This is a genomic window from Amycolatopsis sp. NPDC104775 (assembly GCF_055583325.1).
Map to the genome: position 1 here is coordinate 900466 of NZ_JBVJOE010000003.1, position 55154 is coordinate 955619.

Below are 55154 nucleotides of genomic sequence, written 5' to 3' on the forward strand. Positions count from 1 at the left end.
GTGTCCACGCGCGCGATCCCACCGTCCACAATGTCACTGCACGGCTTGGTGCGGCACCTGGCGGGCTGCGAACGATGGTGGTTCCGCATCCAGTTCGCCGGCGAGGACATCCCGCTGCTGCACTATTCGGACGACGACCCAGACCAGGACTTCGACCGCCTGGACGGCGATTTCGCCGAGGCACTGGCTTTGTGGCACGAGGAGTGCGACCGCAGCCGGGAAATCGTGGCGGCGGCGGAGTCGCTGGACGCACAGGGGACCGGGAAGACCACGGGAGAACCGTTCTCGCTGCGGTGGATGCTGCTGTCGATGATCGCGGAGTACGCCCGGCACAACGGCCACGCCGACCTGCTGCGGGAGGTGACGGACGGGGCCACGGGACGGTGAGGCCGGGCGGGTTGGATGCTTCGGGTGCGGATCGGGAGGTTGCGGGTTGGGGTGTGCGCCTGGGTGGGTTGAGGGCGCTCGGCGATGGTTCGGCGGTCGAGGCGCGACGGTTGCTTCGGCGAGGCGGGCCTGGCAGGTCTGACCTAAGTGGACCAGCGCGGCCTTGGCTCGCTCACCCACCGGCGGCTGTGTGGGAGACGGACGAGTTCGTGACGGTCTGTCGAGACGGTGTTGCCAGCAGCCATCCCGATGAGGTGGGCGAGCACCTCTCACCCGACAACGGCTTGGCCCGAGCAGGGCGATCCGGCGGTTGGCTGGGCATTCCCACCAGCACGATGCGACCTGGGCCGCCATCACCACCCGGCTAACCTCGCACCACCACAACCGGCAACGGCCGCCGATGCCGCTCGGCGAGCCCTGCCGTCCCGGCTCTGTCCGGGCGTGCCGTCGCGCCGCGGCCATCTCGGCTCTTCCGCACAAGGCACCTGCACGGGCAACCAACGTCCGTCAGCGCCCCCAAACCCGCGACCGCCCACCAACCGTCACAAGGCAGCAGCCCCCACCTATCCCCGCCGCGCCAACCATGCGATCGCGCCGCCGCCAGCGACCTGCGACCAACCCCCGCCATTCCGCACCCCCGCCCGCGCCGCCGCCAGCGACCTCCCCGCCCCAACCTCCCGCCGTGCGATGCTGGACCCCATGACCGCCGATCCTGACTCCGGCCTGCTCTCACCGGTGCGTGCCGGGACCCCGGCCGAAGCGGTGACCGGTGACCGTGCCTTCGCGGCTGCTCTCCTGGAGGCGGAGGCCGCGCTCGCGCGGGCGCAGACGCGGCTTGGCACGGTCCCGGCCGAGGCAGCCGAGCGGATCACCGCGGCCGCGCAGGACCTAGGTGACCTCGACGTCGTCCAGTTGGCCCGTGACGCGCGCGCCACCGGAAACCCGGTCGTCAGCCTGGTAGGCGCGCTGTCCGCCAAGGTCCCGGACGTCGCCGATTACGTGCACCGCGGCTCGACCAGTCAGGACATCGTCGACACGGCGATGATGCTCGTCGCGCGCAACACCCTGCGACTCATCAGCGCGGACCTGACGACGATCGCGCACGACCTCGCCGCGTTAGCGCGCGCTCACCGCGACACGGTCATGCCTGGACGCACCCTCACCGCGCACGCGGTTCCGACCACTTTCGGCCTCAAGGCAGCGATCTGGCGGCAAGGGGTCCAGGAATCCGCCCGCCGGATCGCTGAGCTGCGACTGCCGGTCTCGCTCGGCGGAGCTGCGGGGACGTTGGCCGCGTACGACCAGTACGGCGACGGCACCGACGACTACGCGGAACGATTAGTCATCGCTTTCGCGGAGGAAACCGGGTTGCGAGCGCCGGTTCTGCCGTGGCACGCGGATCGCACGCCGGTCGCCGAACTGGCCTCCGCGCTGGCTGGAGTGACGACGGCGTTGGGCAAGATCGCGGTGGACGTTCAAGTCTTGGCCCGCACCGAAATCGACGAAGTGACAGAAGCGACCGGCGGTGGGTCGTCGGCGATGCCGCACAAGCAAAACCCAGTGCTGTCTGCGTTGATCCGCTCAGCGGCGTTGCAAGTACCGGTGCTGGCCGCGGGGGTTACGCAGTCGGGGTTGGCGGAGGACGAGCGTTCGGCGGGGGTCTGGCAGGCGGAGTGGCAATTGCTGCGCGAATGCCTGCGCTTGACCGGCGGAGCCGTGCACACGGCGGTGGGTTTGGTGCGGGGGCTGGACATTCATGCGGATCGGATGCGGGAAAACCTCGCCCTGACCAATGGATTGATCGTCTCGGAACGGCTGTCGGCGGCTCTCGCGCCGATGGTGGGCAAGGCTCGCGCGAAGGAATTGCTCGGCACTGCCTCCCGGCGTGCGATGGAGGAAAACCGCCCGCTGGAAGAGATTCTGCGGGACACCGAAGAAATCGCAGCCATCGTCGGTGCCGCGGCCTGGGCCGATCTCGCCGACCCGGCGCGGTACATCGGCGCGGCGGGGCGGCTGGTGGATCGGGCGTTGGAAAACCCCGCCGAATAAGCACGAGCGGGACCGCTGCCGGAGGAGACCCTCTCGGGCAAGCGATCCCGCTGCGCGCTTATTCCATTGTGGACGAAACTCAGTGGGCCAAGCCGTGCCCGCCGGCCTCCGGGCGACGCGGCGGGGCGGCAGTGTCGACTTCGACGGGCTCCTCGTCCTCCGGAAGCAAAACCCCGTGGCGCGCGGGCATAACCGCGGTCAGCAGACCGAGGACCGCGATGCCGAGGTGCAGCCAGTTGTCCGCGTCGGCGAGGTTGAGCGGGTTGCCGAGGCCGGACACCGGATTGACCGAGATCGTCCCGGCCAGCATCAGGCCCCAGACGAACAGCGCGCCGTAGCCGATGAAGAGCAGCCAGCCGAACGTCCGGGCGCGGCCGGAGCCCAGCGCCAGCAGCAGGCCGACCACGCCGGTCGCCACGTGGACGACGTTGTTCAGCGGATTGGCGGAAAACCGCCACAAAGTGACACCGTGTCCGGTGAAATCCCCGAACCCGGACTTCACGAGCCCGATGATGCCGTAGGCGAGAAACAGGATCCCGAGCAGAACGGCGAGCACCTGAGCGGGCTGCACCCCTTCCACCCGGACGCGGGCTCGATGCGCACGAACCATGACTCCAGTCCTTCCCGTACCGAGATGACGGTGGGTCAACGCTGAGGGAATACCCCCGCGCAAACCGGGCCGAAACCCGAATCCCGCCACCACGGACGCGCCCACCGGGCAAGATCGGCACCGCCGCCGGGGTTCATGGGACTGCTGAGGCAAAGGGTGGCCGAGTGAGGCTCAGACGAGCGCGGAGGCCAGCAGCGCGAAAGCGGCGATGATCACCGCGACCCGCACGTAGTGGTACCGGTCCCAGCGGTTCATCTGCTCTTTCCAGTCCGCGGGCCGGTTCTCCGGCGTCCACGTCTTGCCGCGGTTGTTGATCGGGACGAGCAGCAGAATCGACATCACCACGCTCACCACCAGCAGCCCGGCCCCGATCACGACCAGACCGGTGCCCGGCCGGTTCCACGCGGCGATCGCCCAGATCGCGCTGAGGACAAGCGAACCGATGTACCAGAACGGCATGACAGCGCCGAGCATCCGGCCGCCGTGCGCGCGGCCTTGCTGATTGCTGTCGTCGGGCAGTCCATTGAGGATCGGGTTGATGACGAAGGCGACGCAGAACTCCACCCCCACCATCACGCCGACTACCACGATGGTGCAGACCGCGAGTGCGCTGAGCATGATGACTCCCAAAATCTAGCGTTGCTAGCTGATGAAGCGATGCTAGTACTACTGCCGCTCGGTTGTCTAGCAGTGCTAGACTCAGCTCATGTCGGTACATACGCGCAAGCAGCGCGAACAGGCGGAACGCGAGCGGCTCATCGTGGCGACGGCCCGGGAACTCGCCGAGCAGCAGGGCTGGGACGCGGTCACCACCCGCAAGCTCGCCGAACGCATCGAGTACAGCCAGCCCGTCCTCTACAGCCATTTCCGCGGCAAGCGGGAGATCATCGGCGCGGTCGCTCTCGACGGGGCCGCCGAACTGGCCGCCGCGGTGCGCGCCGCGACCCACGGAGTGGAGGGCTCGCGCCCCCGGGTCACCGCTCTCGCCCACGCATACCTCGACTTCGCCGAGCGCCATCCGGCGGTCTACGACGCCATTTTCCAGCTCGACGGCGGCCTCGCGTTCGCCCAGGAGGACACCCCGGAACAGCTGAAAGACGCATTCGCCGCCCTGCTGGAAACCCTCGGCGAGGTCGCCGGGGACGGCGTCGAACCAGGCCTGTTCACCGAATTGTTCTGGGCGTCCCTGCACGGAATCGCGACCCTGACCCGGGCGGGACGGCTGCCGCGGGAGTTCGCCGAGCAACGAGTGAAGCTACTGGTCGAACGACTCGTGGTGGTCTGATCCACCCTGCTTGCCCGCAGGCCTCCCCGCCGTCACGCGTACTGGCCGGTACCGAGACCCATCCCACAAAACGACCCCATTCGGCGAACCCTGATCAGGCGATCGGGGAAGTCGGGGCATGCGCAGGGCCAATACGTTCCTTTTGCTCGGCCTCGTTCTCGGTGCTGTTCTCGCGTTTCTGGCCACCGAGACCGAGCCGTACCGGCAGGTGGTCACCGCGGCCGGACCAGTGTCCGGGGCGGGCGTCCTCCCTCCGGAAACCGAGCCGGGCACCTCCGCCTCCAGTCCGAAACCCAGCCCGGGCAGCTCCGCACCCCAGCAGGGCACCAACCTCGAAACCGAACTTCCCGCGCTTGTCCCGCAAGGGCACGTCAGCGTGGTCGTCTACGACCGCACCACCGGCACGACCCCGGTTTCCCTCGACGCGCACCGGCACTACACCTCCGCGTCCCTCGTGAAGCTCCTCATCGCCTTCGACGCGCTCAATCGCGGCACCAATCCGGCCACCGTGCGGGAAATGCTGTCCCGCAGCGACGACGACACCGCCAGCCGGCTGTGGGTCGCCGGCGGTGAGACGAGCATTGTCCGGGAAGCGGTGTCCGAAATGGACCTGGCCGAAACCCGTCCGCCGGAAGACCCGGGACGCTGGGGCGACACGGAAATCACCGCCGCCGACATCACGCGCGTCTACCGTTACCTCATGGACCGGGCACCAGCCCCGCACCGCGAGACGATTCTCCGGGCCCTCCGCGACGCCACCGAGAACGGTGCGGACGGATTCCGCCAGTACTTCGGCATCCCGGACGCGCTCGGCGACGTTTCCTGGGCCGTCAAACAGGGCTGGTCCTGCTGCAATCCCGGGCGCATCCTGCACACCTCGGGCCTGGTCAAGGACGACCGGTACCTCGTCACGGTCCTCACCGAGAATCCCCGCTCGGTCGGCTACGCCACCGCCGAAGCCCAGGTCACCGAAGTGGTCAAGCACCTTCCCGGGATCCGCTGAGCGTCACTGGTCCACCGCGGTCAGCCCGCCCCGCGCACCCGTGCTGGGCAACGGCCACGGTTTCACCCCGCCGGTCACGTCGGCCCGCTGCCCCGGAGCCGACGGACCCGGGATCCGCTGCCCGATCCACGTCAGGACGTCCGGCAGCTGCGCCTTGAACGTGTTCATGTTGTGGCCCGCGTCCGGGATCCGCCACGTCGTGAACTGCACCGGAGACTGCGCGGCGGCCCGCATCTGGTCGACCGCGCGGCTTTCGTTCTGCTCCTTCTCCCCGGAGATCGCGAGGAGTTCCAGCGGGGCCGGGTGCTGGCGGACGTTGATCTTGACGTTGTTCGCGTCCTCGATGTCCTTGCGGCCGCGGAAAAGGTTCTCGGTTTCGCCGTCCACTTGCGCCTTTTCGTACCCGCTCACGCTCGCCGCCTGCGCGTACCACTGCGGATGCCGGGTCACGAGGTTCAGCGCGCAATAGCCGCCGGACGACCAGCCCGCGATCGTCCACGCGCGGCGGTCCGGATTGATGCCGAGGCGCTGGATGCCCCATTCGCGGACGTCGGCGGACAGATAGGTGTCGTTGGGGCTTCCGTTGACCTCGTCGACGCATTCGGTGTCGTGGCCGATTTTCGGCGTTCCGGTCGGGTCCGGGATCAGCACGATCACCGGCGGCAGGAGATGCTTCGAGATCGCCGAGTCAAGCTGCTCGGGCAGGTGGTACCCGACCGGGGCGGTGGTGACCTCCGGACCGGACGGGTAGTTCGGGATCCAGATGATCGCCGGGAACCGCATCGCCTTGTACGGATGCTGGAAGTATTGCGGCGGAAGGTAAACCGTCACGTCGCGGGTCAGGCCGGTGCGCCGCCCGGTCACCGTCACGTGCGCGATGGTCCCCTTGCCGACCCGGGCGTGCGCCACTCCGAGGTCGCGCGCCCGGCCGAGGTCGATGCCGTTGTCGCCGCCCTCGACGTCGATGCCCTCAGCGGCGAACGCGCCGGTGCCGAGCAGCGAGCCGAGCGTCGGGAAGAATCCGCCGATCATATTGCCGGTCAGGCCGAGGGTGACGATGACGAGGCACAGCGCGACCAGGACCGTGGCGCTGCGGCCAATTTGCTTGCGCTTGCGCCATTTGTCCCAAAACCACGGGACCGAGACGACCGCGACGAACGCCAGCACGCCGATCACCGTCAGCGTGACGGGCGAATCCAACCTGATTTCGCTCAGGTGCACGGGAACCTCCAGGACCGATCGCGCGCCCGGAAGGCGGGACCCGCTGCTCTAAATACGTTTGTGGGGCCATTCTCGTTGTGATCACGTGACGTCGATCACGCCGGAATGGCCCCGTCAAACTCAGCGAATCCTCAGGATTGCCCGTTAGTCCCTGATTAGTTGCCGAATGCGCCACGCAACACCGTGATCGCCTGTGTGATCGCCGCTTCCGCCGCGTGCGTTTCACGAAGCGCGTTCACCATGACGAAGTCGTGGATCACGCCCTGGTACCGGACCGCCGTTACCGGCACGCCCGCCTGACGCAGCTTCGCGGCGTACGCCTCGCCTTCGTCGCGAAGGACGTCAGCCTCGCCGGTGATCACGAGGGCCGGCGGCAGTCCGGCGAGCTGCTCCACGGTGGCACGAAGCGGCGAAGCAGTGATCTCGGCGCGCTGCGCCTCATCGGTCGTGTACTGGTCCCAGAACCACTTCATGCCTTCGCGGCTAAGGAAGTAGCCCTCGGCGAACTTGGTGTACGACTCGGTCTCGAAGGAAGCGTCGGTGACCGGGTAGAACAGCACCTGCTGGAGAAACTTCACGTCCCCGCGCTCCTTCGCCAGGAGCGTCAACGCCGCGGTCATGTTCCCGCCGACGGAGTCGCCCGCGATCGCGATGCGCGTGACGTCGAGCCCCTTCGCCGCACCGTGCTGGACAACCCACTTCACGGCGGCGTAGTTCTCTTCGATCGCAACGGGGTAACGGGCCTCGGGCGAACGGCTGTACTCCGGGAAAACCACTGCCGCACCGGTTCCGACGGCGAGCTCGCGGACGAGCCGCTCGTGGGTGTGGAAGTCGCCGAAGACCCAGCCGGCCCCGTGGATGTAGACGAGCACCGGCAGTTCCCCGGTGACGCCCTGCGGCTTCACGATCCGGATTTCGACGTCGCCGTTCGGTCCACCCGGGACGGTCAGCGTCTCGATGTCGGCGGGGGCCAGTTCGACGTCGCCGTCCTGGACGCCGTCGACCGCCTTGCGCCCTTCGGCGGGCGGAAGCTGGAAGAGGTACGGAGGCTGGTCGGTGGCCTCGGCGAACGCCTGGGCGGCCGGCTCGAGGACGAGGTTCTGCGGGTTCGCGGTCATGGCTTCCTCCGGTAGCGGATCGATCGGACCGGGCAAACATAACTCGCAACTCGATTGTGCACAACTTAGTAGCGGGCAATGAGACATAGGGCACTTAAGTTGCCCTTCCCAGCCGAGCGAGAGAGGATGGAGAGCTGGCGGAAGAACCCCCGAGGGAGGCCAGCGATGACCAGCCCAGACGCCGGAGAGACCGGCTCGCTCCTGCTCGACGACCAGCTGTGCTTCGGCCTGTACTCGGCTTCCCGCGCAGTCACCGCGCTCTACCGCGCGCTGCTCGAACCACTCGACCTGACCTATCCGCAATACCTGGTGATGCTCGCGCTGTGGCAGCAGGACGAGCAGCAGGTCAAGGAACTCGGCGCGGCGCTGAGCCTCGACTCCGGCACCCTCTCGCCGCTGTTGAAGCGGCTGGAAAAGGCTGGGCTGATCAAGCGCGAACGGCAATCCGACGACGAGCGTTCGGTCCGCATCCGGCTCACCGACGAGGGAACCGCGTTGCGTGCCAAGGCGGAACGGATCCCGCCGCACGTCGGAGCGGCGATGAACCTCGATCAAGCCGAACTGGCCCGGATGCGTGCCGCGATGGATCAGCTGACGGCTTCGGTCAACGCCTACCGGGAGTCCTACCGGCCGAACTGAGCGCGAAGCCATGGTTAGCATGAGCGCCAGGGCGAGCGTGAGGACGGCGATGAGCACACAGGACGAAGCACTGCGCGCGGTGGAAGCCAGCTTGGACCGGCCGTCGGCGGCCCGCGTCTACGACTACTTCATCGGCGGCTCCACCAACTACGCGATCGACCGGGTCTTCGCCGAGAAGGTGCGCGAGCGGCTGCCGCTGATCGGCGAATACTGCCGCACCAGCAGGCAGTTCCTCGGCCGCGCGGTGCGCCAGAGCGTGCGCGAGGGCATCCGGCAGTTCGTCGACATCGGCTCCGGCCTGCCGACCGCGGGCAACGTGCACGAGGTGGCCGACGACGAGCGTCCGGAACACGACACTTCCGTGCTGTACCTGGACAACGAGCCGGTGGCGCTCGCGCATTCGCAAGTGCTGCTCGCCGACACCGCGGACGAGGATCGGCACCAGGCGATGGCCGCCGACCTCCTGCAGCCCGCCGAACTGTGGGACCGGGTCGCCGATTCGGACGTGATCGACGTCCGGAAGCCGGTGGCGCTGATCGTCAACGCGGTGCTGCATTTCATCAAGGACGAGCAGGACCCGGACGGCATCCTCGAGTTCTACCGCAAGCAGCTCGCGCCGGGCTCGTTGCTCATTCTTTCCCAGATGACCAACGAAAACCCGGTGGACGACAACGAACGCCAGGCGCTCGTCGACATCATCAAGTACTACGAGTCGACCACCAACCCGGGCATCCTGCGCACGAAGAAGGAATTCGAGCGGTTCTTCGGCGGCTGGCCGCTGCTCGAACCGGGCCTGGTGTACGCGCCCGCCTGGCATCCGGACGCCGACACGGTGTTCGCGAAGACGCCCTCGGAGTCGCGGGTGATCGGCGGCGTGGCCCGCAAACCCCAGGCCTGACGGGGTTTTCCCACCCGGCCTCCACCCCCGGGTGGAGGCGCGGGACGGCCCGGCCCGGCACTGTGGTCCCCGTGCCGAACACTTTCGACAACATCCTGATCGGCCTGGTCGTCCTCGCCTGGCTGATGTGGCGGCAGCTGCAAATCCGCCGCGCAAACCGTCCACCGGTGGTTCTGCTCGTCATCAGCGTGCTCGGGGGCGCTTCCCTCGGACTGGCCATCGCTAAAACCACGCCGACCACGGCGGCGATCCTGTTGCTCACCGCCAGTTTCGTGCTCGCCGCCGCCTTCGGCATAGCCCGCGCCTACACCATGCGGCTCTGGCGCACGGACGAAACCCTGTGGCGGCAAGGAAACTGGCTAACCGCCGTGCTGTGGCTCATTTCCTTCGGCGTCCACCTTGGACTCGACTTCGCCGTCGACGCGGTCAATGACACGAAAGGGCTCGGCGGGGCCTCGATCCTGCTGTACCTGGCGGTTTCCCTTGTCGCCCAACGACTAACGGTGCGCTTTCGCGCTCACGACGCCCGGCGCAAGACTTCTAACGCCGCATAAACCGCGTCCCGGCCCAGCTCCACCGCACGCCGCAGCACAGCCGGGTCCCGTTCCAGCACCACGACATCCGGAGCACCAGCTGGCGGACGAACACTCGCCAGCCGCGGATCTTCCCGCAGCCGCCGTTCGTCCTCCAGATCCCGGTGATACTGCGTGCGCCAAGCGTCGATGGTGCCCGGCGCGTGGCGGCGGAGAAACCGCGGCACGACCACGTCCTGCACTCGCGGCGGCGGCACCGGATGCTCGTCCTCGCGCCGGGTCCGCAACACCAGCACGTCCGTCGCACCCTGCGCCAACGCGGTCCGGAACGGCAGCGGCTCAGCGATTCCCGCGTCCACGAACCGCCGCCCGCCCATCGCGATCGGCGGCCCGGCGAGCACCGGCATGCACGACGACGCCGCGAGCGCCGTTTTGATCCCGTCCACGTCCTCGATGAACGGGTGCAGGTCGGTGGACTCGCCGGTGTCGGCGTCGGTGGCGAGCGGATGGAAACCGACCGGATTCGCCAGGATCGCCGGGAAATCCATCGGTTCGAGCACCGAGTACACCTGGTGCACGAGGTACTCGAGATCGATCACCGCCCGGCCGCGCAGGGTGTGCAGGGGGTTGATGATCCGCCGCATCACCGTCGGATTCCACCAGGTCCGCACGCCGGTCTTGGAGCGCCCGCACAACAGCCACGCCGCGTTGAGCGCACCCGCGGAGGCTCCGTAAACGTCGTCGAACGCACTCGCGGCCCCGAGTTCGTCGAGCGCCAGCACCATCCCGCTCGAATACGTCCCCCGGCTGCTGCCGCCCTCAACGGCAAGCGCGAGCCGGCGGCCGTCCGTCCGCTGCCCTGGCACGCTGCCTTCGGCGATCCGCGCGGAGAGCAGTTCGAGAACGGGGTGCACCTCTCCATCTTGATCCTTTTCCTGGCGGGGATCGACCCGATTTGCCCCCTCTCCGAGTGACCTAGCTTGCACCCAGTTGCACTGCACCTAGTTGCATATAACACTGTCCCGCATGGCACTGGAGCACGCGATCCTCGTCTCGCTGTCGGAGCGCTCCGGCTCGGGCTACGAGCTGGCGCGCCGGTTCGAGAAGTCCATCGGGCTGTTCTGGAGCGCCTCCCACCAGCAGATTTACCGCGTATTGAAGCGGATGGAAGAGGCTGGTCAGGTCGCCGTCGACGTGGTGGCCCAGGACGGACGACCGGACAAGAAGGTCTACACCGTCGCTGGGCCGGGCCGCGACGAACTGCGTCGCTGGCTCGCCGAACCGTCGCCGCAGGCCGGGCCGCAGGAGCTCGCGGTGAAGCTGCGTGGGGCGTCGTTCGGCGACCCCGCGGCGGTCGCCGAAGAGATCACACGGCATCGCGACGCGCACGCCGAGCGGCTAGAGCTGTACCGGCAGATCGAGAAGCGCGACTTCCCCGCCCCTAACCGGCTGCGTGGCCGCTCGCTGCACCAATACCTCGTGCTGCGCGGCGGAATCCGGGTCGAAGAAGGCCAGGTCGAGTGGCTGGAAGAAATCCTGACCGCGTTGCGGGCCGACGAGAAGGACTGACATGACCGAGTACCCGAACCTGCTGTCCCCGCTCGATCTCGGCTTCACGACGCTGCGCAACCGCGTCCTGATGGGCTCGATGCACACCGGCCTGGAGGACCGCGCGTCCCGCTTTCCGCAGCTGGCCGAGTACTACGCCGAACGCGCGCGCGGCGGTGTCGGCCTGATCGTCACCGGCGGGTTCGCGCCGAACCGCACCGGATGGCTGCTGCCGTTGGCCTCGAAGCTGTCCACGCCCGCCGAGGCCAAACAGCACCAGCTGCTCACCAGCGCGGTGCACGCTGAGGGCGGCAAGATCGCGTTGCAAATCCTGCACGCCGGCCGCTACGCCTACCACCCGCTGAGCGTTTCCGCGTCGAGCCGCAAAGCGCCGATCAACCCCTTCCGCCCACGTGCGATCACCGCGTACGGCGTGCACCGCACCATTCGCGCGTTCGCCGATTGCGCCGCGCTGGCCCGCGACGCCGGGTATGACGGCGTCGAGATCATGGGTTCCGAGGGCTATCTGATCAACCAGTTCCTCGCCGAACGCACCAACCGGCGCACCGACGCCTGGGGCGGCACCGCGGAGAAGCGCCGCCGGTTCGCCGTCGAGATCGTCCGGCGCACCAGGGAAAAAGTCGGTCCGGACTTCATCATCGTCTACCGGCTGTCCATGCTCGACCTCGTCGAAGGCGGACAGAGCTGGGACGACGTGGTCGCACTGGCCCGCGAAGTCGAGGCGGCCGGGGCCACGATCATCAACACCGGCATCGGCTGGCACGAGGCGCGCGTGCCGACAATCGTCACGTCGGTGCCGCGCGGCGCGTTCACCTGGGTCACCGGCAAGCTGAAACCGCACGTCTCGGTGCCGGTGGTGACCTCCAACCGGATCAACCTGCCGCACGTCGCCGAACAGGCCCTCGCCGACGGCGACGCGGACCTGGTCTCGATGGCCCGGCCGCTGCTCGCCGACCCGGACTGGATCCGCAAGGCCGAGACCGGCCGCACGGACGAGATCAACACCTGCATCGCCTGCAACCAGGCCTGCCTCGACCACGCGTTCAGCCGGAAACCGGTGTCCTGCATGGTGAATCCCCGGGCCGGGCACGAGACGACCCTGAACCTGCTGCCGACCCGGCGGGTCAAGCGGATCGCCGTCGTCGGAGCCGGACCGGCCGGGCTCGCCACCGCGACCGCGCTCGGCGAACGCGGCCACGACGTCGAGCTGTTCGAGGCCGACGACGAAATCGGCGGCCAGTTCGGGATCGCGCGGCGGATCCCCGGCAAGGAGGAATTCGCCGAAACCATCCGGTACTACACCCGGCGACTGGAGGTCACCGGTGTGAAGGTGCACCTTGGCACCCGGGTGACCGCCGCGGACCTGACCGGGTTCGACGAGGTCGTGCTGGCCACCGGCGTCACGCCGCGGGTCCCGGCGCTGCCCGGGATCGACCATCCGAAGGTGCTGTCGTATGTCGACGTCGTGCGGTACGGCAAACCGGTCGGCGAGCGGGTCGCGGTGATCGGCGCGGGCGGCATCGGCGTGGACGTCAGCGAGTTCCTCACGCACAGCTCGTCGCCCGCGCTGGATCGCGACGCCTGGATGGCCGAATGGGGCGTCACCGACCCCGCGCTCGCGCCCGGCGGGCTGGCGAAACCGAAGCCGGAACCGTCGCCGCGGCAGGTCTACCTGCTGCAGCGCAAGAAGTCGCCGATCGGGGCCGGCCTCGGCAAAACGTCCGGCTGGGTGCACCGCGCGGCCCTGCGCGCCAAGGGCGTGGAAAAGATCAGCGGAGTTTCCTACGACCGGATCGACGACGCCGGCCTGCACCTCACCGTCGACGGGAAACCGCGGCTGCTCGAAGTCGACACCGTGGTGGTCTGCGCTGGCCAGGAATCCGTGCGGGACCTCGCCGACGCTCTCGGCGACGTGCCGGTGCACCTCGTCGGCGGGGCCGACGAGGCACGGGAACTCGACGCCAAACGGGCGATCGACCAGGGCACCCGGCTGGCCGCCGTCCTGTAGCCGCTTGCGCGCACTGGCAGGATGGCCCCGTGCGAGACGTATGCGTAATCGGGCTCGGGCTCATCGGCGGTTCCCTGCTGCGAGCCGCCGCGGCGAGCGGCAGGACGGTCTGGGGAACCACAGTGTCCGAAGTGGACGCTGACGCGGCGAGTCGCGGCGGCTACGACGTCACCACCGACGCCGAAGCCGCCCTGCAGCGCGCGGCGGCCGCGGACGCGATCGTGGTCATCGCGGTGCCGCTGCCCGCCGTGGAGAACCTGTTGCGGCAGGTCGCGCAGCACGCGTCGCACTGCATCCTCACCGACGTGGTCAGCGTGAAGGGCGCGATGGTCGACGCGGTCCGCCGCCGCGCGCCGTACACGCGCTACGTCGGCGGGCACCCGATGGCGGGCACCTCGCACTCCGGCTGGCTCGCGGGCAACGCCATGCTCTTCCGCGACGCGGCGTGGGTCGTCTGCGTCGAAGAGGAAACCGACCTCACGGCCTGGGCCGAGGTCACCCGGCTGGTCCTGGACGTCGGCGCGCACGCCGTCCCGCTGCCCGCCGATTCGCACGACGAGACGGTCGCCCGGATCTCGCATCTGCCACACCTGTTCGCCGCGATCCTCGCCTCGGTCGGCGCCCAGGGCGGCCCGCTCGCGATGTCGCTGGCCGCCGGTTCGTTCCGCGACGGCACCCGGGTGGCGGGCTCGTCGCCGGATCTGGTGCGCGCCATGACCGAAGGCAACCGCGACGCCCTGCTCCCGATCGTCGACGACGCACTCGGCCGCCTCGGCGCCGCACGCGGTTCGCTCGCCTCCACCGGAGGACTCGCCGCGACCATCAACGCAGGTCACGAAGGCGCACTCGCGCTGGAAGCGGCCCGCGACGCGGCACTGTCCGGCGTCCGTATCGACCTCACCGCCGCCGACGCCCGCGAGGGACTCGTCGCACTCGGCGAACGCGGTGGCCGGATCACCGGACTGGACGGAGCGGTCGCACTCGGCGAAGTGTCTTGACTTGCCTGGTACGCCTGGTGTGTGACGATTGAAGCCTCTCAATCCCAACCCCGGGGAGGCATTCGATGGGCATCAACTTCGACGAGCTCAAGAACAAGGCGACCGAGGCGCTGCGCGAGAACAGCGGCAAGCTCGAGCAGGGTCTCGAGAAGGCGGCCGAATTCGCGAAGTCCAAGGTCAGCGGCCACGACTCGCAGATCGACGGCGGCGTCGACAAGGCGAAGGACCTGCTCGGCAAGGTCACCGGCAAGCACGAAGACGGCGGCGAGAAGCCCGAGGGCGGCCAGCCCGGCGGACAGCAGTAACCCTCCGCCTCCAGGGTGGGCTCCGAAGGTTCGTGAGGGGAACCCTGAGGGAATCTGATTCCCCCAGGGTTCCCCTCACGGACTTCCGCTCCAGCGAATCCGCCGCGCACCGCGACTCTCGACGCAGGGCGTGGCTCAGGTGCGCCGGTGGTACGGCAGGAACCGGCGCACCAGCCGCAGCGGCGATCGTTCCACCAGGTCCGGCCCGCGCACCGCGTCGAACGTCGAGCCCAGCTGGTCGACGACCCCGGCGAGCCGCGGGTTGTCCGGCATCGGCACGGAATCCGGGTCCCGCTGCTCGCGAACCGCGGAAGCCAGCTCCGCCAGCGCATCCGTGAGCAGCTCGATGTCCGCGGGCGACGGAGCTGGCGCGCCCTCGCCGATCGTCACGCCGACCTCGGTCACCGCGTCGGTCACCCGCTCCAGCCCCGCGATCACCGGCCACCACGCCACTGCCTGCCGCCCCGCCGGTGACGGTTCCACGATCACCTGCTGAAACGCCGTACGCAGGTCCGCGAGCGCGCGGTAGGCCGCACGCCGGGCCCGCGACCGGGCGAGCCGCGATTCAGCGGTCGAGTTCAGCACCATCGCGGTTTCGACGTACTTGGCGACCGTGTCGAAACTGTCCGCCAGCCGCCCGCCGACGGTCGGCCGCCGCGAACCCGGCCACAGCAGATAGCCGAACACGAGCACGATCACACAGCCGATCACGGTGTCGACCAGCCGCGCCAGCACGACAGTCCAGCTGCCGGTGTTGGCGAGGTCCATTTGCAGGATGATCAGCGGCGTCACGAACGTGCCGAGCATCCCGTAATTGCGCACCTTCCCCACCGCGGCTCCGCCGGCGAACACCGCGATCAACGCCACCAGCACCCAGCCGCGCGCGCCGACCGCGAGCACCACCGCGCCGATCCCGACGCCCGCGACCGTGCCCAGTCCGCGCAGCACCGCGCGACCGAACACCGAGCCGAAGTCCGGTTTCAGCACCACGCCGACGGTGAGCGTGATCCAGTACGACCGCTCGAACGGCACCAGCAGCGCCACCACTTCGGCCACTGCGACGCACATCGTGAGCCGCAGGGTCGCTATCCAGGTCAGCGGCCCGGAAAGCCCGCTCGCCCACTCCCGCACGCGGCGCAGCAGCGAAACCTTCTTGCGGCGTTTGCGATCGTCGAGCTTCCCGATTCGCGCCAGCCCGGCGTAAAGCGCGCTGACCACCGCGTCGGCGTTCTCGTCCCGCAGCTCGGGCGCGTGCGGCAGCGGTTGGCTCGCCAGCACCGACGCGGCCACGCGGGTCAGGTAGTCGATCACCTCGTCCGGCGCGCGCTGTCCGGCGTTGACCATCGCGACCGACGCCTCGACCGCGGGCGTCGTCGCGGACAGCCGGTTCAGCAGCCGGCGGTAGGTCGCGTCGCGGCCGGACAGCCACGAACGCGCGACCAGAAGCCGGTCGTACGCCGTGCTCATCGCGGTGGTCAACTGGTGGCGCGCGACCCGCGAAGTCGGTTCGTCCTCAGCCGACAGCATCGCAGCGAGTTCGATGTAGACCTGCGCGACGGCGGTGCGTTCCGGGCTCGTCGCGCGGAGCGTCCAAGTGCCGAGGGCGACCAGCAGCCCCCAGCCAGCGCCCGCGCAGAAGAAGCCGAAGAGCACTTCGGTGCGTACGCCGGTCGCGTGCTGCGCCGTGCCGAGGACGCAGAAGACGAACATCTGCAACCCCGCGACCGAAGCGTTGCTGCCCGCCGCGCTGATGAGCGCGGAAATCGCCGCCACCACGACGATCGCCGGGATCGACCAGGCGGGCATGCCGCCGGTCAGCAGCCCAGTGAGGTACCCGAGCGCAGCCGCGAACGTCGCCCCGCCCAGCCGCCGCGCGCGGTAGCGATAGGCCCCGGCCGCCTCGGACAGCACGGTCGGCAACGCGCCGGTGGAGATCAGCGCGCCCACCGCGATGTCGCCCGCCGCGTACGCGACCGCCAGCGGAGTAGCCAACGCGACCACCGCGCGAGCGACCATGTTCCACGGAATGGGAACCGGTTTGGAGCGCAAGAGTTGCGTCAGCCAGTGCGGCGCGGCGAAGTCGGGGCGGCTCACCGCACCATCTTGACCTACCGGGGCCGTCCGGGATTGATTTGTCGCTCGGTCAACAGCATGTTCAGGGAGCTTCCATGCCGGGTCGCAGGTACTCGTACGAGGTGAACCGGGTGAGCACCGCGGCTCCGGCGGTGCTGTTCCGGCTGGAAAGCGACGGGACGCAGTGGTCGACGTGGGCGCGTCCGCTCGTCTGGCAGTCCCGCTGGGCGGCGCTCGGCGACGACGGCCGGGTCGGCGCTGTCCGGGAAGTCGGATTGTGGCCGGTTCTGGCCCGCGAACGGACTCTCGAACACGTACCGGATCGACGGCACGTCTACACATTCGACGGTTTCAGCCCGGTCCGCGACTATCGTGCGGAGGTGGCGTTCACGCCGAACGCCGACGGCGGCACGGACCTCCGCTGGTCGGGTTCGTTCGCCGAACGCATCCCCGGAACGGGTCCGGTCGCTCTCGCAACGTTGCGCGGAGTGATCGGATTTTTGGCGACCCAGCTGGCCCAAGCGGGCAACCGGAGTGCCTGACCGGGTGCGTTGCGCCACAACGATCAACTCCTGCCGGAGCACAGACGTCATCCCATCGGGTGACCCCGAGGGAAAGGAAGCAGCATGGCGAAGCGATGGCTGGCGGCGGCATTGGCCGGTCTGCTCGTGCTCTCGGCGTGCTCCAGCCCGGACTCGCCGCAACCCCCGGAACAGGCGAACCCCGCGCCGGGCGCCGCGAAGCCGGGTCCGCCGCCCGGGCCGTACCCGTTCGGCACCGTGCAGCAGAAGGCTCCGGCGATCCAGGACGGCAAGGTCCCGGTGATCCGCCGCATCCAGACCGACAAGCCGTACGTCTTCATCACGATGGACGACGGTGCGGTGAAAGACCCGTCGGCGCAAAGCCTCATCCAGGAGTCCGGCGGCCATCCGGTGCTGTTCCTGAACAACCGGTACGTGAAGGGCCACGAGGCGTACTTCAAGTCCATCCTGGACTCGACCGGCGCCGTGCTCGGCGACCACACGGTCAACCACCCGAACCTCAAGGGCAAACCGCTCGAGTTCCAGAAGAAGGAAATCTGCGACGACGCCGACGACTTCCAGAAGTCGCTCGGGGTGCGCCCGACCCTGTTCCGCCCGCCGTTCGGCAACTACGACCAGAACACCCTGACAGCCGCGGCGATGTGCGGCATGCGCGCGTCGGTCCTGTGGACCGCTTCGGTGAACGACGGCGTCGTCCAGTTCCAGTCCGGCGACCGGCTCCGGCCGGGCGACATCGTTCTGATGCACTTCCGCAAGACGTTCAAGGAAGACTACGAAGCCTTCATCGCGCGAGCCAAGCAGGACGGTCTGACGCCGGTCCCGCTGGCCGACTTCCTGGGCTGACCACGGCAACCACCCTCGTGCGCGGCGACGCCGGTTCTCACCGGCTTCGCCACTCACGACCCCGGCTGCCGCCGTCCGGGGGCGCGCTCAGCCAGCCCCGAGGCACACGAACGGCCGCCGCATCGGATCCACCGCCACCGCCTCGGCCAGTGCCAACGCGGGCGACGTCCCCTCGGCCAGCCGCCGGTGCAGGTCCGCCATCGTGTCCGCCGCCGCGCGGTCGCCGACGCGTGCTACCGCGCCGATGACCGTTCGCGAGCCGCTCGCCAGCAGTGTTCCAGCGAAGCCCAGCGCTTCCTCGCCCGGCCGGATGTGGCTCATCGCCAGTTCGCACGCGGCCAGCACCACCCGCTCCGGCGGGTTCGCCAGCCGGGTCGTCTCGTGCGCGAACAGCGGGCCGTCGACCAGCTCCACGCGGGAGAACAGCGCGTTCGCCGGTTCGTGCGCGCCGTGCGCGACCAAGTGCGCCAGGCGGGTTCCGTCCAATGCGGTCAGGACCGTGGCACTCGTCGCGTCGTCGCCCTCGACCAGCTGCGCGTCCGGATACACCGAGCGCAGCTTGCTCACCTCGCCGACCGCGCCCGGCACGCCTGGCCCGCCCGCCAGCAGCACCGGGCCGTCCTCGGCCGGACGTTTCGCGGTGATCCACGCGGTCGCCGACGGAGCGATCGACACCGGATGCCCACGCAGCGACGGCAACGCACCCCACGGCATCGCGTACAGCTGCCCGATCGGAACGATCACCAGCTCGCGGTCGTCGAGAGTTTTCACCAGCGACGCGGAAATCAACGCGTCGAGCTTCTCCGCCCGGCGGCGCGCGGACGCGGACACCGTCTCCGCCATCATCGGCGGCAGATGGTCCGGCGCGAGCGCGTCGAGGTCGGCGTGCAACTGGGTCGCGGTCTCCACGATGTCGTCCAGCGGACCCAGTTTGAGCAGCCGGAACGTGCCGCGGTCGACGACCACCGAGTACAGCTGATTGTTGTAGGGCACCAAACTCACCAGCACCCGGTCGCCGAGCGCGGCGACGACCTCGTCCGGCGTCGCGACCGGGCGCGGGCGGCCCCACTGGCTCGTGTACCAGCCGAGCCTGCTCGCCTCGCGCTGCAGTTCGCTGTACCGCTGCTCCAGCCCCTTCACCGACTCGCCCGCCAGCCGGGCACGCTGAATGGTGCGCTGGACGTGCCGCATTTCGTTGATGTGCTTGGCCAGCACCGGGTCCTCGATCACCGGCAGCGGTTCGTACCGGTACACCTGCGCGCGGGTGCGTTCGAGCCACGCGAACATCCGCCGCGCGCCAGCCGCGTTCCGCCGCGCGCGCCGCAGCACGAGCCGCATCGCCAGTCTGCCGAGTTCCTCGCCGTGCACGGCCGTGCCGCACAGCAGGTCGAGTCCGCCCATCCGGTCGCGGATCGTGCCGAGTTCGCGCAGTCCGGCGCGGGCCTGTGCGAGCGCCGCGCGCGGCCGGTCCTCCGCGACGGCCAGTTCCGCACGGCACAACCGGAACAGCATCCGGTGGTCGACCGGCGACGTCGCGCGCGGGGCGGGCACGTGTTTGAGCACCAGCGAGGCTTCGGCGATTTCCTTGCGGCGGATCAGCAACCGGACCGCGAAGAGCCGCGCGACCGCCGCTTCGTCGCGGAGCCCGAGCGCGGCCAGCCGTTCGGCGATGGAGACAAGCTCGGCGGGAAGCCGCGAGGTAGAGCGTCCTTCGCGGTCGGACAGCACCTGCTGCGCCTCCGCGCGAAACCTCGCCAGACCGGCGATCTCGGCCCAGGTTCGATTGCCGCGGCGGAGAAATCGGCGACGCGCGTCCGAAGCGGACTTTCGCGCCAGCGCGAAATCGCCCTCCAGCAACGCCGCCGCGGCCCGGGCGACCTCCGCTTCCGCGATGTGCTGCCCGGATCCGTTGGCGCGCAACTCCGGCAGCGCTTCGTCGAGGTGTTTGCCCGCTTCGTCGGCAAGGCCCGCGGTGAGCAGCGCGCGGGCCTGGTCGAGCCGGATCAACGGGATCGAACCGGGCGATTCGGTCACGAGAATCCGGGCGGCTTGTTCGTAACTGGACAGCGCCTGCGGGACGTCGCCGATGAGCTGCGCGTGGTCGCCGAGGTTTTGCCGGATCTTGCCTTCGAGCAGGGTGTGCCCGTTTTCGCGGGCGAACCCGAGCGCGCGTTCCAGGTCGGCTTTCGCGGCGTTCGGATGGTTCAGCGCCATCTGGACGAGCGCGCGGTTCAAGAGCATGACGACCAGCGTCCGGCGGCCGTCGTCGAACTCGGCCTCGATTCCGGGGATGACCGCGTCGTACACCGACAGCGATTCGCTGAACCGGCCGCCGCGCATCAGCACCACCGCTCGCTGGCCGGTGACCAGCAAGCCCAGTTCGCGGGCGACCTTGCTTTCCGGCAGCTGGTCGCGAAGCTGGCGCGCGGTCTCCAGGTGGACGAGACCGGCGTCGGTGGAGGAGACCTCCGCCTCGGCCGCGCCGAGGCTCACCAGGACGCGGACCTGCAGTTGCCGGTGCTCGGGCAGCGGTTCGCCGACGCGCGCCAGCCGCGTGAGCGCGCTGCGGAACAACCGCACCGCGATGCCGGGCCGCTGGTCGGACGCGGCGGCCCGGCCGCGCGCGTACAGATCGGACGCCGCCGCGATCGTTCGATCATGGACGGGCGCGGACACGGACTCTATGGGAGCACACCCCCGCCACTCTCCATAACGCCCGTCCGGGTTTCTCAGAGCACGACGGTCGGCGTGACCACGGTGCGGCGGTGCGGGCCGGTGCCGAGGTGCACGAGGATCTGCGTGGTTCCGCAGGGGACGCCTTCGAGCACGAACCGGCCGCCCTCGTCGGTCGCCGTCGCGAACGTGCCGTGATCGGCGACCCGGACCTCCACGTCGTACTCGCCCGCGGGCGCGAGCCAGCCGTCGATCCGGTGCACCTTCCCGATTTTGGTCAGGTTGATCATCACGGTCAGGTCGCTGACGGTGAACGTGATCGTGCCGGTCGCCGTGCTGCGCACGCCCGCCAGTTCGTCGAGCCGCTCCCAGCGCGCGACCTCGACGTCGAGGTTCTCGAGCTCGAGCGCGAACTGGACCCGCTGCACCAGATCGTCCGGCGGCGGGTCGAGCTCGTCGAGGAACCGGCCGATGTCCGCCAGAATGGTTTCGTCGTCCGGAATCGCGTGGCCGTGTCCCGGCCTGCCGATGTCGTCGCTCACCGGCCACCCCCTTCTCCTGCGAGCAGATCACGCATCGAGTCGAGGCAGCGACCCCTGGTGGGTCCGACGCTGCCGCGCGGCATCTGCATGGCCTCGGCCACCGCCCGGTACTCGGCACGGCCGGCGAGGACGGTCAGCCGCAGCAGCTCCTGGCAGCGTGCGGGCAGCCGGAGGAAGGCGCGCCAGACCCGGCGATCCCGGTCGGCGCGGACGGCTTCCTCCTCAGGGGCGGGATGATCGCTTTCCAGCGTCGCGGCCACCTCGTCCGACAGCGGCACCGGCTGGGCGCGCCTGCCGTAGGGACGGGTCGCCTCGCGGCGAGTCGTGGTGATCAGCCAGGCGGCGAGCGCGCGGGGGTCGCGCAGCTTCGCGAGCTGGCTGAACAGAGCGAGCCACACGGTCTGGACCACGTCCTCGGCCACTTGCCGGTCGAGCCCGTTGGCCCGCGCCACGTGCCAGACGAGCGGCGTCAGCTCGTCGACGAGTTTCGCCATGGCGCGCCGATCGCCGCCCTGCGCCGCTTCCATGCACGCGGCGTGCAGGTCGGCGCCGGTCAGGCCTTCCCAGGGCGGGTCTACCTCGGTGGTGTGCACGTCGGTCACCGTAGCTGCCTCACTCCGGAGGTGGGCCGACCTGGGCGAGCAAGCCTCCGGTCGTGTCGGCACGGCCGGGCCCGTCGCGGGTCGCCTCTCCGGTCGGGTACCGGATCGATCGTGAATGGTGCGCGCTCTTTCAACGGGGTCGATGATGCGGATGGGGTCCAGGGGCACGGTGAGTGCCCGGTGGGTGGGCTCTTGGTTGAGGAGCGAACAACTGGCTCTGGGATACATCAATCTCTGACTTTTTTTCGGGTGAGTTTTTTAGTGGAACCGCGGCGGGTGGGTTTCGCCGTGGTCCCGGGCTGTTCGGCAGAGCGGTTGTGGTGATGTTTTCGCAGGTCAGGCTGGTTGTGCGGTGTTGACGGCCCCGGCTGAGCCGCGGGACACGTCCGGCTGGGCTCCCCCTCCAGCACGGCCGTGTCCCGGCAGCTCCGGCGGTACTCGACGAGTCCCCCAACGACCCATCGCGCCCCGCCGGACCCAGCTCGGCCGGACGGATCCCTCCCCCGGATCCGATCCGCCGACGCGGTCAGGTCAGCTCACCGGCCCGGCTCGGCTGGGCGGGTTCCTCCCCGAACCCGTCCCGCCTTGGCCGCGCCGCAAGCCGACCCGCCAGCCGGATCAGCCCGCACGCCCGCCGACTCTGCGGGCCCCTCCCCGAGGCCCGCTGCGCCGGACGGCTCCGCAAGCCAACCCGTCAGTCCGCCGGATTGGCTTCGCGCTGCCTGCCAGCCCCGCGAACCCCCTCCCCGAGGCCCACCGAGCCAGGCAGGCCGCAAGCCAACCCGTCAGTCCGCCGGATCAACCCGCGAAACCCGCCAGCCGAACAGGCCCGTTCCCGAACCCGTCCCACCGCGCCAGCCCGCGAGCCAACCCACCAGTCCCACCGGACTGGCTCGCACCACCCGCCGCCCCGGCAAATCCCTCCCCGAGATCCACCGCGCCAGCCCGCGAGCTGGTCCCGTCAGCCTGGCCGTCCCCGCCGTTCCGGTCCGTTCGGCAGCCAGCCGGGTCCCCTCCGAACCCGTCCGGCCGGGCATGGTCCCCTGACCCGGGCCGAGCGGAACCGGACCGGCGGCGTGGCCAGTCCTTGTCGTCTCGTCCATCTCTCACTTCGCACCGGCCGTCGGCCTGCTCGCCCCCTTTGATGCCGAGCAGGTCGCCGGTCGAGTGCGTTCGCGCGGGTGCGCACCGGCCGGCGCGAGCGGTTCTACGCCAGCCGGTGCTCCCCGCCCCCAGGGGAGCCCGCTCCCCTTTCGGGCTCCGCCGGACGGGATTCCTCCCCGAATCCCTTCCGGCTGACGACGTCCGGCAGCCCCCTCGGCTCCCGGCCGTCGCCCGGTCTCGCTACTTGGCAGTGCCGGTGTCGTCGAGCGGCTCGTGGTTGCCGTCCGGCTGCACTCCCCGGTTCGCCCCAGGCGCGGGGCTCGTCTTGACGGGCGGAACGGTGGTTCCCGGCTGCCGCTCGTCCTTCTGATCCGCAGGCATGTGGCCCTCCCTTTTCCTTGGTTCGCCCTATAGGACGCATCCAGGGTGCGCCTAGATACACGGAGCGCCAAAGTTTTTGGGATTTTCGTGAACCTGCCGGTCAGGACGGCGGTGTCACCTCCCCCGGATGCCAACCGTCCGTGACGATCGGTAACCCTTCCGCGAGCGCGGCGGCCCAGGCGCGGTAACCGAGCGGGCCGGGATGGAAACGGTCAGCGGCGAACATTCCCGGACGGAGCAGTCCTGGCTCCAACGGGATGTGCGTGACCCCGGGAAGCCGGGTCAGCGACCGTGCCGCCCGGTCGAGTGCGACGGACCGCGCGCCGAGCAGGTCCCGCAGCGGCCGGGGCAAGGACGGGAAACTCGCGAGCGGCGGCACGCCCGCGAGCACGACCGGGACGTCGCCGACCCGGCGCCGCACCTCGACGATGATCGACAGCAGATCCCGCCGGTACCCCGCGGCCGAGCGCAGCTCCAGAGTGTCGTTCACGCCGAGCACGACGACCACGACGTCAGCCGCCCGCACGCGCGGAACCAGCTCGTCGAGCACCACTCGCGCCGACGCGCCGGTGAGACCCAGTGCTTGCCAGCGCACCTCCCGGTCCGGGTACGCGCGGGCGAACCCCAGCGCGAGCTGGCCGGTGAGCGCATCGGCGTGGGTGAGCGCGCCGACGCCGTCCACCGTCGATTCGCCGAGCACGGTGAGCCGCAGCGGTCGCCCGGTGCCGAGAGAGCCCTCGATCGGCCCCGCGGCACCGGGAAGCCGCGGAGTCGTCCGACGCACCCGAACCGCCTGTGCGACCAACACGGGTGCCATCAGGAAAAGGAGGAACAGCCGAAGAACTGCCATGCCTCCGACAGTAACGAGGGACTACGACAGATCCGGTCCCGCGGCGGGAGTTGTCCACAGGGGAGATGAGTTGTGGACAACCCTGGGGATAGTTTGGGGAAAACCGCCGCCAGCCCGGCGAGCACAGGCATCCCACGGGACTCACTGCGAGATCGACACCGTCTTCCCTACCAAAGATTCGTCCTCGGCCGCGTCCAGCAGGAACCGGGCCACGTTCGCTCGCGAGATCTGGAAACTCCCCCGCACATCCCGCCCGACCTGACTGCGCACCTGGTCCCGCGCGGGTTTGTCGGTCAGCCGCGTCGGACGCACGATCGTCCACCGCACCTCCGGGGCCTCGTGCAGGATCGCCTCCATCCGCCGCAGGTCGGCGTAGCCGTTGCGCAGCACGGCACCCAGCAATGGCTTCATCACCAGCCGCGCGAACAGGGTGTCTCCCTCCGCGGGCAAGCCAGACGCGCTCACCACCACGAACCGCGTCGGGGAACCACGCAAGGCGGACACGACGGAACGGGTGCCGTCGGAGTTGACCGTCGTCGGTTTGAGGTCCGTGGGGCCAAGGGCCAGGACGACAGCGTCACGCCCGGTCACCGCCTCGGCCAGGCCAGGATCAGTCAGGGAGTGCACCGCGACGTCCAATCGGGGGTGCGCGGGAACGGTCAACCGCGCAGGGTCGCGGACCACGGCGGTCACGTGCCATCCGCGCGCCAGCGCGTCCCGCACCGCCAGACCGCCGATCCGGCCGCTCGCGCCGAGGACGGTGATCTTCATGAGGGGCCTCCAAGGAGGGGGTGAGTGAACACTTACCAGCTAGGGTAAGTGAACACTCACCACACTGAGAAGACCCTCAGGGAGCACACATGGGAAGCCGCGAAGAGATCGTCGCCGCAGCGGTGTCGGTCATGCGGGAGCAGGGGTACGCGCATGCCACGACCAAGGCCATCGCGCAGGCCGCGGGCTATTCGGAAGCCTTGCTGTACAAGCACTTCCGGGACAAAACCGCACTCTTCCTCGCGGTGCTGAAAGAGGAACTGCCCGACCTCGCCGCCACAGCGGCGAGGCTCGCCGAAGCACCCGGGAAGGCGGAACTCAGCGACAACCTCGCCGAATTGACCACGACGGCGCTGGACTTCTACTGCGCGAGCTTCCCGATCTCCGTCTCGATCTTCTCCTCGCGCGAGCTGCTCCGCACCCACCGGGACACCCTCGCGAACGGCCCCGAACTGCCGATCCAGCACGTCGCGGGCTACCTCGCCGCCGAGGTCGAACTGGGCAGGCTGCCCCGCGATCTCGACGCCGAGGCCGCGGCCCGGCTGTTGCTCGGCGCGTGTTTCCAGGAGGCGTTCCTCGCGTCCTTCGAGGAACGCCCGCCGCGACCAGACCTGGCGGACCGGCTCGCCGTGACCCTGGAAAAGCTCGCCTAGTCGCGATTCTTCCGCAGCTCGTGCCAGCGGTCGTACAGATTGTTGACCTCGACCAGCATGAAGGCCAGGAAGTCGCGCATCTCGGCCAGCCGCTTCCCGGCGGGCGTATCCGCACCGAGAGCGTCGACGCCTTCGGTGGCCGCGTCGCGCCACATGATCAGGAAACGGTCGCGTTTCAGGAAAGTCGCGTACCAGAGGTCGTCGTAGAGCCGGTAGTGGTCCCGGCGCTCGCCGGGTTCGCGGACCTTCGTCACGAGACCGATCTGGTCCAGGTACCGCACCGCACCGGAGATCGCGGCCGGGCTCACCGACAGCTGCTCCGCCAGCTCGGCAGCGGTCAGCTGCCCGGAGTCGGTCGTCATCAGCGCCGCGAACACACGGGCGGACATGCGCTGCATGCCGATCTGGGACATCACCAGGCCCAGGCTTTCGACGTAGCGGCGGACGGCGTCCTCGTCTCTCTTCGTCTCAGGCGTCGTCATCCGTCCATCCTCTCCCAGCACCGTCCAGAAGATCACTCGGTCCAGACGTTTTCTTAACTTCACAACTTCGTGAAAAGAGTGTAGCTTCCGAACCATGGGAAACGCCATCGCGATCTCCGGCCTGCGCAAGGCATTCGGCCGGGTGAAGGCCCTCGACGGCCTCGATCTTCAGGTTCCCGCGGGGGAAGTGCACGGATTCCTCGGCCCGAACGGAGCCGGGAAATCCACCACGATCCGGGTGCTGCTCGGACTGCTGCGCGCCGACGCCGGCGAGGTCCGGCTGCTCGGCGGCGATCCGTGGCGCGACGCGGCGAGCCTGCACCACCGGCTCGCCTACGTGCCCGGCGACGTCAACCTCTGGCCCAATCTGTCCGGCGGCGAGGTCATCGACCTCCTCGGCAGGCTGCGCGGCGGACTCGACCAGAAGCGCCGCAAGGAACTCGTCGAGCGTTTCGACCTCGACCCGCGCAAAAAGGGCCGCACGTACTCGAAGGGCAACCGGCAGAAGGTCGCCATCGTCGCCGCGCTCGCGTCCACTGTGGACTTGCTGCTGCTCGACGAACCGACCTCGGGCCTCGACCCGTTGATGGAGGCCACTTTTCAGGAAGTCATCCAGGAGGAACGCGCGCAGGGTCGCACCGTGCTGCTGTCCAGTCACATCCTCGCCGAGGTGGAAGCCTTGTGCGACAAGGTAAGCATCATCCGCAACGGCCGTACGGTCGAGTCCGGCACGCTCGCCGAACTGCGCCATCTCACCCGCACGTCGATCACCGCGGAGCTGGCCGGGCCGCCGAACGGCCTCGCCAATCTCGCCGACGTGCACGATCTCAAGATGGACGGCAATCGCGTCCGCTTCGACGTGGAAACACGCTCGCTCGAGGACGCGTTGCGCCAGCTGACCCAGATCGGCGTGCGCAGCCTGGAGAGCCGCCCGCCGACGCTGGAGGAACTCTTCCTGCGCCATTACTCGGACGAACTCGAGGCCGGGAAATGACCGCGCTCACCGGCACCGGGCCGCTGATCCGGCTCGCGCTGCGCCGCGACCGGATCATCCTGCCGATCTGGATCGTCCTGCTCAGCCTCGTCCCGGTGGCCACGATCAGCAGCTACGACCAGTTCTATCCGACCGCCGCGAGCCGGGCCGGGCTCGTCGCGTCGGCGGCGGCGAACCCGTCGTTCGCGCTGCTTTACGGCCCGGCGTTCAACCTCGGCACGGCGGGCGGGTTCATCGCCTGGCGGATGGGCGGGTTTCTAGCGCTGCTGACCGGTTTGATGGCGGTCTTCACGCTCACCCGGCACACGCGCGCGGAGGAGGACACCGGCCGCGCCGAACTGCTTGCGTCCACTGTGGTCGGTCGATACGCGCCGCTCACCGCCGCTCTCGCGGTGACCGGCGGGGCGAGTGTGCTGATCGGTGTGCTGCAAGCGGTCACGCTGGCGGCGAAGGTTCCCGCAGCGGGTTCCGTCGCGCTTGGCGCGAGCACTGCGCTCGCTGGCCTGGTCTTCACCGGCGTCGCCGCGGTGGCCGCGCAACTCGGCGAGTACTCGCGCACCGCGAACGGCATCGGCACGGCCGTGCTCGGCGTCGCGTTTCTGTTGCGTGGCGCGGGTGATTCGACCACCGACGCGCACTGGCTGTCGTGGCTGTCGCCGCTCGGCTGGGCACAGCAGATCCGGCCGTTCGCCGGAGAACGTTGGTGGGTAGTGATTTTGCCCGTCGCGACCACGCTCGTGCTGTTCGCCGTGGCCTACGTGCTGCTGCCGCGTCGTGACGTCGGCGTCGGCCTGCTTCCGCCGCGGCTCGGGCCCAGCGAGGCCGCGCCGTCGTTGCGTTCGCCGTTCTCGCTGGCCTGGCGGCTGCAGCGAGGTCCGCTGTTCGGCTGGCTGATCGGGCTCGCGGTCGGCGGCGCGTTGTTCGGCACGATCGCGCAGGGCATTTCCGGCCTGGTCGGCGGTACCGAGCAGAGCAGGCAGATCTTCGAACGGCTCGGCGGATCGCACGGCCTGGTCGACGCCTTCCTCGCGACGATGGTGAGCCTGTTCGCGATGCTCGCCTCGCTCTACGGCGTGCAGGCGACGCTGCGGATGCGTACCGAAGAAACCTCGCTGCGGCTGGAACCGCTGCTGGCCACCCGGGTCGGACGGCTGCGCTGGGCCGCGAGCCACCTGGCGTTCGCGTTCCTCGGCAGCGCGTTGCTCGTGCTCGTCGGGGGTGTGCTGCTCGGGCTTTCGAACGGGCTGCGCAGCGGTGACGTCGGACGCTCGGTCGGGAACATGGTCGCGGCCGTGGCGGTGCAGGTGCCCGCGGCGTGGGTGATCGTCGCGGTGGCCGCGCTGATCTTCGGGCTGCTGCCGAAACTGGCGACCGCCGCTTGGGGCGTGGCGGCGCTGGCGTTGCTGATCAGCATGTTCGGGCCGGTCGTCAACGCGCCGCAGGTGCTGCTCGACGTCTCGCCGTTCCAGCATCCGCCGAAGGTGCCCGGCGAGGTGTTCACCGCACTGCCGCTGGTCGTGCTGCTGGCGGTCTCGGCGGTCGTGCTGGCGGCCGGTCTGGTCAGCTGGCGACGACGCGACGTCGGCTGACGTCAGCGCGCGTCGCTGCGGAAGAACCCGGTGGTCGGGCCCAGCGTGGTCGGCGGGGGTGCCGGCGGGCTCGACGGTGTCGGGGTGACCAACACCGTGGCCGTGGTCGTGCGCGGCGGCGGAGCCGGGGGCGCGGGCGGTTGACGGGTGACGGTGATCGGCGGCAGAGGGAGGCCGGTCACCGTGACCGTCACCGGCTGCACAGGCGGTGGGGTGGGCGGCGACGACTCCCCGGCCGGACGCGGAGTGCGACCGGCGACCAGCAGCGCGGCGACGAGCAACCCGCCGGCCAGCCCGGCAAGACCGGTCACGACGACATAACCCCAGGTGGGAGCGGTGTCCGACATTCGGCACCTCCTCGCCGCACGGTCACTCGGCTACGAGGGTTGGTCGCGTTGATCATAGGCGTCGTTACGCACTGTGCAACTTGATATATCCCGACTCAACTTATATAACACTAACCTTATGAGGGGGATTCTTCGCTCGCCGGATTTCCGTCGGCTCTGGCTCGCCGACGGCCTCAGCCAGGTCGGCAACCGCATCGATTTCCTGGTCATCCCGCTGCTGGCCACCACGACCCTCGCCGCGTCCGTGGTCGAGGTCTCGCTGCTGCGGACGCTGAGCACGCTGCCGTACCTGCTGATCGGGCTGCAGGTCGGCGCGTGGTGTGACCGGATGCGCAGCCGTCCGGTGCTGATCACCGCCGATCTCGCCCGCGCGGCGCTCATCGGCTCGATTCCGCTCGCCGCGGCGTTCGGGTCGCTGACGCTGGGCCATCTGTATGTCGTGGTGCTGCTGACCGGCGCGTTCACGGTGTTCTTCAACGTCGCGCACCAGACCTACCTGCCGCATCTCGTCGAACGCGGGCACCTGCCCGAAGCCAACGCCCGGCTGCAGACGAACCTGTCCGTCGCCGCGATCGCCGGGCCTGGTCTCGGCGGGCTGATCGTGCAGTTCATCGGGAACGCCGGCGCGATGGCGGCCGACGCGCTGACCTACCTGTGGTCCGCCGCGTGGCTGAGCCGCATTCGCACGCCCGATGTGCGGCCCGAGCCCGCCGAGCGAAACCTCCGCCGCGAGATCGGCGAAGGCTTGCGGACGGTGGCGCGCAATCCGATCCTGCGGGCGATCGCCCTGCACAGCGCCGCGTCGAGCCTGTTCCAGTCGATGTTCATGGCGGTGTCGATGGTGTTCTCGGTGCGCGACCTGCACCTCGCCCCGTTCACGATCGGTTTGCTCGGCACGATCTCGCTGTTCGGCGCACTGCTCGCGAGCGGAGTCGCGCGCCCGCTCGGCGCTCGGTTCGGTGCCGCGCGGGCGTTGTACATCGGCGCCGCGGTATACAGCGTCTCGTTCCTGCTGCCCGCTTTCGCGACACCGGGCTGGGGCCTCGCCTGGTGGGTTGCCGGCAATTTCTGGTCCAGCTTCGGGATCATCGTGCTTGGCGTGTTCGAGACGAGCTTCCGGCAAGCGGTCACTCCGCACGAGTTGCTAGGCCGGGTGTCATCGGTTTCGCAGACCGTCATCTTCGGCATCGCTCCACTGGGGAGTCTGATCGGCGGCTTCATCGCCGAGCTGACGACAACCCGGGTCACGCTGTACGTGTGCGGTATCGGAATCCTTGCATCATCGGTGATTCTGCTCGCTTCACCGCTTCGCAAGATGCGTGACCTGCCGGATGAGGTCGCGTCGCCGGTCGAGAAGAATGAGGGGGACAGCGAGCGCCGCTAGAGCGGCTCCGATGAGGCTGACCCAGGTGAGAGCACTGCCTTGGGCAAGCGCGGCTGCGGCCAGGACGGGTATGGCACTGATTCCCAGCTGGAAAGCCGACACCGTGGTCGCCCCGGCGAGCGTCGGGGCGTCGGCCGCGATGGCGAAGACCCGGCCGTAGATCGCGGGATTCACTACGAAAGCCGCGATTCCGAGCAGGAACACCACGGGAACCACTGCCCACGGGCGATGGATCGCGAAAACCAGGACCACCGAAAGGGCCACGATCGCGACGGATCCGCCCAGGAGCGCGGCGTGGGGTCGATGGTCGGAGACGCGTCCACCGATGGACAGGCCGAGGAAAGCGCCGATTCCGAAGAGCGCGAGGAACGCGGGAATCCACACCGTGGGGACGCCGGTGATCTCGGCGAGCATGGCCGAGAGGTAGTTGAACGTGATCATGTACGCCGCCGTCGTCAGGATCGTGATCCCGTAAATGCCCCAGAGCCGCGGGATGCGAAGAGTGACCAGTTCCCGAGACAGACTCGGGCGCCGAGAGCCGTCGTTCCCCGCGGGGATCCCCAGCGAGCAGGCGACGACTCCGGCGAGCGTCAGCACGACCACGGCCCAGAATCCGCCGCGCCACTGGGTGAAGTGGCTGAGCAAGGTGCCTGCCGGTCCGCCAGCGACCATGGCCACGCTCAGGCCGCTGACCACGACTCCGGACGCGCGGGCGGTGCGGTCCGGGGCGACCAGGCTGATCGCGGTCACCGACGCGACGGCGAAGAATCCGGCGTAGGCGAGGCCCGAGATCACCCTGCTCACCAGCAAAAGCTGGTAGTCACCCAGCAGTCCGGCGGCAACGCTGGCCGCGAAGACTCCCTGGGTGGCCATCAGCGCCGTGCGACGGGGCCAGCGCAAGCTGAGCACGGCGAACGGTGGCCCGCCGAGTACGACGCCGAGCGCGAACGCGGTGATGAGAAACCCTGCTGAGGACAGGGAAATGTGGAGATCGTCGGCGACCGCCGGCAGCACGCCCGCCAGAAGGAACTCCGCGCTGCCCATCGCGAACAGGCTGAACGCGAGCAGGTAGACGCCGGCGGGCAGTCGGGCGCTGCTCAAGTCAGCGGGCCTGGTTCTCGGATCCATGGGGATCACCTCCGCGACCAGCATCGGAAGAGCCGACCGGAAACGGCAAGAAACGTTGCCGTTTCCGGGACGCATTGGTTGACTGCGCCGCATGAACCACCACCCCACCGTCGACGGCGTGCTCGAGCAGATCGCGCCCAGGCTGCGGCGGGCCAGGGACAAGCAGGGCGTCAGCCTGGCCGACCTCTCGCGATCCACCGGCATCTCGACCAGCACGCTGTCCCGGCTGGAATCCGGACAGCGCAAGCCAAGCCTGGAGCTGCTGCTGCCGATCACCGTGGCGCTGGGCGTCCCGTTCGACGAGATCGTCGCCGCGCCCCGGATCGTCGACCCGCGCGTGCCCCAGCACGCCGCCAAGCGGGACGGGCGCGTGCTGATCCCGCTGTCCCGGCACCAGGGAGAGCCCCGCGCCTACAAACAGATCATCCCGGCGCACGACGAAGAACCCCACCTGCGCACCCACGACGGGCACGAATGGCTCTACGTGCTTCGCGGGCGGTTACGCGTACGCCTGAGCGATCACGACTTCATCATGGGCCACGGCGAAGCAGCCGAGTTCGATTGCCACATCCCGCACTGGTTCGGTGCCGCGGGGAAGGGCGACGTCGAAATCCTCAGCCTCTTCAGCAAGTCCGGCGAACGCATCCACCTGCGTACCGGTCGCCGCTAGACCTTGCGCAGACCGTCGAGCAGCACGCGCACCAGATGCCGGCTGTCCGGCGTAAATCGCTCCACCGCGAGCGCACCGACGATGAGCGCGCGCAGGTCTTCGCCGTCGATGTCGGTGCGTACAGCGCCCGCGGCTTGCGCGCGCTCCAGAAGCGCGGTCAGGTTCACCCGAAACCGCTCTGCTGCTTCGGCTTTGTACGCAGAACCGCTTGTCTCGCCCAGCGCTTCGCAGATCGCACGGTTACGCGACGCCTGTTCGATGACGCGCGTGAAGTAGTCGTAGAACGCTTCGCCGGGCGCGTCGGAGTCGATCAACTCCTGTGCCTCGACGCCGTACTGCTCCAGCCGCTCCACTACGACCGCCTGGAACAGCGCTTCCTTGCTGGGGAAATGCCGATAGACAGTGCCCGCGCCGACGCCAGCCAGCCGGGCGATGTCGTCAAGGGGCACGGAAAGCCCGTCGACGGCGAACGCTGCTTCGGCGGCAGCCAGCACACGGGCGCGGTTCCGGCGCGCGTCCGCGCGGAGCGCAGGCTTCTCCACCGGCCATCTCCTCTGATCTCAAAGTGGTGCGGTCGTCCGATTCTTCCTTGGAACGATCTCCGCCGCTTCTGACCGTGTCTCAGATCTCCAGGCTCTCGTTGACAACCGGAGTACGGGCTCCGTATCGTCGCAAGCGGGTGCCCCGTTCCGATTATCCTCCCGTCTTCCCGAATGAGGTTCTGATGCCCCGCACCGTGCCCGAGGTGGCCGAGATCGTCGCGAACGCACTGAGTGCGATCGACGCGACACCGCTCGCCGACGTTCTCGCCGAGGACGCCGTCTACGAAATCCCCTTCACCGGCCACCGCTCCACCGGCCGGGACGCCGTACTGGCCACGCTCGGCGCGGGCAGCGCGGTCGCGGCCCGGATCGGACTGGAGAAAGTCGAGGTCACCACTACCGAAACCGCGGACGGATTCGCCGTCGAACTGGTCGCCGAGGGCCGGAATCCCCACACCGGCCACAGCTACCGGCTGCCGTCGTCGGCCGGACTGCTGACCGTGCGAAACGGCGAGGTCACCCGGTACCGCGACTTTCCGAACACCGGCGCGGCAGCCGCGTTGATGGGCACGAAGGAGGTGTTCCAGCGCTTCCTCGACGCGGCCGTCGACAACCGCTGGGACGACCTCGCCGACCTGTACTCCGAGGACGTCGTGATCGAAATCCCGTTCGCCCCGGCCGGAGTGCCGAAGGTGACGCGCGACCGGGAGGAGTTGCGCAAACGCTTTCACCAGGCCGGAGAGCGCCGCCGGATCACGAAGGCGGACCGGGTCGTCGTGCACGAAACCAGCGATCCGGAGGTGCTGGTGGCGGAGTACGACCTGCACGGCGAGTACGAGGGCAAGCCGTATGTGTCGACGTACGCGATGGTGCTGACGGTGCGCGACGGGCGGATCGTGCACTCCCGGGACTACTCCGGGCCGCCGGTGTTCGCGGAATCGGCCTAAGCGGCGTCGACCCGCGCCAGCGCGATCGTCATGTCCGCCAACGCATCGCGTCCTTCCCGCGCACGCGCGTCGTCGGGGTCGCAGACGTACTGCAGGATCAGTCCGTCCACTCCGGCGACGATCATGCGCGCGAGGTGGTCAAAGGAAACAGCGGCGGTCTCGCCCGCCCGCTCAGCGGCTTCCCGGCACCAGGAAGCGACGACGTCGGCGTAGCGCGCGTACTGGAGGCGGGCGAGTTCCTCGTGGCCAGGGGTGCGCAGCGCGTACATGGTCAGCTCGTACTGCAGCAATTGCAGCTCGCGTCCGCTCTGGACGAGCTTGGCCCAGAAGGTGTCTAGTCCTTGCCGGATCGCTTTCTCCAGGCCTTGGTCGGTGGCGGCCGAGGCCTGGAGAACACCGGCGATCTCTTCGACGACGTCCTCGATCACGGCCCGGAGCAGCTTCTCCTTCGACGGGAAGACGTACTGCATAGTGGCCAGCGGGACGTCCGCCTGCGCGGCGACCACGCGCAGCGAAGTCTTGGCGACGCCGTGCGCGGCCAGCGCGGCGCGGGCGGCCGCGATGAACTGCTGACGACGTACCGCGGCCTCCACGTACGGCATGTCCGCTCCCCTTCGGTCAGTTGACCGAAATCTTGCCACGAACCCTTGCCAGCCGCGGTGGCGCTCCTTACGCTGCACCAATTCGGTCAGCTGACCGAATCCGCGAAAGGGGCAAGCCATGAAGGTCGTGGTCGTCGGCGCGGGACTGGCGGGGCTCTCCGCCGCACGGGACCTCGGCGAGGCCGGAGCCGAGACGGTCGTCCTCGAAGCTCGCGACCGGGTCGGCGGGCGGCTCGAAGGCGGCGAACTCGGCGGCCATCCGATCGAACTCGGCGGCACCTGGATCGGCGAGGGCCACTCCCGGATGCACGACCTCGTCGGCGAACTCGGCTTGGCGACCTTCCGCACCTGGAACGACGAAGGCAAAATGCTCGTCCAGCTCCGCGGCCGACGGGCCCTCGTCAACGGATCCAAGGGCGCCGTGCCGCGGCTCAGTCCGGTCGCGCTCGCCGACCTCGCGCAGGGCTTGACCCGCTTCGGCAGGCTGGCCCGCAGCGTCGACCCGGCCCAGCCGTGGGCGCATCCGAGGGCGCGCCTGCTCGACAGCCAGACCTTCGAGACCTGGGTCCGGCGCAACCTGCGCACCCCGAGCGGGCGAGCGTACTTCCGGATCGCGACCGAAGCCGTGTTCGCCGCCGACGCCAGCGATCTGTCCCTGCTGCACGCGCTGTTCTACGCGGTCAGCAACGCGGACCTGGAAACCCTCCTCGCCGTCGACCGCGGCGCACAACAGGACCGCGTCGTCGGCGGCTCCGTCCTGGTGGCACAACGACTCGCCGACGGACTCGACGTCAGGCTGTCGACCCCGGTCGCGTCGGTGGCCCATGACGGGACGGGTGTCACGGTCACCACTCGCGCTGGCCAGACCTTCACCGGCGACCGGGTCGTCATCGCCCTCCCGCCGACGCTCGCCGGGCGACTGCGGTACGACCCGGTACTGCCCGCCTGGCGCGACCAGCTCACGCAGAAACTGCCCGCGGGCACGGTCACCAAGACGTTCGCCGCGTACCCCACGCCCTTCTGGCGCAAGCAGAGGCTCAACGGACAGGCCGCCTCCGACATCGGCCCGGTCAAGGTCACCTTCGACGTTTCGCCGCCGGGCGGCGAAATCGGCATCCTCCTGGGCTTCGTCGAGGGCGCCGAGGCACGGCGCTGGCAACGTCTTCCGGCCGGCCGACGCCGCCAGACGGTGCTCGATTCCTTCGTCCGCTACCTCGGACCGCAGGCCGCCGAACCGACCGAGTACGTCGAGAAGGACTGGAGCGCGGAGGAATTCACCCGAGGCTGTTACGGCGCCCACTTCGCCCCCGGAGTGTGGACCAGTTACGGCGACGCGCTGCGGCCACCGATCGGCCGGATCCACTGGGCGGGCGCGGAGTACGCGGTGGAGTGGAACGGCTACATGGAAGGCGCGGTTCGGTCCGGCAGCGCCGTCGCGGAGGAGATCCTGCGGCTTTGAGCTGGCCTCAGTGCGTGGCGGTCTGCGAAGCCGAAGGGGTGAACAGGTGCTCCACCGTGGCCACCGTCCAGTCCCACACCCCTGGCACCAGCAAGATCCCCACCAGCGCGAACACCGGGAAGACCAGCCGCGTCTCCACCTTCTTCCCGGTGCGCAGCCGCAGCGGCTTCGGCGGGCGGAGTTCGTACCAGGTCTCCCCCGCGATCGGCAGCGGGAACAGGAACGGACAGCCCGATTCGGTCAGCGAATCGCCGAGGCAGTGCACGAAACACCCCACCGCCACGGCTACGCCGAGCCAGCCGGAGATGTCCGCGAGCTGGGCTACCCGGTCGTCCGGCGCGGTGAAGTACCACCAGGCCACCGCGCCGCCGTAAGGCAGCAGCAGCCAGTCGCCTAGTGCGGCGACGGCGAGCAGCAACCCGAACAACAACACGCCCAGCACGGCCCAGGCCCCGCCGGCGGTACAGCCCGCGGAAGTGGCCGCGCCGAGAGCGACGGCGAACAAGAGGGTGTGCGAGAGGTGCCGGTGCGTGCCGGTCACCTTCTCGTCGCGCGGGCCCTTCGTCAGGGCGTACACAGCCGCAGACACCCGGCGCAGCAGCCAGGACAACGCTCCGGTCAGCCAGCCGAACAGGCGGGTCGCGCTGGCACCGGGATGGTCCAGGTCCGGCAGCAGCGCGAACCCGGCCGTGGTGGCCGCGAAGACCACTGCCTGGTGCACCGAGCCGACGCCGACCGCGGGTGCCAGGGCGAGCCCCGCGCACCAGCCGGTCAGGGCGTGCGTGCGCCCCATCATGATGGTTATCCCCCAGGTCGCGGGCCATTTCGGTCCGCGCGACCGTATCGGGAGATCAGGCCGGAGGTTCCTCCGACACGCTCAGGTGTTCGGCCACGCCGGTGAGCTCGATCACCCGGCTGACCGCCGGGCTCGGCACGACCTCGAGTTCGACGTTCTGTTCCCCGGCCTGCCGCTGGGCGTGCAGGACGACGTTCAGCGCCGAAGAGTCGAAGAAGGTCACCCCGGTGAGGTCGGCCACTACGCGGCGGGAATTCTTGTCCGCGATCAATCCGGCAAGAGCTTCCTGCAGCTGCGGGCTGGTGAGCAGATCTAGCTCACCCGTGACCACTACCCTCGGCTCTGCGGCCGCGGTGTCCAGCGTGATGCCGAATCCGGGCGGAGTGGCGTTCTGGTCGGCTGCGGGCATGCAGTTTCTCCTCGTCAGGCGCTGCTCCTGCGCCGGTACGCGCCTGTTGTCTCAAGAGGCAACCGTGTCACGGTCCCAAGCATCTGGAGACCCAACCCTAACCCAGTGGGTGACCGCTGCCGCGTCGGCACATGGCTACACCTCGGCAGGCGGGCGGCCAGCGGACGCACAACACCCCGCGCGCCGCAGGTGGGCGCGCGGGTCGTGGGCGGGCCGGTCAGCTCAAGCGGACACGGTCTTGCGCTTCGCCCGCCGTTCGCGCATGAACAGCTCGCGGCGCTCGATCTCGCCGAGCCCGCCCCAGATTCCGTACGGCTCTTCGACGGTCATCGCGTGCTTGCGGCACTGCGCCAGCACCGGGCAGGTGTGGCAGATGGCCTTGGCGCGGGACTCGCGGCGCTCGCGCGCGGAACCGCGCTCATTGTCGGTATGGAAAAACAGGCTGCTGTCCGCTCCGCGGCACGAGCCTTGAAGCTGCCACTCCCACTCCTCGGCCACCACGTTGGGCAGTCGGCTCACGTCAGCCATGTCGTCCCCACCTTTCCCGGGATCAGCACACTCGAGGAGCTACATGCCCGCCGGTCGCGGCGGTCAAACCCGGGTTTGGTTTGCTCACCCCACGGGCATGTGGCAGATCGGGCACGAAAGACTGGCGTGGCACGCCGGAGAAAGGACAGCACGTGGAGGAGAACGCCCCGCTCGAGCGCGAGGACGCACAGCTCATCGAGGTGCGAACGGCGGCTATCCCGCACGTGGTGCCCACTCTGCGCACCATCGTGGCCGACATCGCGATGCGCCAGGACTTCGACCTGGACGCGGTCGAGGATCTGCGGATGGCCGTGGACGAGGCCTGTTCGATGCTGCTGCCCTCGGCCGCTGACGGCAAGCTGACCTGCGTGTTCTCCTGGCTGGACGGCCGGATCGAGGTCACTGTGTCGGTGGTCTCCGACCGCGCCGACCACGGCGACGAGACCGGTCTGTCCTGGCAGCTGCTGACCGCGCTCGCGACGTCCGCGCGGCGCACCGTGACACCGGCGAACGGCCGGTACCTCTCCCGGGTGCAATTGGTCCGGGAGAGTGAGGCGGCCAGCTCGTGACGAACCCCGCCGGCGGCGACAAGCCCACCGACGTGGCAGCACTGTTCCACGAGCTGACGCAGCTGCCCGCGAACTCGCCTCGCCGCGAGGAGATCCGGGACCGGCTGGTGCGCGAGCATCTCGAACTGGCGCGCAACCTGGCCCGGAAATTCCGCAACCGCGACGAGGCGATGGACGACCTCGTGCAGATCGCGACGGTCGGCCTGATCCACGCGGTGGACCGCTACGACCCGGCGCAGGGCACCGACTTCCTGGCTTTCGCGGTGCCGACGATCTCCGGCGAGCTGCGGCACCATTTCCGCGACAACAGCTGGTCGGTCCGGGTGCCGCGACGGCTCAAGGAACTCAACGCGACGATCTCGGCCGCCCGTGAGGAGCTGACCGTGCGGCTTTCCCGCGCGCCGAAGCCCAGTGAGATCGCCCGCCATCTCGGCGTGCCGATCGAGGACGTCTACGAGGGCCTGCGGGCGGGACAGGGCCGCTACGGGGCGTCGCTGGACAACCTGCTGGAGAACTCCGCGCACACGCGCTTCGGCGCACCGGACGCGAACCTCGGCCAGGCCGAACTGCGCGAGGCGCTGCGGCCGATGCTGGACAGCCTCCCGGAGCGCGAACGCAAGATCGTGGCGTTGCGTTTCGGGTCCGGGATGAGCCAGTCCGACATCGCGCGCCGCGTCGGGGTTTCCCAGATGCAGGTGTCGCGGCTGCTCGCGGCGACGCTCAAAAAGCTCCGTACCGGACTGGCCGAGACTGACCTCACCGAGGGCACCTGATTCGCTTTCGGCCGAGTTGGGTAAACACCACATGCGAGCACAGCGGCCGGGAGGTGCGGAAGCCATGACGACATCGAGGATGCCGACCAGGAGCACCGAGGCGGCCGCCGCCACGGTGCGCCTGGAGCTTCCTGACGATGTCACCGCGCCGGCGCTCGCGCGAGCCCAGGTGCGCGCCGCGCTCGCTCAGCTCGACGTCCCCGCCCAGGTGCGCGACGACGTGCTGCTGGCGACCTCTGAGCTGGTCACCAACGCTTTCGAGCACGGCGACCGGCCGGACCGGCTCGAACTCCGGCTTGAGCACGGAGAGCTGATGGTGCGGGTCTTCGACACCTCCACCGCCCTGCCGCGGCTGAAAGAACCGATCGCTCCGTCCGCGGCGCGCAGCCGGGGGCTCCAGCTCGTGCGCACGCTGTCCCGGCGCTGGGGTTACGACCCGGCCGACGGCGGGAAGTGCGTCTGGGCGGCGTTCGGCCTCACCTGACGGCGGCCGCCCACTGCGATTCCGGCCGCGCCGAGCACCCCTAGCCCGACGCCGAGCCAGCCCACGATCATCCGCGGCCGTTCGGCCACCGCACAGCCTTGCTCGCCGTGTGCCTCGGTGATCAGCCAGCTCTCCGGGGTGCTGAGCGCGGTTCCGCAGTCGATCCGGACGCTCGTGGTGTCCATCGGCGGGTCGCCCTCGCCGAAGGCATTGGCGGGGAGTCCCAGCATCTGGTCGCTTCGCGTTCCGTAGAGCGTCCGGACGTCCGTGGGGTTTCCGGCGTCGTCGAGGTAATAAAGGGCAGTGACCGGCAGCAGGAAGAACACGATTCCGGTGACGAAGGCCGCCGCGGCCGCGAGCCCGATCCACAGCGCTGGACGCCGGGCGAGCGACTTCCGCGGTCGTCCGGAAAACGCCTGGTCATCCGAGCTGGAAGACGCCTGGGGGCGGGGATCGTCGGTCATCGTCGAGCCTCTTGATCCGGGGGTGCGCGGCCCGGTTGTAGCGCGGTTCGCCGGGACTGGTCCCCGGCGGGTGATGTCCGGTTTTGTCTCCTTAGCTCCCGATGCCGGTGCCTTACGCTCGCCGGATGCTGGACGCAATCGGGGTGACTGGGGACGAGGAGCGGGTCTACCGGCTCCTCGTGGGGATGTTCGACGCCGGACCGCGGCAGGTGGCTGAGCAGCTGGGGCTGAGCGCGGCACAGGTCTCGGCGATCCTGCGTTCGCTGCACGCCAAGGGGCTGGTCAGCCTGGTCGCCGGGGACGAGCCGCGGTACGCGCCGTCGCCGCCGGACGTCGCGTTCGGGCCGTTGCTGATGCGCGGGCAGGAATCCCTGGAATGGGCGCGCACCGCGGTGAGCCGGATGGCCGAGGAATACCGCGGCGGTGCGCGGCGGCGGGACGCGACGCAACTGGTCGAGGTGATCACCGGCAGCGCGGCGATCCGGCAGCAGCTGACGAACATCCAGGTCGGCGCCCGGCACGAGTTGCTGTGGTTCTGCCGGGCCGGGCACATCGCGATGGCCTCGGGCGAGAACGCCGACGAGTACGACGCGCTCGCCCGCGGCGTGCGGTACCGGGTCGTCTACGAGCGGGCGATGCTGGAACAGCCGGGCATGATCGAGAACGTCGCGCACGGGATCCGGCACGGCGAGGAGGCGCGGTCGTCCACCGTGGTCCCGGTGCGGCTGGCGATCGCCGACGGCACGATCGCGTTGTGCCCGCTGGTGCAGAATCTCGACGGCTCCGGCGAACCGACCGCCGCGTTGATCCGGGAAAGCAGTCTGCTGGCCGCGTTGATCGCGTTGTTCGAAAGCTATTGGGAACGCGCGTGGCCGTTGCGCGCGGACGGAACGCCGCAGGACTCCCCTGGCGGTGCCGGGCCGGACCGGGACGAGCGACACCTGTTGTCGCTGCTGGTCGCGGGGGTCACCGACAAGGCGATCGCGACCCGGCTCGCGGTGAGCCAGCGGACCGTGCAGCGGCGGATTCACGACCTGATGTCCAGGATGAACGTGCAGACCCGGATGCAGCTGGCGTGGGAGGTCAGCCGCCAGGGCTGGCTGGACGAGCCCTCGGCAGCCGGATAACCGCGGGGGTTATCCGGCTGCCTCTTTCTCAGGAGAGCCCGTAGGCCCGGATTACTGCTTGCTGCACCGAATTCCCGTCACTGTCGGATCCGTGCACGCGCAGCGCGACGAAGCCGTTGGTCCGGTCCAGCCGCGGATGGTCGATCACGGCGCGGAAGCGGCCGCCGCCGAGGCCGTCCATCCGCTTGACGTTCGTCCACGTGCGACCGTCGTCATAGGACACTTCGACGGTCAGCTGCGGATTCTTCGGCGCGGCCATGCCGTCCTGGTTGCGGACGGTGAACTCGACCGGCAGCGAACGTCCGGCGCGTGCCTTCTGCGTCAGATCGGTCTGCACGCCGTAATCCACCTGCAGCAACGGAAGCAGGTCCGTTTTGCCCTCGGCGGGCCGCTTCGACCCGAAGGTCCACGACGTTTCGGTGTGCGTGCCGTACGCCCAGTCCGGAGTGGACTTGGTCAGCGACAGGTCGAGCCGGTACGTCGCCGGGTCCGCCGAAGCGGGGAACTTGCCCCACGCCACCGGGCCTTCCTTGACGAGGTTGCCGTTCTGGTAGAGCTTCGCGCTCACCTGGTCCGGTACCTCGTCGCCCAAGGCCGTTTCGGAAAACGCGTAGTGCGAGGTCTCCGGGTCGACGAACTCGGGGATGCGGAAGGCGAAATTGTCGCCGGTGCGCGAGGTTTCCAGCCCCGCTCCGCGCGGGATCGCCGGGCGGACCACTGGCGCGTACCAGTTTTCCGTCGCCCGCTGGCCAGGGCTGAACGTATGCGGCTGCTCGAGCATGCCGACCGCGAGCGGCTGGAACGTGTCCCAGCTGAGCTTGTTGTTCACCCGGTGCTGCCAGATCGTCTCGTCGGTCGAAACGATTTCCTCACGCGCCGTTCCGGTGTGCGCGTAGCGCTGATACTGGTTGATCGCGGTCTTTTCCCACGGCCGCCAGCCGAACCGCTGTTCGGAAAGCCACTCGTCCTTGCCGGTCGCGTGGTAATTCGCGGTGACCGTCGCGCTGTTGCGCTCGTTGACCTCGTAGACGATTTTCTGCGGAATCTGGTTGTGCGTCACCTGCATCACGTCGTACAGGTACGGGCTCACCGGCGTGCCGTGCAGAAGCATGCTCGTGAAACCGTATTTGGCCCGATCAGCCAGCTTCATGCCCTGGTCGTTCGTGATCCGCACGGCGGGAATCGGCAACCGGTCGCCGCGCGGCTGCCAGTGTGCGTACGTGTGCTCGTCGGGCAGGCTGACGACCATGACCATCGCGGCGCCCGCGGCGGCGGCCAGTTTCGCAGCTTCGTCCGGGTTGGTGCCGTCCTTGGCCGGTGTCACGACCGCGATTTTCCCGCGCGCCCTGGCGTATTGCTCCGGCTTGTTGGCATCGACCGGAACGACGTCCAGCCATTTCATCCCGGAAATCGCCGGGGACGACGCGTAGTAGAACAGTTCAGTCTTGAGGCCGAGCCACGGCACTGTGGTCGCGGTCAGCATCGGCGCGGTGAGCTGCCACCGGGTGCCGAATTCGAAGGTCCCGTTCTTCACCTTCTGCGTCGGCGTCACGTAGATGTGCCGGACGCCGGGGAATTCCATGACGTAGTTCGAGATCTTGCGCGAGCCGAATTCACGGTGCGCGTAGCTGCTGATGATGTTTTCCAGCGTCGACGGCCGCGGCGTCTTGATCTCCACCGGCACCGCGTTCCGCGCGTCCAGCACCAGGTTCAGGTCCTTGGTGATGGTGAACTCGGGGTTGAGCACGATCGCGAGTTCCTCGTCGGGGGCCAGTCCGGTGTGGAACATCCCGCGGGCGTAGTAGGTGCCTTCGGGAAGTTCGGTGACGAACGGCTGATCGCTTTGGATGGTCCGGACGATGTCGTAGCGCATGTCGTCGCCGAAGAGCTGGAGATCCATCGGGTACGCCTTGCCGTCGCGCCCGATGCCGGTGATGGACACCTTGTGCTTCGGCGGTTCCTTCACCAGGCCGACCGTCGTGTGCACGGCACCGACGAGAACGCTGCCGGTGTAGTTGCCCGGCACCAGCGCGGCCGAGTCGACGGTGATCGCTACCGTCGCGGTCCCGTTGGCCGGAACCTCCACAGTGGACTTGTCGAGCTTCACCGCGTTGCCCGGCGCGGCTCCGTCGCCGCGACGCAGATCGAGCTTCGGAGTGAGGGTGACCGGCGCGGAAGTCGTGTTGGTGTAAGTGATTTCCTTGCGCACCGGGCCGCTGTCCTTGGTGACCGGTCCGAGATTCAGCGTGCCGGTCGCGAAGACTCCCGGACGCACCGCCGCGGCCGCGACGTCCACGCGTCCGCCGCCCTGCTGGAAGGCGTTGAGCCCGGCGGACGGCTTCGACGTACTGGCCAAGCCGTCCTTGAGCTGCTGCGCCGTCCATTGTGGATAGCGCTGGGCCAGGATCGCCGCCGCACCAGCGACATGCGGAGTCGCCATCGACGTGCCGGACGCCGCGGTGTAGTACTGGTCCACCACTTCACCGAGCGAGGTACCGGCCGCGCGCGCCGCGACAATACCCACGCCAGGCGCGGTGATGTCCGGCTTCACGGCCTGGTCGCCCTGCCGCGGACCCATGCTGGAGAACGGGGCCAGCTCGTCTTTGCGGTCCACCGCGCCGACAGTCAGCGCGGAATCCGCGGTACCCGGCGTGCCGATGGTCGACGCGCCTTCCTGGCCGTCATTGCCCGCGGCGACCACGAACAGCGCGCCGGTGCGGGCAGTGAGTTCGTTGAGGCCGACGCTGAGATCGTCCGTCCCGTCGGTCGCGCCGCCGCCGAGGCTCATGTTGATCACCTTGGCTCCGGACGCGGCGGCCCACTCCATCCCCTGCAGGACTTCGGAAGACGAGGCCGTGCCGTCGTCGCCGAGCACCTTGCCGACATACAGCTTCGCGCCCGGTGCCGCGCCCTTGCGCGTGCCGCCCGCGGCCGCGCCGCTGCCAGCGATGGTCGCCGCGACGTGGGTGCCGTGGCCGAACCGGTCGACGACGTCCGGGCTGGTCGAGAAGTTGGCCGACTTGGCGACCTTGCCCGCGAGGTCCGGGTGGTTGGGGTCGTAGCCGGTGTCGAGCACGGCCACCGCGACGCCGGATCCGTCGAATCCGGCCGCCCACGCCTCCGGTGCCCCGATCTGCGGGACGCTGCGGTCGAGCGACGCGTGCACCTTGCGGTCCAGCGTAATCCGCGCTACCGCGCCGGAAGCCGCGTGCGGGCCGGTGAAGGACTGCCAGAACTCGCCGGCGCGCTTCTTGTCTTCTCGCACCGCGCGGCCGTTCACGCTGGGCAGTTCAGCGCCCTGCGTGGTGGCGGCGAGCGTCGGCGCGGACGCGATCGAGACACCCTTGGCGTAGTGCGCGATCATCGGCACCGTCGGGCTCGACTCGTCGGCGTAGCCCTGCGCGATCAAGTCGGTGACGTTGAACAGGGCTTTGTCGAGGCGGTTGTCCGCCACGAGCGACACCGCGTCGGCCGGGATGACCTGCAGCTTTCCGTCCACTTCGGACTGGGTGAAGCGGATGTTCTCCCGCCCCTTGCCCGGCCGGACCGTCGCGATCTGCCTGCCGCCCTGGACGCTTTCGACTTGCACGACGTCACCGGTGAGCAGGGTGACCGTGTGCCGCTCACCGGGACCAGGCGCCGGTGAACCGCTCGCGGGCTCGGCCGCCGCGGGCGCCGCGTGGCCGAATGCCGCGACCAGTGCGCCCGTGCAGCCGAGAGTGATGGCTCGTGATCTCCACGTCATCGCACAAGATTCGGGGCGAGCCGGGGTTCACGTCACTACCTCGCGCTGTCGCCGTTGCGACATGTCGCAACTGGGACAACGCCTGGTTAGCCAGCCACCGACGCGTAATAGGCCATTAGGCGGTCCGCCAGTTCGTCCGGACGGCTCAGCATCGCGAGATGGGAACCGGCCATTTCGTCCGCCTCCAGCGCCAGCCGCTCGCGCGCTACCCGGCGCAGCAGATCGGAGGAGAAGAACCGGTCGTCGCGGAAGAGCAGGACCTTCGTCGGCACGTCCGGCAGCCGCTCCCCCGGCCACGGCTTGCTGTACTCGGCGCTGTTCTGGTCCCGGCCGCGGCGCTCGTTCTCCTCCGCCAGCTCGGCCGGGACGTCCGCCATGAACTGCTCGGCGGTGGTCAGTCCCTCAACCGACTCGAAGCCGACATTGCCCCACCACTCGCATGGGGCTTCGCCCGGTGCGGGCACCATCCCGGCGACGAAGACGAGAAGCCGCGCGTTGACCCGTTCCGCCACGAGCGGCGCGGTGAACCCGCCGTAGGAATGTCCGACCACGACGACATCCTTGGCGTCCCCGATCGCCGCGACCACGGTGTCGGTGAAGTCGGCGAACGTGGCCTGCGGGTTCTCGATCGGAAGGTCAGGGGCCACGGCTTCGTGTCCGGCCGCCTTGAGCCGGGCGGCGACCAGATGCCAGTCCCAGCCGCTGCCGCCGCCCCCGTGGATCAGTGCGAATGTCGCCATGCCGCCCAGCTTGTCACGCGGGGCAGCGTTTGAGCATGTCCTGCAGCGCGTTCTTCTCCATGTCGGTGATCGTCAGCCCGTAGTAGTGCTTCACCGTGACCCAGTCGGTCGCGTACGTGCACCAGAACGACACCAGCGGCGGCTTCCACTCGTCCGGAGCCTTGTCGCTCTTCTGCCGGTTCACGCTCGCCGTCACCGCGAACAGCTGCGGGCGCGTCAGGTCGTTCGCGAACTGCTCGCGCTTCTCCTGCGTCCAGTCGCGCGCGCCGCTCACCCACGCCTGACCGAGCGGGACCAGGTGGTCGATGTCGAGCTGAGTCGGCTTGGTCCAGGTCTGGCCGTCGTACACGCTGAGCCAGGTGCCCGACGTCGGCTTGCAGTCGCTGCCCGCCTTGACGTCCTTGCCCGCGCGCTTGAGGACGGTCTCGCGGGTGTCGCAGCTGTCGCCCTGGCTGTCCCAGTGCTTGAACTTGTCGCGCGAATAACCGGTCATGGTGCCGCGCGCGCCGATTTTCAGCTCGGACAGCTGCTTCGTCGCGTCCGCGGCGGACGCCGGTGCCGCCTCGGACTGGGAGTCGCCGACTTCGCGCTGGCCGTACCAAAACCCGACGACAGCGATGAGCAGCACGACCGCGAGCAGCACGGTGCGCTTGGTGGGGAACGGCCGGGCCATGGTGCGCGGAGTCCTCTCGGGCGGGGAGTTCGGGGAGCCGGAGTATGCCTGTCACCGGGCCGGTAATCGCGCAGACACTCTCGGCAGCGCTCGAGTCGTGGCAAGGACCACGTCGGGCAAATGGTGGGCTGCCAACGAAAAAGCGCAGATCAGCGGGGGTGGATAACGCTCGCGAAGGTGTCACGTCCGCGCCGCGGCGAACGACTGTCTAGGTGGGGAGCCGGAAAGGAGCGGGTCCGAGATGCCCGGGCGGCTGCGGAAGTGGAACACACGCGTCGATGACTACCTGCGCCGGAAGGCGGCGGAGGGCGGCAACATCGTCGCGATGACGCGCGTCGCCGCTGACCTGCGCGAACGCGGCGAGTCGGCGGAAGCCGAAGAGTGGTACCGCCGGGCCGCCGCCGGCGGCGACCGGATCGCCATGACCGCGCTCGCCCACCTGCTGGCCGAACGCGGCGCCGACGACGAGGCCGCCCGCTGGTACCACGAAGCCGCGCAGGCCGGCGAGCCGCACGGAATGCTCGGATACGCCCGTACCTGCGAAAACCAAGGTCGCCTCGGCGACGCTGAGCACTGGTATGCCGCCGCGTTCCAAGCTGGCGCGACGGAGGCGGCTGGGCTGCTCGGCCACCTGCTCGTCGAAGACGGCCGGTACTCCGACGCCGAGGGCTGGTGCCGCACCGCCGCGGAGGACGGCGATGCGACGGCCATGCTGGACCTGGGCGTCGTCCTGCGAGAACTCGGCGTGCCTGACGAGATGGCGCACTGGTGGCGTGCCGCGGCGGAGGCGGGAGAACTCTCGGCGACCTGCCTGCTGGGCCGCGAAGCGGAACGCGCCAACCGAGAAGGCGACGCCGAGCGATGGTTCCGTCGCGGTGCGAAAGGCGGACACGTCGAGGCGAAGGTGCGGCTGGGACTGCTGCTGCATCGACGAGGCGAACTCGAAGAGGCGGAGACCTGGTACCTCGAAGCCGCCGAGGCGGGCGACGCGGCGGCGATGACCAACCTCGGCGTCCTCGCCCGCAACCGCCGCGACGACGGCGAAGCCGCGGCCTGGTACCGCAAGGCCGCCGAGCACGGCAGCATCCCCGCGCTCACCAACCTCGGCCATCTCGCCGAAGCCCGCAGCGAACTGGCACAGGCCGAACGCTGCTTCCGCGTCGCCGCGGAAAGCGGTGACGTGCAGGGAATGCTGAGCCTGACCCGGATGCTGCGCGCACGAGGCGCGACCGCCGAAGCGGACCACTGGCAAGCGCTCGCCACGGACCGTCCACAGTAGACATAGGGGTCCTCAGGGTCGATCTCCGGGATCTTCCCCGATGTTCCCCGGCACCGGCGCGGTTAGCGTCGATCGAGTGTTCAGACGTGTGCTTCTCGCCATCCTCGCCGGTATCGCGGTGTTCCTGGTGCCGTGGACCGTCTACCTCGGACTGACCCTGCCCGAGCACTTCGACACGAGCCAGTGGCGAGTCGCCTGGGTCGGCTTCGACATCATGCTGCTGCTGTGTTTCGCCGCGTCGGTGCTACTCGGGATGCGCCGCAGCCGCGCCGCGGTGCCGATGCTGGCCGGGACCGCCGCGCTGCTGTGCTGCGACGCCTGGTTCGACGTCGTCCTCGACTGGGGCGGCCCCGACCAGTGGGCCAGCCTCGGCACCGCGCTGCTCGCGGAACTGCCGATCGCCGTGTTCCTGATGCTGCGGGCCCGCACGCTGCTCGCCGGCAACGCCCGGCCGCGGCCGCTGACCATGCGCGACATCACCGTGCGCACGAACCCGAACTACCAACGGCTGCTCCGGCTCATGCCCGCCACCTCGGCCGAACTGCGCGCGCAGGTCCCGTCCGTCGACGTCCCGGCGGCGCTGCTGACCCTCACCCACGCCGGATACACGCGCCGGGCCCGAGACGGTCGCTGGCACTCCGTCCCGCAGAGCACCAATGAGGCGAAGCTGGAGGACTTCCCCGAGGAAGACCAGCCGAAGCTGGCCGCGTACCTCGACGCGAAGTACGACCACGAAGTGCGCCTGATGGCCTGGGCCGCCGAACACCGTGACACCTTCGACGGCTGGACCGGCGGGAGCCGCGCCGGGATGCGGCTGAGCTACAAAGACTTGAAGGAGTTCGAAGCCGAGTACCTGGAACTGGTGCACCGCTACGCCGCCCGCAAACCCGGCCCTTCCGAGGAAGCACGCGACCTGGCCGTGCGGTTTTACGCCTTTCCGGAACCGAAACCCGCTGAGCTGACGTAAGTTTCGAGGCATGATTCATCACGTGCAGGTCGCTTGCCCAGCAGGCGCGGAGGACGACGAACGCGCTTTCTACAGCGGAGTGCTCGGCTGGACCGAGCTGCCGAAACCGCCCCTGCTGGCCGCACGCGGCGGCTGCTGGTTCCAGGTCCCCGGCGTCGGCGGCCCGGACGGCGAACTGCACATCGGCGTCGAGGCAGAGTTCCGTCCGGCACGCAAGGCACACCCGGCCTTCGTGGTCGACGTGGACGCTGTCGCCGCCGCGATCGAAGCCTCCGGACACTCGGTGACCTGGGCCGATCCGGCGGAAATCCCCGGCAGGCGACGGTTCCACACCTTCGACCCGGTCGGCAACCGGCTGGAGTTCCTCGAAGGCTGAGCCGCTTGCGGTGTGGGGGTTTGCGTGAGCTTCGCCTGGAACGTGGGCGACTGACCCGGTTCAGTCGCCGACCGCGTCCCGCCCGCGCTTCACGATCAGCGGATCCGGTTCCCCGACTATCTTTTCGTCCTTGCCTTCATACTCGAACCGCGACAGGAAATACCGCATCGCGTTGATCCGCGCGCGTTTCTTGTCGTTGCTCTTGATCGTGATCCACGGCGCGAGATCGTTGTCCGTGCGGAGGAACATCGCCTCCTTGGCCGCGGTGTAGTCGTCCCATTTGTCGAGCGACTGCAGGTCCATCGGGGACAGTTTCCACTGCCGCACCGGATCGACCTGCCGGATGATGAACCGCGTGCGCTGTTCGGCCTGGGTCACCGAAAACCAGAACTTCGTGACCGTGATCCCGCTCTCCACCAGCATTTTCTCGAACAGCGGCGCCTGGTGCATGAACTGCTCGTACTGTTCGGGCGAGCAAAACCCCATCACCTGCTCAACCCCGGCGCGGTTGTACCAGGACCGATCGAACAACACCATCTCGCCCGCGGTCGGCAAATGCTGGACGTAACGCTGGAAGTACCACTGATGCGCTTCCCGGTCGCTGGGCTTGGCCAACGCGACGGTCCGAGCGTGCCGCGGGTTGAGATGCTCCATGAACCGCTTGATGGTGCCGCCCTTGCCCGCCGCGTCACGCCCCTCGAAGAGGATGACGTGCCGGCTGCCGGTCTCGCTGATCGAGTTCTGCAGCTTGAGCAGTTCGACCTGCAGCAGGTATTTGGTCTCGTCGTACTCCTCGCGCGGCATCCGCTCGTCGTACGGATAGTTCTCCCGCCAGGTGTCGACCGCCTTGCCGAACGCGTCGATCAGCACGGGATCGTCGTCGTGATCCTCGCCGACCGAATGCCCGCCGATCTCCAGCCGATCGATGTACTCCCGCACGTCCCGCAACATGCGGCCGACCTTAAGCAGGGCAGGTGAACGGGAGGTGTCGCCGGTTTCGACTCATTGAGGAACTACCGCGCCGACCCGGCTGCGCTTCGCGTCAGCCATGGCCGGAGTTGGGCCGCGTACTGACCAGATACAGCTCAGCCTGTCCGGAGAGCGGCGCGGAAATAGTCCAGTGGGCAAGGTAGTCCGGCGGCGGCGGACCCCACACTCGCCGCAACGCGAGGTCAAGCTCGCGCGGCCGCAGGTCGTAGTCGAAGAACGCGAAGTTCACCCGAAGCAAGCCTCGCGACAGATGGCCCGCCCGGCTTTCCAGTTCAGCGATCGCCTCGGGCATCCGTCCTCGATCGGAGAACACGTCGACGACCGCGCAGCCACAGGTGTAGGCCAGGACCCCGATCTCCCCGTCGCTGGCCACCGTTCGGCCGCCCGCCAGCCTGCCTACTTCCCGACCGATCTCGGCATACTGTGCGCTCGTGGTGTAGTTCGACGTGAACGGCGCGAAGTCACGCGGCAGCCCGGCCCCGGCATAACCAGCCACACTGGCACCGGCCAGAGCCACGACCACGGCCATCCCCGCTGCCCGCTCGATCCGGCGTTCCGAGCCGGCCGCTACTGCGCAGACGAAAACCGTAGCCGCGACAATGCCAGGCCCGTAATACCAGTGGTACGGCGGCACTTTCAGCCATACGTACGCCAGGCTGTACCCCGCTCCGGCCATGGCGAGCGCCGCGAACGGGAGCATTCTTCGCCTGGTCGCGTTTCCGCGCAGCACGAGAGCCAGTCCAGCCGGAACTGCCAGGACTACCGGTGAAAACGCCAGCACGACCTGTGCTGGCATCGTCTGCCAGTACAGCCCGATCCCGTTGCCGAACTCCCATTTGCCCCAAGCCCGTTGCGCTCCCTGCAAAGTCTTGATGACCAAGGTGTCCGGAACAGCCGCACCGAGAACCACCCAACTGAACGCGAACCACGGCACCGCCACCAGCGCCGCACCCTGCACGCTTCGCCAGCCGTTGACCCAGAATTGTTTGCGCGCGAGGAAAATCAGCACGACGAAGATCAGCAGGTCGACCCTGACCAAGGTGACCGCACCCGCGACCAAGCCGAAGGCGAAAGGACTCCGTTCGACCGAAAAGACCAGCAACCAGGCGACTGCCGCCGCACCGAGTTCGACCTCCAGCCCGATCGAGGACACCAGCAGCGGGTTCACCGTCAGCGCGGCGATCGTGAGAGCCGGGAACCATCGGGGCAATCCGGCAGCGGCACCGAGCCTGCGCAACGCGAGCGCCAGCAATACCTGGCACACCACGTACAGCAGCCCCGCCGCGACCACCCCGTCCCGCACCACGAAGGTCAACGCCGCCAGTAAAAGCACGTTAAGCGGCGAAGTCGCGGTGTTCGCGGAATGATCGGGAAGCAATCCCCAGCTGCCATGGAACGCAAGATTGCGCGCATAGCTCAAGGTGATGTAAGTGTCATCGATCAAGTGCCCATGCACTGTCAAAAAAGCCAATGCTGACACCGCTGCGACCCAGATTGGCAGCCAGATCTGCCGATCTCGCACCGGAATCCGCTGTTCCCGGGCGGTTTTGAGCACAGTCAAGCCCACTGTCATGACGATTTCCCCCACGAATGAACCAGAGAAGCTAAATCCCCGGCATGTCCAGCACCCGTCCGTCGTTCATGGTCACCCGGAACCCGTGTACATAGCGCGAAAAGGTGCCGTCCACGAATTTCACGACGAAGGTGCCGTCGTGCACGACCGCGGGAACCACTGAATTGTCCTGCGTGATCACCGACACCTTGGCCACCTCGTCGGTAACGATCCCGAACAGGTAGGTCGGTGAGCCAGGACCGCTGACCCCAGTGAAATTGCGCAGCGGGCGTTCGGCGGTGAGGCTGGCGTAGCCGCCTTGCTTGCCCAGCGCCTCGTCGATGTCGTTGGTCATCAATCCGCCGCCCCTGCCCGAGTCGAGAGCGCAGACCGCCGCGTTCTTTTCGTTGCGGATGACGAGAAAACCCCGTAGTTCGTTCTCGTCCACTTTGACCGTCGGCCGCCAACTGCCCGGGTCGGGCAACGGGATTCCCAAGGCGAGTGTGGCGGCCACACAGTCCTTGACTCGTTGCACGTCGGCCGGGCCTGGCGCGGCTCCGGCCGGTACCAGGGCCATTTCCGGAGTCCTGGTGTCCACGGGCGCGAACACCAGAGCCAGGCTCAACGCCAGCGCACCGACCGCGGCGGCGACCGCCACCGGCCGCACCGGCTTACGGGACCGCCGTCCGTGCAACTCCGGAGCGAGCCGGTTCCACATCGACTCCTTCAGGAGATCAGGCATCGGCCGGTCGGGCGGCAAGTTAAGGTCGTCGGCCATCAGAACTCCTCCCCAGCCAGTACGTCGGTGTCCCGCAGCAGCCCTCGCAGGCGGGTTCGCGCCCGGGAAATCCGCGCCCGTACGCTCGCTTCAGCGATCCCGAGCACCGCGGCCGCCTCCGCGGTCGACAAAGCGCCCAGCAGGCAAAGCTCTACCGCCCGCCGTTCCGCTCGCGGCAGTTTCGCGACCGCGTCCAGCACGCTCTTCAACCGCCGGTCCGCGTCGATCTGGCCGGCCACGTCCTCGGCGTGATCACGCACGACGTCGTTGCGCGGCAGCCGCGGCAGCACGGCCGCGAACCGGCCGAGCCGGCGCTGTTCCCGACGAGCCAGATTGGCGGTCACGGTGAACAGCCACGGCCGCGCACTGTCGTTCACCAGCGTCACCTCGCCGAGGCGACGCCACGCGGTGAGGAAGGTCAGCGAGGCCAAATCCTCGGCGGTGGCCCAGGACCCGGTCAACCGGTACGCGTAGTTCCACACCGCGCTGACATGCCGGTCGAACAACTCCCGGAACGCCGCGACATCGCCCGCCGCGGCTCGCGCCCACAGCTCCTGGTCGCCACCGGGGGTGTCCGGGACGTCGACGTCGTGCTCGGCCGACATCCCCCACCCCCGCCCCTGGTCCGAAACTGTCGTCACAACCCCTTGTCCCCGCACGGAGCGGGAGCGTTGCATCTGGCCGATCCAACCGGCGAAGGCATGGCGTCCGGTCCCGTCACCGGCATCGGAACCCAGGGTTTCTGGCACTCCGAGATCCGCGGCGAACTGGTCGCGGACACGCGCTACGTCCTCTGTGTACTGGACGGCAACGTCTCGGTCCGTCTCGGTCCGCATCCGGCTCAACTTCAGCCGCAGCCGGGAGCTCGCCCAGGTGCACCGCACCGAAGCCCAGCCGATCGCCGAGGCGCAGGCGGGCACTCGCAGTTACTGGCGCGCGGGCAGCACGACGGAGCCCGGGCGCGAGTTACGTCATCGGCGTCGAGGACAGCAGTGTGACGGTGGAGATCCAAGTTGCCGTCCACCGCGCTGTCCTCGATCGCGCAGACCCAGACCCGCGCGGTGCTGGATCGGCTGAAAAAGCCGTAAATGCACAACGGGCCGGGTGCGAAAAGCACCCGGCCCGTTGTTTACTGTCTCGACCAGACAGTGCGCCCGAAGGGATTCGAACCCCTGACCTTCTGATCCGTAGTCAGATGCTCTATCCAGCTGAGCTACGGGCGCGTGTTCAGTTGTTAACCTAGCACCTGCCGAAACAGGCACCAGCGGAGGCTCCGGGATTTGAACCCGGGAGGGGGGGTTACCCCCAACCGCATTAGCAGTGCGGCGCCATAGACCAGACTAGGCGAAGCCTCCTGGGTCCCAACGACCACTGCTCAGATAGGTTACACACCCCTCCAGTCCCTCCGGAAGGCACCCCCCTCAACGGTGCAGCACCCTGCGCAACCAGGGCGAACGGCCGCCGAGGCCCTCGGCTTCGAAGGTCGCGATGCCGACGCGCGGGAGGGACCCGACGCCGGGATACACCAGATACCGCGGGACCCACCGGGGCTGGAACTTGGCGTTGAACCGGTAGAGGCTTTCGATCTGGATCCAGCGCGAGAAGAAGTGCAGGACCTTCGCCGAGAGCCGGGCCACGGGGCCCGCGCCGATGCGCTGGCCCTGTTCCATCAGGGCGCGGAAGGCGGCGAAGTTCAGCGACACGTGGTCGATGCCGTTCTCGCGGGAGTACAGCAGCAGCTCCGAGATCATCAGCTCGTTCACGCCGTTATCGGCGGTGCGGTCCCGGCGCATCACGTCCAGCGACAGGCCTCGCTCGCCCCACGGCACGAACTGCAGCACGCCCCGGACGCGGCCGCCCTGTTCCGCGGTGACGATCACCGAACCGGGGTCGCCCATGCGGCCCAGCGCCATCGAGAAGCCGCGTTCGGTTTCGGTGCCGCGCCAGGTGGCGGCCAGGTGCACCAGCTCGGACAGTTCGCCGGGACGCAGGTCTTCGGCCCGGCGCACGAGGACCTTGTAGCCGGCCCGCTTCGTCCTCGACGCCGCCTGCCGCACGCCGCGCATGACGCGGCCTTCCAGCGTGAACGTCTCGGTGTCGACGACGGCCTCGTCGCCGATTTCCAGCACCTCCAGGCCGAACCGGGCCCACACCGTCGCGCCCAGTTCGGACGCGCCCATCGCGGCGGGCACCCAGGCGTTGCGCTGGCAGATGTCCAGGTACTCCTCGATCGCGCCGGGCCAGGCCTCGTGGTCGCCGAGCGGATCGGCCGACGTCAAAGCGACACCGGCGATCACGCGAAAGGTGACGGCCGCCTTGCCGGTCTTGGAGAAGACGGCGAACTTGTCGCGGCGCAGCGCGAAGTAGCCCAGCGAGTCTCGGTCCCCGTGCTGTTTCAGCAACTCGTGCAGCCGCGCCAGTTCGTCGTCGGACAGCTCCGGCGCGGGTTCGGACGAACGCAGCAGGAAGTATGCCGACACCAGCACGCCGGTGATGCTGAAAACCAGCCCGACCGACGCGGACAGATCCTCGAACCACATCTCGTGGAACACCGCGGGCCCGCTGACGCCGGTGAGCGCGAGCGCGGACTGGGCGAGCCGGTCGGCGAAGCTCAGCGGGTCGAGCATCCGGGCGGGCGCGACCGAAAGGAGCGCGAAGTTGAGCACGAACCCGGCCAGCACCAGCTGCAACAGCACCCGCAGCGCACGCCAGCGGCCGACGGTCGGGTCCGGGCGGGCGATGAAGTACCGCCGCGTGCCGATGAGCCCGGCGAGCAGCACCATCGACACCACGCCCGCGCCGAAAACGTGCCGCAGCCCGAGATGTGACAACGCCAACAGCGCGGCGAAGCCGACCGCCAGCTGCCACGCGCGGCGCTTGCGGCGGCGGAGCCCGGCGGCGAGCATGATCAGCAACACACCGGTGACCAGCGCCACAGCGGCCGCCGCGGTGGTCGCTTCGCTCGGCAGTTCCAGCCATTTGGCCACGTGCCCGCGCACGTCGCGGCCCACCGGTACGACGGTGGACACGATGGCGAGCAGGCCGGCCAGCCTGGTCACCCACGTGATCGCGACAACCGACGTGACGCCTGCTGCCTGCCAAG

The 55154-nt window shown here is 69.0% G+C and carries 56 protein-coding genes and 2 tRNA genes (2 of these 58 only partly in view); 27 read left to right on the forward strand and 31 right to left on the reverse strand.

What is annotated here, in order from left to right; all coding sequences use genetic code 11:
• Together ACZ63D_RS18330 and pcaB are read left to right on the forward strand one after the other, a co-directional pair.
• Positions 1-387, forward strand: partial view of a DinB family protein gene (locus tag ACZ63D_RS18330; RefSeq protein ID WP_465355470.1) — the 3' portion only. The gene continues 153 nt to the left of window position 1, outside the view; 387 of the gene's 540 nt are visible here — the last part of the coding sequence; its start codon lies beyond the left edge, outside the window; its stop codon occupies positions 385-387.
• A 699-nt stretch (positions 388-1086) separates the two neighbouring features.
• Positions 1087-2436: a 3-carboxy-cis,cis-muconate cycloisomerase gene (gene pcaB, locus ACZ63D_RS18335; protein ID WP_465355471.1), complete on the forward strand. Its 1350-nt coding sequence runs from the start codon at positions 1087-1089 to the stop codon at positions 2434-2436.
• A 79-nt stretch (positions 2437-2515) separates the two neighbouring features.
• Here the strand turns inward: pcaB and ACZ63D_RS18340 are convergent, their stop codons facing one another.
• Together ACZ63D_RS18340 and ACZ63D_RS18345 are read right to left on the reverse strand one after the other, a co-directional pair.
• Complete coding sequence (locus tag ACZ63D_RS18340; RefSeq protein ID WP_465355472.1) at positions 2516-3046, reverse strand: DUF4383 domain-containing protein; 531 nt, start codon at positions 3044-3046, stop codon at positions 2516-2518.
• Positions 3047-3217: 171 nt separating this feature from the next.
• Positions 3218-3664: an anthrone oxygenase family protein gene (locus ACZ63D_RS18345; RefSeq protein ID WP_465355473.1), complete on the reverse strand. Its 447-nt coding sequence runs from the start codon at positions 3662-3664 to the stop codon at positions 3218-3220.
• A gap of 88 nt (positions 3665-3752) precedes the next feature.
• Between ACZ63D_RS18345 and ACZ63D_RS18350 the strand changes: the two genes are divergently transcribed.
• The gene (locus ACZ63D_RS18350; protein WP_465355474.1) at positions 3753-4331 is read left to right on the forward strand and encodes a TetR/AcrR family transcriptional regulator; all 579 of its coding nucleotides are present in this window, start codon (positions 3753-3755) and stop codon (positions 4329-4331) included.
• A gap of 118 nt (positions 4332-4449) precedes the next feature.
• A complete protein-coding gene (locus ACZ63D_RS18355; protein WP_465355475.1) occupies positions 4450-5334 on the forward strand; it encodes a serine hydrolase in 885 nt (294 codons plus the stop codon).
• A gap of 3 nt (positions 5335-5337) precedes the next feature.
• Here the strand turns inward: ACZ63D_RS18355 and ACZ63D_RS18360 are convergent, their stop codons facing one another.
• The gene (locus tag ACZ63D_RS18360; RefSeq protein WP_465355476.1) at positions 5338-6555 is read right to left on the reverse strand and encodes an alpha/beta hydrolase; all 1218 of its coding nucleotides are present in this window, start codon (positions 6553-6555) and stop codon (positions 5338-5340) included.
• Positions 6556-6710: 155 nt separating this feature from the next.
• Entirely contained in the window at positions 6711-7673 is a 963-nt protein-coding gene (locus tag ACZ63D_RS18365) for an alpha/beta hydrolase (RefSeq protein ID WP_465355477.1), read from the reverse strand.
• 165 nt (positions 7674-7838) lie between these two features.
• On the opposite strand from ACZ63D_RS18365, the gene ACZ63D_RS18370 reads away from it, so the two are divergent.
• The 3 genes from ACZ63D_RS18370 to ACZ63D_RS18380 all read left to right on the forward strand — a co-directional run bounded on the left by ACZ63D_RS18370 (position 7839) and on the right by ACZ63D_RS18380 (position 9764).
• Positions 7839-8312, forward strand: a complete 474-nt coding sequence (locus ACZ63D_RS18370) for a MarR family winged helix-turn-helix transcriptional regulator (RefSeq protein ID WP_465355478.1) — start codon at positions 7839-7841, stop codon at positions 8310-8312.
• A 49-nt stretch (positions 8313-8361) separates the two neighbouring features.
• Complete coding sequence (locus ACZ63D_RS18375; protein WP_465355479.1) at positions 8362-9210, forward strand: SAM-dependent methyltransferase; 849 nt, start codon at positions 8362-8364, stop codon at positions 9208-9210.
• A 71-nt stretch (positions 9211-9281) separates the two neighbouring features.
• Positions 9282-9764: a hypothetical protein gene (locus ACZ63D_RS18380; protein WP_465355480.1), complete on the forward strand. Its 483-nt coding sequence runs from the start codon at positions 9282-9284 to the stop codon at positions 9762-9764.
• Here the strand turns inward: ACZ63D_RS18380 and ACZ63D_RS18385 are convergent.
• On the reverse strand, positions 9728-10657 hold the full coding sequence (locus ACZ63D_RS18385) for a patatin-like phospholipase family protein (RefSeq protein WP_465355481.1): 930 nt from the start codon (positions 10655-10657) through the stop codon (positions 9728-9730). The two genes, ACZ63D_RS18380 and ACZ63D_RS18385, sit on opposite strands and share 37 nt — an antisense overlap.
• 112 nt (positions 10658-10769) lie before the next feature.
• Here ACZ63D_RS18385 and ACZ63D_RS18390 point away from each other — a divergent pair, with 112 nt between their 5' ends.
• From ACZ63D_RS18390 to ACZ63D_RS18405, 4 genes are all read left to right on the forward strand, one after another.
• Positions 10770-11312, forward strand: a complete 543-nt coding sequence (locus ACZ63D_RS18390) for a PadR family transcriptional regulator (protein ID WP_465355482.1) — start codon at positions 10770-10772, stop codon at positions 11310-11312.
• A gap of 1 nt (position 11313) precedes the next feature.
• Positions 11314-13320 (forward strand): oxidoreductase, encoded by a 2007-nt coding sequence (locus tag ACZ63D_RS18395; RefSeq protein WP_465355483.1) that lies wholly within the window; start codon positions 11314-11316, stop codon positions 13318-13320.
• 29 nt (positions 13321-13349) lie between these two features.
• The gene (locus ACZ63D_RS18400) at positions 13350-14318 is read left to right on the forward strand and encodes a prephenate dehydrogenase (RefSeq protein WP_465355484.1); all 969 of its coding nucleotides are present in this window, start codon (positions 13350-13352) and stop codon (positions 14316-14318) included.
• Between the two features lie 65 nt (positions 14319-14383).
• A complete protein-coding gene (locus ACZ63D_RS18405; RefSeq protein ID WP_465355485.1) occupies positions 14384-14623 on the forward strand; it encodes an antitoxin in 240 nt (79 codons plus the stop codon).
• A gap of 135 nt (positions 14624-14758) precedes the next feature.
• Here the strand turns inward: ACZ63D_RS18405 and ACZ63D_RS18410 are convergent, their stop codons facing one another.
• A complete protein-coding gene (locus ACZ63D_RS18410; protein ID WP_465355486.1) occupies positions 14759-16717 on the reverse strand; it encodes an FUSC family protein in 1959 nt (652 codons plus the stop codon).
• Positions 16718-16791: 74 nt separating this feature from the next.
• On the opposite strand from ACZ63D_RS18410, the gene ACZ63D_RS18415 reads away from it, so the two are divergent.
• Together ACZ63D_RS18415 and ACZ63D_RS18420 are read left to right on the forward strand one after the other, a co-directional pair.
• Positions 16792-17238 (forward strand): SRPBCC family protein, encoded by a 447-nt coding sequence (locus tag ACZ63D_RS18415; RefSeq protein ID WP_465355487.1) that lies wholly within the window; start codon positions 16792-16794, stop codon positions 17236-17238.
• A gap of 84 nt (positions 17239-17322) precedes the next feature.
• Positions 17323-18081, forward strand: coding sequence for a polysaccharide deacetylase family protein (locus tag ACZ63D_RS18420; RefSeq protein ID WP_465355488.1), 759 nt, complete (start codon positions 17323-17325; stop codon positions 18079-18081).
• 87 nt (positions 18082-18168) lie between these two features.
• Here ACZ63D_RS18420 and ACZ63D_RS18425 read toward each other — a convergent pair whose 3' ends face one another.
• The 6 genes from ACZ63D_RS18425 to ACZ63D_RS18450 all read right to left on the reverse strand — a co-directional run bounded on the left by ACZ63D_RS18425 (position 18169) and on the right by ACZ63D_RS18450 (position 25004).
• Entirely contained in the window at positions 18169-20757 is a 2589-nt protein-coding gene (locus tag ACZ63D_RS18425; protein ID WP_465355489.1) for a CHAT domain-containing protein, read from the reverse strand.
• A 53-nt stretch (positions 20758-20810) separates the two neighbouring features.
• Entirely contained in the window at positions 20811-21296 is a 486-nt protein-coding gene (locus tag ACZ63D_RS18430; RefSeq protein ID WP_465355490.1) for a carboxypeptidase regulatory-like domain-containing protein, read from the reverse strand.
• On the reverse strand, positions 21293-21898 hold the full coding sequence (locus ACZ63D_RS18435; protein WP_465355491.1) for an RNA polymerase sigma factor: 606 nt from the start codon (positions 21896-21898) through the stop codon (positions 21293-21295). Before ACZ63D_RS18435 ends, ACZ63D_RS18430 begins: the two co-directional genes overlap by 4 nt.
• A 1344-nt stretch (positions 21899-23242) precedes the next feature.
• On the reverse strand, positions 23243-23383 hold the full coding sequence (locus ACZ63D_RS18440) for a hypothetical protein (protein ID WP_158242475.1): 141 nt from the start codon (positions 23381-23383) through the stop codon (positions 23243-23245).
• A 100-nt stretch (positions 23384-23483) separates the two neighbouring features.
• Positions 23484-24233 (reverse strand): SGNH/GDSL hydrolase family protein, encoded by a 750-nt coding sequence (locus ACZ63D_RS18445; protein WP_465355492.1) that lies wholly within the window; start codon positions 24231-24233, stop codon positions 23484-23486.
• A gap of 141 nt (positions 24234-24374) precedes the next feature.
• The gene (locus ACZ63D_RS18450) at positions 24375-25004 is read right to left on the reverse strand and encodes an NAD(P)-dependent oxidoreductase (protein ID WP_465355493.1); all 630 of its coding nucleotides are present in this window, start codon (positions 25002-25004) and stop codon (positions 24375-24377) included.
• A gap of 89 nt (positions 25005-25093) precedes the next feature.
• Here ACZ63D_RS18450 and ACZ63D_RS18455 point away from each other — a divergent pair, with 89 nt between their 5' ends.
• Complete coding sequence (locus ACZ63D_RS18455; RefSeq protein ID WP_465355494.1) at positions 25094-25657, forward strand: TetR/AcrR family transcriptional regulator; 564 nt, start codon at positions 25094-25096, stop codon at positions 25655-25657.
• On the opposite strand, the gene ACZ63D_RS18460 is transcribed toward ACZ63D_RS18455, so the two are convergent.
• Complete coding sequence (locus ACZ63D_RS18460; protein WP_465355495.1) at positions 25654-26139, reverse strand: GbsR/MarR family transcriptional regulator; 486 nt, start codon at positions 26137-26139, stop codon at positions 25654-25656. The two genes, ACZ63D_RS18455 and ACZ63D_RS18460, sit on opposite strands and share 4 nt — an antisense overlap.
• Positions 26140-26233: 94 nt before the next feature.
• Between ACZ63D_RS18460 and ACZ63D_RS18465 the strand changes: the two genes are divergently transcribed.
• On the forward strand, positions 26234-27133 hold the full coding sequence (locus ACZ63D_RS18465) for an ABC transporter ATP-binding protein (protein ID WP_465355496.1): 900 nt from the start codon (positions 26234-26236) through the stop codon (positions 27131-27133).
• Positions 27130-28722, forward strand: a complete 1593-nt coding sequence (locus ACZ63D_RS18470) for an ABC transporter permease (protein ID WP_465355497.1) — start codon at positions 27130-27132, stop codon at positions 28720-28722. The genes ACZ63D_RS18465 and ACZ63D_RS18470 overlap by 4 nt, the downstream gene beginning before the upstream one ends.
• Positions 28723-28724: 2 nt before the next feature.
• Here the strand turns inward: ACZ63D_RS18470 and ACZ63D_RS18475 are convergent, their stop codons facing one another.
• Positions 28725-29069: a hypothetical protein gene (locus ACZ63D_RS18475; RefSeq protein WP_465355498.1), complete on the reverse strand. Its 345-nt coding sequence runs from the start codon at positions 29067-29069 to the stop codon at positions 28725-28727.
• A gap of 118 nt (positions 29070-29187) precedes the next feature.
• On the opposite strand from ACZ63D_RS18475, the gene ACZ63D_RS18480 reads away from it, so the two are divergent.
• Complete coding sequence (locus tag ACZ63D_RS18480) at positions 29188-30453, forward strand: MFS transporter (RefSeq protein WP_465355499.1); 1266 nt, start codon at positions 29188-29190, stop codon at positions 30451-30453.
• On the opposite strand, the gene ACZ63D_RS18485 is transcribed toward ACZ63D_RS18480, so the two are convergent.
• Positions 30370-31581: an MFS transporter gene (locus tag ACZ63D_RS18485; RefSeq protein ID WP_465355500.1), complete on the reverse strand. Its 1212-nt coding sequence runs from the start codon at positions 31579-31581 to the stop codon at positions 30370-30372. The genes ACZ63D_RS18480 and ACZ63D_RS18485 overlap by 84 nt on opposite strands.
• A 91-nt stretch (positions 31582-31672) precedes the next feature.
• Between ACZ63D_RS18485 and ACZ63D_RS18490 the strand changes: the two genes are divergently transcribed.
• Positions 31673-32251 carry a helix-turn-helix domain-containing protein gene (locus ACZ63D_RS18490; protein ID WP_465355501.1) on the forward strand — a complete coding sequence of 193 codons (579 nt, stop codon included), beginning with the start codon at positions 31673-31675 and terminating at the stop codon, positions 32249-32251.
• On the opposite strand, the gene ACZ63D_RS18495 is transcribed toward ACZ63D_RS18490, so the two are convergent.
• Positions 32248-32793 (reverse strand): TetR/AcrR family transcriptional regulator, encoded by a 546-nt coding sequence (locus ACZ63D_RS18495; RefSeq protein ID WP_037807285.1) that lies wholly within the window; start codon positions 32791-32793, stop codon positions 32248-32250. The two genes, ACZ63D_RS18490 and ACZ63D_RS18495, sit on opposite strands and share 4 nt — an antisense overlap.
• 182 nt (positions 32794-32975) lie before the next feature.
• Here ACZ63D_RS18495 and ACZ63D_RS18500 point away from each other — a divergent pair, with 182 nt between their 5' ends.
• Positions 32976-33740 carry a nuclear transport factor 2 family protein gene (locus ACZ63D_RS18500; RefSeq protein WP_465355502.1) on the forward strand — a complete coding sequence of 255 codons (765 nt, stop codon included), beginning with the start codon at positions 32976-32978 and terminating at the stop codon, positions 33738-33740.
• Here ACZ63D_RS18500 and ACZ63D_RS18505 read toward each other — a convergent pair.
• Positions 33737-34342 carry a TetR/AcrR family transcriptional regulator gene (locus ACZ63D_RS18505; RefSeq protein ID WP_465355503.1) on the reverse strand — a complete coding sequence of 202 codons (606 nt, stop codon included), beginning with the start codon at positions 34340-34342 and terminating at the stop codon, positions 33737-33739. The two genes, ACZ63D_RS18500 and ACZ63D_RS18505, sit on opposite strands and share 4 nt — an antisense overlap.
• 118 nt (positions 34343-34460) lie before the next feature.
• Between ACZ63D_RS18505 and ACZ63D_RS18510 the strand changes: the two genes are divergently transcribed.
• Positions 34461-35801, forward strand: coding sequence for a flavin monoamine oxidase family protein (locus tag ACZ63D_RS18510; protein WP_465355504.1), 1341 nt, complete (start codon positions 34461-34463; stop codon positions 35799-35801).
• 7 nt (positions 35802-35808) lie between these two features.
• Here ACZ63D_RS18510 and ACZ63D_RS18515 read toward each other — a convergent pair whose 3' ends face one another.
• From ACZ63D_RS18515 to ACZ63D_RS18525, 3 genes are all read right to left on the reverse strand, one after another.
• Positions 35809-36594, reverse strand: a complete 786-nt coding sequence (locus ACZ63D_RS18515) for a metal-dependent hydrolase (RefSeq protein WP_465355579.1) — start codon at positions 36592-36594, stop codon at positions 35809-35811.
• A gap of 58 nt (positions 36595-36652) precedes the next feature.
• A complete protein-coding gene (locus ACZ63D_RS18520; protein ID WP_344287754.1) occupies positions 36653-37006 on the reverse strand; it encodes an STAS domain-containing protein in 354 nt (117 codons plus the stop codon).
• A gap of 222 nt (positions 37007-37228) precedes the next feature.
• Positions 37229-37534: a WhiB family transcriptional regulator gene (locus ACZ63D_RS18525; RefSeq protein WP_009086013.1), complete on the reverse strand. Its 306-nt coding sequence runs from the start codon at positions 37532-37534 to the stop codon at positions 37229-37231.
• Between the two features lie 152 nt (positions 37535-37686).
• On the opposite strand from ACZ63D_RS18525, the gene ACZ63D_RS18530 reads away from it, so the two are divergent.
• The 3 genes from ACZ63D_RS18530 to ACZ63D_RS18540 all read left to right on the forward strand — a co-directional run bounded on the left by ACZ63D_RS18530 (position 37687) and on the right by ACZ63D_RS18540 (position 39360).
• Positions 37687-38103: an anti-sigma factor gene (locus ACZ63D_RS18530; protein ID WP_465355505.1), complete on the forward strand. Its 417-nt coding sequence runs from the start codon at positions 37687-37689 to the stop codon at positions 38101-38103.
• Complete coding sequence (locus ACZ63D_RS18535) at positions 38100-38876, forward strand: SigB/SigF/SigG family RNA polymerase sigma factor (RefSeq protein ID WP_465355506.1); 777 nt, start codon at positions 38100-38102, stop codon at positions 38874-38876. The genes ACZ63D_RS18530 and ACZ63D_RS18535 overlap by 4 nt, the downstream gene beginning before the upstream one ends.
• Before the next feature lie 64 nt (positions 38877-38940).
• Complete coding sequence (locus tag ACZ63D_RS18540; RefSeq protein WP_465355507.1) at positions 38941-39360, forward strand: ATP-binding protein; 420 nt, start codon at positions 38941-38943, stop codon at positions 39358-39360.
• Here ACZ63D_RS18540 and ACZ63D_RS18545 read toward each other — a convergent pair.
• Positions 39306-39824: a hypothetical protein gene (locus tag ACZ63D_RS18545; protein WP_465355508.1), complete on the reverse strand. Its 519-nt coding sequence runs from the start codon at positions 39822-39824 to the stop codon at positions 39306-39308. The genes ACZ63D_RS18540 and ACZ63D_RS18545 overlap by 55 nt on opposite strands.
• 125 nt (positions 39825-39949) lie before the next feature.
• On the opposite strand from ACZ63D_RS18545, the gene ACZ63D_RS18550 reads away from it, so the two are divergent.
• On the forward strand, positions 39950-40951 hold the full coding sequence (locus tag ACZ63D_RS18550; protein WP_465355509.1) for a helix-turn-helix domain-containing protein: 1002 nt from the start codon (positions 39950-39952) through the stop codon (positions 40949-40951).
• 28 nt (positions 40952-40979) lie between these two features.
• On the opposite strand, the gene ACZ63D_RS18555 is transcribed toward ACZ63D_RS18550, so the two are convergent.
• From ACZ63D_RS18555 to ACZ63D_RS18565, 3 genes are all read right to left on the reverse strand, one after another.
• The gene (locus ACZ63D_RS18555) at positions 40980-44696 is read right to left on the reverse strand and encodes a S8 family peptidase (protein ID WP_465355510.1); all 3717 of its coding nucleotides are present in this window, start codon (positions 44694-44696) and stop codon (positions 40980-40982) included.
• Positions 44697-44782: 86 nt separating this feature from the next.
• Positions 44783-45436 carry an alpha/beta fold hydrolase gene (locus tag ACZ63D_RS18560; RefSeq protein WP_465355511.1) on the reverse strand — a complete coding sequence of 218 codons (654 nt, stop codon included), beginning with the start codon at positions 45434-45436 and terminating at the stop codon, positions 44783-44785.
• Between the two features lie 13 nt (positions 45437-45449).
• Positions 45450-46109 (reverse strand): HNH endonuclease family protein, encoded by a 660-nt coding sequence (locus tag ACZ63D_RS18565; protein WP_465355512.1) that lies wholly within the window; start codon positions 46107-46109, stop codon positions 45450-45452.
• A gap of 241 nt (positions 46110-46350) precedes the next feature.
• Here ACZ63D_RS18565 and ACZ63D_RS18570 point away from each other — a divergent pair, with 241 nt between their 5' ends.
• The 3 genes from ACZ63D_RS18570 (at position 46351) to ACZ63D_RS18580 (ending at position 48731) form a co-directional block, all read left to right on the forward strand.
• Entirely contained in the window at positions 46351-47388 is a 1038-nt protein-coding gene (locus tag ACZ63D_RS18570; protein WP_465355513.1) for a tetratricopeptide repeat protein, read from the forward strand.
• 76 nt (positions 47389-47464) lie between these two features.
• Entirely contained in the window at positions 47465-48355 is an 891-nt protein-coding gene (locus ACZ63D_RS18575; protein WP_465355514.1) for a hypothetical protein, read from the forward strand.
• Between the two features lie 10 nt (positions 48356-48365).
• A complete protein-coding gene (locus ACZ63D_RS18580) occupies positions 48366-48731 on the forward strand; it encodes a VOC family protein (RefSeq protein ID WP_465355515.1) in 366 nt (121 codons plus the stop codon).
• Positions 48732-48791: 60 nt separating this feature from the next.
• On the opposite strand, the gene ppk2 is transcribed toward ACZ63D_RS18580, so the two are convergent.
• The 7 genes from ppk2 to ACZ63D_RS18615 all read right to left on the reverse strand — a co-directional run.
• Positions 48792-49682 carry a polyphosphate kinase 2 gene (gene ppk2, locus ACZ63D_RS18585; protein WP_465355516.1) on the reverse strand — a complete coding sequence of 297 codons (891 nt, stop codon included), beginning with the start codon at positions 49680-49682 and terminating at the stop codon, positions 48792-48794.
• Positions 49683-49773: 91 nt separating this feature from the next.
• A complete protein-coding gene (locus ACZ63D_RS18590; RefSeq protein ID WP_465355517.1) occupies positions 49774-51294 on the reverse strand; it encodes a hypothetical protein in 1521 nt (506 codons plus the stop codon).
• 31 nt (positions 51295-51325) lie between these two features.
• A complete protein-coding gene (locus ACZ63D_RS18595; protein ID WP_465355518.1) occupies positions 51326-52051 on the reverse strand; it encodes a hypothetical protein in 726 nt (241 codons plus the stop codon).
• Complete coding sequence (locus tag ACZ63D_RS18600) at positions 52051-52656, reverse strand: RNA polymerase sigma factor (RefSeq protein WP_465355519.1); 606 nt, start codon at positions 52654-52656, stop codon at positions 52051-52053. Before ACZ63D_RS18600 ends, ACZ63D_RS18595 begins: the two co-directional genes overlap by 1 nt.
• A 544-nt stretch (positions 52657-53200) precedes the next feature.
• Positions 53201-53274 (reverse strand) — tRNA-Arg (locus ACZ63D_RS18605).
• A gap of 42 nt (positions 53275-53316) precedes the next feature.
• Positions 53317-53406, reverse strand: a tRNA-Ser gene (locus tag ACZ63D_RS18610).
• Positions 53407-53472: 66 nt separating this feature from the next.
• A protein-coding gene (locus ACZ63D_RS18615; protein ID WP_465355580.1) for a phosphatidylglycerol lysyltransferase domain-containing protein crosses the window boundary here: on the reverse strand, positions 53473-55154 show its 3' portion. Its footprint extends 28 nt past the window's final position; only the last 1682 of its 1710 coding nucleotides appear in the window; its start codon lies beyond the right edge, outside the window; the stop codon is at positions 53473-53475.

What these genes read in the sequence shown, in the direction of transcription:
- ACZ63D_RS18550 (WP_465355509.1), top strand. Translation starts at nt 39,950, where the DNA reads ATGCTGGACGCAATCGGGGTGACTGGGGACGAGGAGCGGGTCTACCGG.
- ACZ63D_RS18555 (WP_465355510.1), bottom strand. Translation starts at nt 44,696, where the DNA reads ATGACGTGGAGATCACGAGCCATCACTCTCGGCTGCACGGGCGCACTG.
- ACZ63D_RS18395 (WP_465355483.1), top strand. Translation starts at nt 11,314, where the DNA reads ATGACCGAGTACCCGAACCTGCTGTCCCCGCTCGATCTCGGCTTCACG.
- ACZ63D_RS18540 (WP_465355507.1), top strand. Translation starts at nt 38,941, where the DNA reads ATGACGACATCGAGGATGCCGACCAGGAGCACCGAGGCGGCCGCCGCC.
- ACZ63D_RS18580 (WP_465355515.1), top strand. Translation starts at nt 48,366, where the DNA reads ATGATTCATCACGTGCAGGTCGCTTGCCCAGCAGGCGCGGAGGACGAC.
- ACZ63D_RS18390 (WP_465355482.1), top strand. Translation starts at nt 10,770, where the DNA reads ATGGCACTGGAGCACGCGATCCTCGTCTCGCTGTCGGAGCGCTCCGGC.
- ACZ63D_RS18365 (WP_465355477.1), bottom strand. Translation starts at nt 7,673, where the DNA reads ATGACCGCGAACCCGCAGAACCTCGTCCTCGAGCCGGCCGCCCAGGCG.
- ACZ63D_RS18570 (WP_465355513.1), top strand. Translation starts at nt 46,351, where the DNA reads ATGCCCGGGCGGCTGCGGAAGTGGAACACACGCGTCGATGACTACCTG.
- ACZ63D_RS18350 (WP_465355474.1), top strand. Translation starts at nt 3,753, where the DNA reads ATGTCGGTACATACGCGCAAGCAGCGCGAACAGGCGGAACGCGAGCGG.
- ACZ63D_RS18485 (WP_465355500.1), bottom strand. Translation starts at nt 31,581, where the DNA reads ATGGATCCGAGAACCAGGCCCGCTGACTTGAGCAGCGCCCGACTGCCC.
- ACZ63D_RS18480 (WP_465355499.1), top strand. Translation starts at nt 29,188, where the DNA reads ATGAGGGGGATTCTTCGCTCGCCGGATTTCCGTCGGCTCTGGCTCGCC.
- ACZ63D_RS18370 (WP_465355478.1), top strand. Translation starts at nt 7,839, where the DNA reads ATGACCAGCCCAGACGCCGGAGAGACCGGCTCGCTCCTGCTCGACGAC.
- ACZ63D_RS18475 (WP_465355498.1), bottom strand. Translation starts at nt 29,069, where the DNA reads ATGTCGGACACCGCTCCCACCTGGGGTTATGTCGTCGTGACCGGTCTT.
- ACZ63D_RS18460 (WP_465355495.1), bottom strand. Translation starts at nt 26,139, where the DNA reads ATGACGACGCCTGAGACGAAGAGAGACGAGGACGCCGTCCGCCGCTAC.
- ACZ63D_RS18590 (WP_465355517.1), bottom strand. Translation starts at nt 51,294, where the DNA reads ATGACAGTGGGCTTGACTGTGCTCAAAACCGCCCGGGAACAGCGGATT.
- ACZ63D_RS18510 (WP_465355504.1), top strand. Translation starts at nt 34,461, where the DNA reads ATGAAGGTCGTGGTCGTCGGCGCGGGACTGGCGGGGCTCTCCGCCGCA.
- ACZ63D_RS18375 (WP_465355479.1), top strand. Translation starts at nt 8,362, where the DNA reads ATGAGCACACAGGACGAAGCACTGCGCGCGGTGGAAGCCAGCTTGGAC.
- ACZ63D_RS18545 (WP_465355508.1), bottom strand. Translation starts at nt 39,824, where the DNA reads ATGACCGACGATCCCCGCCCCCAGGCGTCTTCCAGCTCGGATGACCAG.
- ACZ63D_RS18420 (WP_465355488.1), top strand. Translation starts at nt 17,323, where the DNA reads ATGGCGAAGCGATGGCTGGCGGCGGCATTGGCCGGTCTGCTCGTGCTC.
- ppk2 (WP_465355516.1), bottom strand. Translation starts at nt 49,682, where the DNA reads ATGTTGCGGGACGTGCGGGAGTACATCGATCGGCTGGAGATCGGCGGG.
- ACZ63D_RS18560 (WP_465355511.1), bottom strand. Translation starts at nt 45,436, where the DNA reads ATGGCGACATTCGCACTGATCCACGGGGGCGGCGGCAGCGGCTGGGAC.
- ACZ63D_RS18415 (WP_465355487.1), top strand. Translation starts at nt 16,792, where the DNA reads ATGCCGGGTCGCAGGTACTCGTACGAGGTGAACCGGGTGAGCACCGCG.
- ACZ63D_RS18500 (WP_465355502.1), top strand. Translation starts at nt 32,976, where the DNA reads ATGCCCCGCACCGTGCCCGAGGTGGCCGAGATCGTCGCGAACGCACTG.
- ACZ63D_RS18525 (WP_009086013.1), bottom strand. Translation starts at nt 37,534, where the DNA reads ATGGCTGACGTGAGCCGACTGCCCAACGTGGTGGCCGAGGAGTGGGAG.
- ACZ63D_RS18345 (WP_465355473.1), bottom strand. Translation starts at nt 3,664, where the DNA reads ATGCTCAGCGCACTCGCGGTCTGCACCATCGTGGTAGTCGGCGTGATG.
- ACZ63D_RS18600 (WP_465355519.1), bottom strand. Translation starts at nt 52,656, where the DNA reads ATGTCGGCCGAGCACGACGTCGACGTCCCGGACACCCCCGGTGGCGAC.
- ACZ63D_RS18455 (WP_465355494.1), top strand. Translation starts at nt 25,094, where the DNA reads ATGGGAAGCCGCGAAGAGATCGTCGCCGCAGCGGTGTCGGTCATGCGG.
- pcaB (WP_465355471.1), top strand. Translation starts at nt 1,087, where the DNA reads ATGACCGCCGATCCTGACTCCGGCCTGCTCTCACCGGTGCGTGCCGGG.
- ACZ63D_RS18445 (WP_465355492.1), bottom strand. Translation starts at nt 24,233, where the DNA reads ATGGCAGTTCTTCGGCTGTTCCTCCTTTTCCTGATGGCACCCGTGTTG.
- ACZ63D_RS18490 (WP_465355501.1), top strand. Translation starts at nt 31,673, where the DNA reads ATGAACCACCACCCCACCGTCGACGGCGTGCTCGAGCAGATCGCGCCC.
- ACZ63D_RS18470 (WP_465355497.1), top strand. Translation starts at nt 27,130, where the DNA reads ATGACCGCGCTCACCGGCACCGGGCCGCTGATCCGGCTCGCGCTGCGC.
- ACZ63D_RS18505 (WP_465355503.1), bottom strand. Translation starts at nt 34,342, where the DNA reads ATGCCGTACGTGGAGGCCGCGGTACGTCGTCAGCAGTTCATCGCGGCC.
- ACZ63D_RS18450 (WP_465355493.1), bottom strand. Translation starts at nt 25,004, where the DNA reads ATGAAGATCACCGTCCTCGGCGCGAGCGGCCGGATCGGCGGTCTGGCG.
- ACZ63D_RS18565 (WP_465355512.1), bottom strand. Translation starts at nt 46,109, where the DNA reads ATGGCCCGGCCGTTCCCCACCAAGCGCACCGTGCTGCTCGCGGTCGTG.
- ACZ63D_RS18405 (WP_465355485.1), top strand. Translation starts at nt 14,384, where the DNA reads ATGGGCATCAACTTCGACGAGCTCAAGAACAAGGCGACCGAGGCGCTG.
- ACZ63D_RS18340 (WP_465355472.1), bottom strand. Translation starts at nt 3,046, where the DNA reads ATGGTTCGTGCGCATCGAGCCCGCGTCCGGGTGGAAGGGGTGCAGCCC.
- ACZ63D_RS18355 (WP_465355475.1), top strand. Translation starts at nt 4,450, where the DNA reads ATGCGCAGGGCCAATACGTTCCTTTTGCTCGGCCTCGTTCTCGGTGCT.
- ACZ63D_RS18465 (WP_465355496.1), top strand. Translation starts at nt 26,234, where the DNA reads ATGGGAAACGCCATCGCGATCTCCGGCCTGCGCAAGGCATTCGGCCGG.
- ACZ63D_RS18440 (WP_158242475.1), bottom strand. Translation starts at nt 23,383, where the DNA reads ATGCCTGCGGATCAGAAGGACGAGCGGCAGCCGGGAACCACCGTTCCG.
- ACZ63D_RS18520 (WP_344287754.1), bottom strand. Translation starts at nt 37,006, where the DNA reads ATGCCCGCAGCCGACCAGAACGCCACTCCGCCCGGATTCGGCATCACG.
- ACZ63D_RS18515 (WP_465355579.1), bottom strand. Translation starts at nt 36,594, where the DNA reads ATGGGGCGCACGCACGCCCTGACCGGCTGGTGCGCGGGGCTCGCCCTG.
- ACZ63D_RS18595 (WP_465355518.1), bottom strand. Translation starts at nt 52,051, where the DNA reads ATGGCCGACGACCTTAACTTGCCGCCCGACCGGCCGATGCCTGATCTC.